The organism is Pseudomonas sp. EL_65y_Pfl2_R95 (assembly GCF_963971045.1).
Lineage (GTDB): Bacteria > Pseudomonadota > Gammaproteobacteria > Pseudomonadales > Pseudomonadaceae > Aquipseudomonas.
In genome coordinates this window covers 285,621-343,291 of the sequence record NZ_CAXAOV010000006.1, presented here as the reverse complement: position 1 = coordinate 343,291, position 57,671 = coordinate 285,621, and the positions used below count along the sequence as shown (strand labels likewise).

General features: G+C 53.6%; 39 protein-coding genes (2 of these 39 cut by a window edge). 30 read left to right on the top strand and 9 right to left on the bottom strand.

Annotated features, from left to right (window positions below; genetic code table 11):
- From AACY09_RS19640 to AACY09_RS19620, 5 genes are all read right to left on the bottom strand, one after another.
- On the bottom strand, positions 1-416 hold the start of the coding sequence (locus AACY09_RS19640; RefSeq protein ID WP_339490414.1) for a hypothetical protein. It extends 646 nt beyond the left edge of the window; 416 of the gene's 1,062 nt are visible here — the first part of the coding sequence; its start codon is at positions 414-416; its stop codon lies beyond the left edge, outside the window.
- A 21-nt stretch (positions 417-437) separates the two neighbouring features.
- Positions 438-4,250 (bottom strand): toxin VasX, encoded by a 3,813-nt coding sequence (locus AACY09_RS19635; protein WP_339490411.1) that lies wholly within the window; start codon positions 4,248-4,250, stop codon positions 438-440.
- Positions 4,247-5,050 (bottom strand): DUF4123 domain-containing protein, encoded by an 804-nt coding sequence (locus AACY09_RS19630; protein ID WP_339490408.1) that lies wholly within the window; start codon positions 5,048-5,050, stop codon positions 4,247-4,249. Before AACY09_RS19630 ends, AACY09_RS19635 begins: the two co-directional genes overlap by 4 nt.
- Entirely contained in the window at positions 5,050-7,128 is a 2,079-nt protein-coding gene (locus tag AACY09_RS19625) for a type VI secretion system Vgr family protein (protein WP_339490406.1), read from the bottom strand. The genes AACY09_RS19630 and AACY09_RS19625 overlap by 1 nt, the downstream gene beginning before the upstream one ends.
- A gap of 219 nt (positions 7,129-7,347) precedes the next feature.
- A complete protein-coding gene (locus tag AACY09_RS19620) occupies positions 7,348-7,863 on the bottom strand; it encodes an Hcp family type VI secretion system effector (protein ID WP_339490404.1) in 516 nt (171 codons plus the stop codon).
- 874 nt (positions 7,864-8,737) lie between these two features.
- On the opposite strand from AACY09_RS19620, the gene tssA reads away from it, so the two are divergent.
- From tssA to AACY09_RS19510, 22 genes are all read left to right on the top strand, one after another.
- Entirely contained in the window at positions 8,738-10,303 is a 1,566-nt protein-coding gene (gene tssA / locus AACY09_RS19615) for a type VI secretion system protein TssA (RefSeq protein WP_339490402.1), read from the top strand.
- A 33-nt stretch (positions 10,304-10,336) separates the two neighbouring features.
- Positions 10,337-10,843, top strand: a complete 507-nt coding sequence (gene tssB / locus AACY09_RS19610; protein ID WP_339490399.1) for a type VI secretion system contractile sheath small subunit — start codon at positions 10,337-10,339, stop codon at positions 10,841-10,843.
- A 25-nt stretch (positions 10,844-10,868) separates the two neighbouring features.
- On the top strand, positions 10,869-12,344 hold the full coding sequence (tssC, locus tag AACY09_RS19605) for a type VI secretion system contractile sheath large subunit (RefSeq protein ID WP_339490397.1): 1,476 nt from the start codon (positions 10,869-10,871) through the stop codon (positions 12,342-12,344).
- Positions 12,345-12,350: 6 nt separating this feature from the next.
- The gene (gene tssE, locus AACY09_RS19600) at positions 12,351-12,776 is read left to right on the top strand and encodes a type VI secretion system baseplate subunit TssE (protein ID WP_339490394.1); all 426 of its coding nucleotides are present in this window, start codon (positions 12,351-12,353) and stop codon (positions 12,774-12,776) included.
- Complete coding sequence (locus tag AACY09_RS19595; protein WP_339490392.1) at positions 12,766-14,211, top strand: PAAR domain-containing protein; 1,446 nt, start codon at positions 12,766-12,768, stop codon at positions 14,209-14,211. The genes tssE and AACY09_RS19595 overlap by 11 nt, the downstream gene beginning before the upstream one ends.
- On the top strand, positions 14,204-14,590 hold the full coding sequence (locus AACY09_RS19590) for a hypothetical protein (RefSeq protein WP_339490390.1): 387 nt from the start codon (positions 14,204-14,206) through the stop codon (positions 14,588-14,590). Before AACY09_RS19595 ends, AACY09_RS19590 begins: the two co-directional genes overlap by 8 nt.
- A gap of 212 nt (positions 14,591-14,802) precedes the next feature.
- Positions 14,803-16,596 carry a type VI secretion system baseplate subunit TssF gene (gene tssF, locus AACY09_RS19585; protein ID WP_339490388.1) on the top strand — a complete coding sequence of 598 codons (1,794 nt, stop codon included), beginning with the start codon at positions 14,803-14,805 and terminating at the stop codon, positions 16,594-16,596.
- Positions 16,560-17,567, top strand: coding sequence for a type VI secretion system baseplate subunit TssG (gene tssG / locus AACY09_RS19580; protein WP_339490387.1), 1,008 nt, complete (start codon positions 16,560-16,562; stop codon positions 17,565-17,567). Before tssF ends, tssG begins: the two co-directional genes overlap by 37 nt.
- An 11-nt stretch (positions 17,568-17,578) precedes the next feature.
- Positions 17,579-20,203, top strand: a complete 2,625-nt coding sequence (gene tssH / locus AACY09_RS19575; protein WP_339490384.1) for a type VI secretion system ATPase TssH — start codon at positions 17,579-17,581, stop codon at positions 20,201-20,203.
- Between the two features lie 10 nt (positions 20,204-20,213).
- Complete coding sequence (locus AACY09_RS19570) at positions 20,214-21,725, top strand: sigma-54 interaction domain-containing protein (RefSeq protein WP_339490512.1); 1,512 nt, start codon at positions 20,214-20,216, stop codon at positions 21,723-21,725.
- A 75-nt stretch (positions 21,726-21,800) separates the two neighbouring features.
- Positions 21,801-21,947, top strand: a complete 147-nt coding sequence (locus AACY09_RS19565) for a type VI secretion protein (RefSeq protein WP_339490383.1) — start codon at positions 21,801-21,803, stop codon at positions 21,945-21,947.
- A gap of 6 nt (positions 21,948-21,953) precedes the next feature.
- Positions 21,954-23,162: a type VI secretion system-associated FHA domain protein TagH gene (gene tagH / locus AACY09_RS19560; RefSeq protein WP_339490382.1), complete on the top strand. Its 1,209-nt coding sequence runs from the start codon at positions 21,954-21,956 to the stop codon at positions 23,160-23,162.
- A gap of 5 nt (positions 23,163-23,167) precedes the next feature.
- Complete coding sequence (tssJ, locus tag AACY09_RS19555; protein WP_339490381.1) at positions 23,168-23,650, top strand: type VI secretion system lipoprotein TssJ; 483 nt, start codon at positions 23,168-23,170, stop codon at positions 23,648-23,650.
- Positions 23,651-23,653: 3 nt separating this feature from the next.
- A complete protein-coding gene (gene tssK, locus AACY09_RS19550) occupies positions 23,654-24,985 on the top strand; it encodes a type VI secretion system baseplate subunit TssK (protein WP_339490379.1) in 1,332 nt (443 codons plus the stop codon).
- A 2-nt stretch (positions 24,986-24,987) separates the two neighbouring features.
- Positions 24,988-25,869, top strand: coding sequence for a type IVB secretion system protein IcmH/DotU (gene icmH / locus AACY09_RS19545; protein WP_339490377.1), 882 nt, complete (start codon positions 24,988-24,990; stop codon positions 25,867-25,869).
- Complete coding sequence (tssM, locus tag AACY09_RS19540) at positions 25,866-29,408, top strand: type VI secretion system membrane subunit TssM (RefSeq protein ID WP_339490375.1); 3,543 nt, start codon at positions 25,866-25,868, stop codon at positions 29,406-29,408. The genes icmH and tssM overlap by 4 nt, the downstream gene beginning before the upstream one ends.
- Entirely contained in the window at positions 29,408-30,139 is a 732-nt protein-coding gene (locus AACY09_RS19535) for a PP2C family protein-serine/threonine phosphatase (protein ID WP_339490374.1), read from the top strand. Before tssM ends, AACY09_RS19535 begins: the two co-directional genes overlap by 1 nt.
- 9 nt (positions 30,140-30,148) lie before the next feature.
- Positions 30,149-31,168, top strand: coding sequence for a serine/threonine-protein kinase (locus tag AACY09_RS19530; RefSeq protein ID WP_339490373.1), 1,020 nt, complete (start codon positions 30,149-30,151; stop codon positions 31,166-31,168).
- A 21-nt stretch (positions 31,169-31,189) separates the two neighbouring features.
- Positions 31,190-33,628, top strand: coding sequence for a type VI secretion system Vgr family protein (locus AACY09_RS19525; protein WP_339490371.1), 2,439 nt, complete (start codon positions 31,190-31,192; stop codon positions 33,626-33,628).
- 6 nt (positions 33,629-33,634) lie between these two features.
- Positions 33,635-36,922 (top strand): phospholipase D-like domain-containing protein, encoded by a 3,288-nt coding sequence (locus tag AACY09_RS19520; protein ID WP_339490369.1) that lies wholly within the window; start codon positions 33,635-33,637, stop codon positions 36,920-36,922.
- The gene (locus AACY09_RS19515; protein WP_339490367.1) at positions 36,919-38,067 is read left to right on the top strand and encodes a T6SS immunity protein Tli4 family protein; all 1,149 of its coding nucleotides are present in this window, start codon (positions 36,919-36,921) and stop codon (positions 38,065-38,067) included. The genes AACY09_RS19520 and AACY09_RS19515 overlap by 4 nt, the downstream gene beginning before the upstream one ends.
- 242 nt (positions 38,068-38,309) lie before the next feature.
- Complete coding sequence (locus AACY09_RS19510; RefSeq protein ID WP_339490365.1) at positions 38,310-39,257, top strand: DUF808 domain-containing protein; 948 nt, start codon at positions 38,310-38,312, stop codon at positions 39,255-39,257.
- Between the two features lie 101 nt (positions 39,258-39,358).
- On the opposite strand, the gene AACY09_RS19505 is transcribed toward AACY09_RS19510, so the two are convergent.
- The 4 genes from AACY09_RS19505 to AACY09_RS19490 form a co-directional block, all read right to left on the bottom strand.
- Positions 39,359-40,207 carry a mechanosensitive ion channel family protein gene (locus AACY09_RS19505; protein WP_339490364.1) on the bottom strand — a complete coding sequence of 283 codons (849 nt, stop codon included), beginning with the start codon at positions 40,205-40,207 and terminating at the stop codon, positions 39,359-39,361.
- Positions 40,208-40,287: 80 nt separating this feature from the next.
- Entirely contained in the window at positions 40,288-41,241 is a 954-nt protein-coding gene (locus AACY09_RS19500) for a transglutaminase family protein (RefSeq protein WP_339490363.1), read from the bottom strand.
- Positions 41,238-43,733 (bottom strand): circularly permuted type 2 ATP-grasp protein, encoded by a 2,496-nt coding sequence (locus AACY09_RS19495; protein WP_339490362.1) that lies wholly within the window; start codon positions 43,731-43,733, stop codon positions 41,238-41,240. Before AACY09_RS19495 ends, AACY09_RS19500 begins: the two co-directional genes overlap by 4 nt.
- Before the next feature lie 117 nt (positions 43,734-43,850).
- Positions 43,851-47,159 carry a transglutaminase family protein gene (locus AACY09_RS19490; protein ID WP_339490360.1) on the bottom strand — a complete coding sequence of 1,103 codons (3,309 nt, stop codon included), beginning with the start codon at positions 47,157-47,159 and terminating at the stop codon, positions 43,851-43,853.
- 377 nt (positions 47,160-47,536) lie between these two features.
- On the opposite strand from AACY09_RS19490, the gene AACY09_RS19485 reads away from it, so the two are divergent.
- The 8 genes from AACY09_RS19485 to pgi all read left to right on the top strand — a co-directional run.
- Positions 47,537-47,713, top strand: a complete 177-nt coding sequence (locus AACY09_RS19485; protein ID WP_003244646.1) for a hypothetical protein — start codon at positions 47,537-47,539, stop codon at positions 47,711-47,713.
- Entirely contained in the window at positions 47,697-50,651 is a 2,955-nt protein-coding gene (locus tag AACY09_RS19480) for a sensor histidine kinase (protein WP_339490359.1), read from the top strand. The genes AACY09_RS19485 and AACY09_RS19480 overlap by 17 nt, the downstream gene beginning before the upstream one ends.
- 34 nt (positions 50,652-50,685) lie before the next feature.
- Positions 50,686-52,110 carry a sigma-54-dependent transcriptional regulator gene (locus AACY09_RS19475; RefSeq protein WP_339490357.1) on the top strand — a complete coding sequence of 475 codons (1,425 nt, stop codon included), beginning with the start codon at positions 50,686-50,688 and terminating at the stop codon, positions 52,108-52,110.
- Between the two features lie 695 nt (positions 52,111-52,805).
- Positions 52,806-54,212: a polynucleotide adenylyltransferase PcnB gene (locus AACY09_RS19470; RefSeq protein ID WP_339490356.1), complete on the top strand. Its 1,407-nt coding sequence runs from the start codon at positions 52,806-52,808 to the stop codon at positions 54,210-54,212.
- Complete coding sequence (folK, locus tag AACY09_RS19465; protein WP_339490355.1) at positions 54,212-54,703, top strand: 2-amino-4-hydroxy-6-hydroxymethyldihydropteridine diphosphokinase; 492 nt, start codon at positions 54,212-54,214, stop codon at positions 54,701-54,703. Before AACY09_RS19470 ends, folK begins: the two co-directional genes overlap by 1 nt.
- A gap of 278 nt (positions 54,704-54,981) precedes the next feature.
- Entirely contained in the window at positions 54,982-55,782 is an 801-nt protein-coding gene (gene panB, locus AACY09_RS19460) for a 3-methyl-2-oxobutanoate hydroxymethyltransferase (RefSeq protein WP_339490354.1), read from the top strand.
- Complete coding sequence (gene panC, locus AACY09_RS19455; protein ID WP_339490353.1) at positions 55,779-56,642, top strand: pantoate--beta-alanine ligase; 864 nt, start codon at positions 55,779-55,781, stop codon at positions 56,640-56,642. The genes panB and panC overlap by 4 nt, the downstream gene beginning before the upstream one ends.
- Positions 56,643-56,911: 269 nt before the next feature.
- Positions 56,912-57,671 carry the start of a glucose-6-phosphate isomerase gene (gene pgi / locus AACY09_RS19450; protein WP_339490352.1) on the top strand. 905 nt of this gene lie beyond the right edge of the window, so only the first 760 of its 1,665 coding nucleotides appear in the window; it begins with the start codon at positions 56,912-56,914; its stop codon lies off the right edge, out of view.

The following is a 57,671-nucleotide window of genomic DNA, read 5'->3' as shown; positions in this document are numbered from 1 at the left end:
GGTGTTTGGCTAGCCGCGATCAAATATGTAAAAAAAGAAATGACTAATAGAAAGTAAAAAAGAAATCGCCCCCCCCCCCAAAGATACAACCAAAAGTGCGAACGCTTCGATAAAAGTGCATAGCGATAGCGCTCATTATCAAGAACATTATGCAGATCTACACCTTCAAACGGCTTTGGCTTATATGTACCCAGTTTTTTTTCTTCTTCACGCTCTCTGAATACCTCTTCCCAATAACGCATGTTCTCTGGCGAGTCATCTTTCAGAAACCGCTCTGGAGCAACATCTTGGGTTTGCCCCCAAGGTAAACGAGTCGCACCGAGCTTGCGCATCCAAGAGCGCTCAGTAGAAACAGGCTGGTCTGGAATAGTACTAGAACGATAGGCCGTGCTGGCGTAGTAGGTCTGATTTGTCATTCGGTAAAAAATATCCAAAGCTTATTCGCTGGCCCAGAAGGGCTGCTCATCATTGCTGAAATCTGGTTGTCTATTGGCTTCACTGGTCAACACCACAGTTTTAGGTGTGGGTGCCGGAAAGTACCAAGTTTTGCCATTGGGGTCAGTTAACCCGAACTGAGCTTTAACTGCCAGGCTGTGGGAGACTCGGTTAAAATAACCTGCTCCTGTACTGTGCTGGGCAGCAGGGGTATTGAAATAGAGTTCCAATGCATTAGGCCATGAGCGCTGCGCTAACGGCTCGACCCGTGGGCCAATCAAAGCGCTTGCTACAGTACCGCCATGGCTTGAGTTTGAGGTAGTGGTGCGCATGCGGCATTCCGCTTTAAGGTTGAGGCTACCTAATTTGCCAATCAAACCCGGTAAATTGCTGTCGATACGAGCCAGAGTATTGGCGGATCTAATTTGGTAGGGCAACTCGGCATTGACGTCCAGTTTGGCTGTAGCGTCGTAATCTGGATTTTGCGTGACTTGGATGCGGATACCGGCAAACAACCCCAATAACCGATAGAACGCTTGTTGAGGGACACGCAAATAAGCAGTAGCTGCACTCTCGCTGTCGCTAAAAGGGCCATTGGTCATCCAATCCTCAATAGGAGTACTGCTTAGCCAATATACCGCACCGGCACCCGCAACCAGCAAGACCAGAGCGGCCCAACCCAGCGGTGTCAGCCCCAGAACCGGTGAAGCGGAAAGCAAACCCGCTACAACACCTGTTGATGCCCCTCCGGCCATGAGCAAATATCCCCACATCGCATCATCGCCCCACTGAAAAGCATACCAAGCATCGTAGAGATTTATGCCAAGAAAAATAAGGCCGGCGAAAGTTTGACCTATTAAGCGGGAAGTGAATGATTTAACAAGCTGCTCACCCAATTTCGGTCCCAGCACCTTGACGGCACTACCACTTGATATTTGAAATAGTTCTTTGCGCGCCGAAGCCAAAATAGACTTATTACTCACAAATTTAACGGTCAGTGTTTCCATGGCGATTGCCAAATCTATTAGTGCTCCTGCAACCCCAACAACTGCACGAACGCCACTCTTTTCTGCGCGGGTTGCTTGAAAAGCATTTAATTCCGCCCGCACATTCCAAAGCTCCAACATCAAAACCCCAGTCGCGAAGGGCGTTGAGTTGAGTACCCGATATGACCTAGAGCCACCGCGTGCATCAACCTCATCCACCGCTTGTTGCAATGCCCCCGTAGCGCGGGTTGCACGCACTTGGGTCGTTTGAGCTTGCACTGCAGCTTGATTGGCCTGATTGATCTGCTGGTTCAGGGTGCTAATCATCCTGGCGGTTGCATCGGTTCGGGCAATCGCCACCAGCATGTGATCGCTGGTCTGAGTGAGTCCGGAACGCACAGCCTGTCGGCCATTAGTTGTGGCCAAAAGGTTACCCTCTGCATCCTGAAACTGGCCGTACATGCGTACAGCCCGAGCAGATGAAATCTCCGGCAGATCCTCCAACCCGAAAACATAATAGTCTCGGGTATTTACATTGCCGCGCCGTATAAACATCGCGCCGCCAAAGGTTTGTGGCAGGGTACTGCGCATTAGCTCGAGCCCCTGCGCATGCAAGCGCACACTTGCTTGTCGACCTCTACTGGCGAGCGCAGCGCGCTGTTGGGCATAGGCTTCATTGGCTTGGGCATGATTGCGTGCAGCGGCCTGAGCCCCCTGCTGCGCAGAGCGTGCCTCAACATGGGCGCTATCCACCGCGCCTTGAGCAGTATTAATCGCACCTTGAAGCCCCTCATAAATGCTCACCAAGGCACTCGCCCCAGCTTTGAGTTGCGCAGTCAGCGTGCTGTTCAGACTACCAGACGCCATCAAGCCAATTAGGGCATTTGTATCTAAGGTGTCTTCTGGTTTGGATGCAGGTACCCCTTGCCTTTCGAACTGGGCCAATTCTGTTGCCCGGTAATGCCCGTCACCTTGGTTTTCTTGCCTCTGCGCAGGGGCTTGATACGGCGCATACAGCGTATCCATATCGAGGTTAGGCCAAAGCATGGCGTGCAGCGGATGCTGAGAATTTTTTGCCAGCTCACTGAGGAACGCCTGAGCTTTGCTGGCTGTGGGGCTGTATGAGCTGATGCCCGTGAGCGCATCAGTCAGATCAGTATTTACCGCGAGTGGATCAATTTGCGCGGGGCTCGCAGCGAGCGCCGTAAGCATTTGGCTGGATGCAAAAAAAGCAGCCAGGTAGTCAAACTCATCGAGGCTCAAGTGATCGGCAAGGGCCTGTTGAAACTCGCTCTGACCCAGATAATCACTTAAGTTGTCTTGTATATACGACAGCTCACGCCAGAGCATCATTCGCTCTGGCGTCGCGGTATAACAGTTGATATCACGCTTGCCTTGCTCATTAATTTTTTCCAGCGCTTCATGCAGAGGATTGCGTTGCCCTTGCAAAGTCCTAGGTACAACCAGTTGCTGGAGTAATACGGCACTACCATGGTTAGCATGTTGCGCAGCGCGCTGAGCACATAGCGGGAGTGTTTGTTGAAGGTCCGTGATACGCGCTGCCAGATGACGCATGCGGTGCATAGGGTCATCCAGCAATACACCGCAGAGTTGACGGTTGCGTGCAGCACTCAAGACATCGGCTACCGCTGGTTGAGCCTCCCAAAGCGAAGGGCCTGGCTCGTCTTCAGTTGCGTCACTGCGCGCGGGTTGCGAACGCTTAACCAAATCTGTCAAGCAGGTACGCCACGCCTCAAGCTCAAGCAGGCGTGTTTCTTGTTGTGGCGCTTTCTGTTCGCAGCTATCGAGGTAGCTCTGAGCCGTCTGCTTGCTCTGTACCGGGAACTGGCCAGTAAGGTCGCAAATATAGCGCCCCGGATGGTTCAAGAGCCATTCATAACCGGGTTCGCGAATGCGCTGTGGAGCAGGCAAACTTATCGGAAACGCATGATCACCAAGGTTAAGCCTTACGATTCGCGCTTTACCAACTGCACTCTGATTGGCGTAGTCACGCACATCAAAAGCAGCAAAGGCATCGAGTATATCTTGCCCATTTGGCTGACCTTCGTACATCCGCTTGAAGTCGCGTTGAGACACCCGCAGGTCCGGGCTTTTGCAGCGCGCTTGGCGTGTGTCTTTATCCTGTTCCAGGCGTTTGAGGCGAGCCGCACTGAGCTGTACTTCCGAGAAGCCCAACTGAAGATCAGTGCATCGGCTGTTATTCCACTGCGAAGGAAGCCAGATATCAGCTAATGCTTGGCCGGTGGCTTTACGCGCACCTTTTCTGAACGCGCTCCCCTGCCGGTACCGCTCAACATTTACATCGTGATAAGTGGTTTTATCACCCTCTATCCGAACCTCAAGTTCACGCCAAAGGGCGTTGCGATAGAACACATAAATAAAGCCGCTACGTAGCGAAACCGGCGTACCCAGGTCATAAAAGCTTTTGCTGCCGGGCAATGCCGTCATTGGCACCACAGGGACTATTTGGTTCCACTGATGTTGATGTTCATCCTGGCGCGGCGTTGGTCGCATATCGTCCAGTAAAGGCAAACGAATGGGGCCGCCTTCGCTTGCTGCGATTTCTAGCCACAAGTGGCGGTTGGGTTGCCCCTCCCAGTCCCAGACATGCAACACACTGCTGAATGTCGCGCTTTGTTGATACTCAGGTTTGTCCTGCTGGGTTAGCCACTCTTGCTGTTCCTGGCCAGATTCATCGTAAATGACAAGGCGTTGGCTTTGCGGGTGATCCTTTCCCACTACCTGAACAATTAGCTTGGCAGGTTCGCAGGCAGCACCTGCACTCAGTGAAGATACAGTTGCGCTCATGCGTGGCTTTCCTTGTCGGTCGCATTGCCTTTCAAACTTGTTTCTAGGTGGCTCAGGCGAGTTTCATCACTGCCGGGTGGCAACATGTCAGGTGTTGCTATACCTCGGTAAGTCGTGCGGATATCGAGATACGTATTCAGCGAATCCGCTGAAAGAAATCCACTGTTCATGCCTTCTTGCAGATAGGCAAACGCTTGGTCGAAAGAAAGTCGAGACTGTTTTTGCCACCAGTGGAACAGAAATTTCTCAGTTTGTTGAGATTGCAATGCTGCGGTTTGGCCCTTGCCTAAGGCCAAGGGTGCAGGCTTGGCTTCAGCTTGCCATTGCTCGGCGCGTAGGTTTTCTTGGCTGAACCAGCATGCCTGACTTTCCGCACTTTCTCGCCACGTTGCTCCGAACCAAGAAAGCGAACAAATCGGTCCAAGCCATGTAACAAGCTCAGAGGAATCAAGGGACGGATAGAAATAACTCGCCGTTCGCGGATTGGTGTAGCGCAGTACACCTTTGCGCTCACCTTCAAAACTAACGAAAAGAATATGGCGCAAGTGCTGCAATACCACTTGCAAAGGCTGACTACTTTCGAGTTTTAAACCCATCCAATCATTTGGTTGCGCGAGAAAGTCAGCTGCAACAGAAGGGTTTTCGTGCGTACTAATCAGTAAAGGACTTTGCTCGGCATAAAGCTCGAGTTCGGTTTCGTCAAATAGGCGATATGGATTTGGGTTTTCCCCAAGACGGTAAAGTCTCTCTGGAAGGTCATCGGTGTATTCGAGCAATAACCAGCTCTGCGAGTTGCTCATCAATTCGCCCCAGCACTCATCGCCGCCCTGCACGGACAATCAGCCAGTGGACACTGCAATGGCGTGCCACCTACTGGTTTCTGACACAACTCGACGATGGGAACATCCTCACGCAAGCGTTGTTTAAGCAAGGCGCCAGGTACATCCGCATCCGCTGCTTTAACCTTGCCCGGCAACAACGGCGCTGCGCCACTGCCTTTGCCTGGTCTTCCGCCGCTGTTGGATTTGATGCTTGGGCCGACGAGGGTGACGCCGCTGGCGTCGAATTTGATAAAGCTGCCGGAGGCTTTGAAGGTCAGTTCGCTGCCGGCTTCGAGCACGACTTTCAGGCCGCTGGACAGGTGGATTTCGTTGCCGGCCTTGATGAACTGGCTGGTGCCGATTTTGATGTGCTGGTTTTGGCCCACGGTGATGTGGTCGCTGGCTTTGACATCGGTCTTGCGATCGGCGCGGGTGGTGCGGTGTTCTTCGGCTTTAAATTCGCTGTAGCTGTTGGCTACAACGGTGTCACTGCGCTCGTTGCCGATACGGATTTTCTGGTCGTGTTCGACGTTTTCGTCCCAGTCTTTTTGCGCATGGACGAAGATTTGCTCAGCGCCTTTTTGGTCTTCAATGCGCAGCTCGTTAAAGCCACCGCCACCGGGTGAGCTGAGGCTCTTGAACACACTGCGGGTTTTGTTGGCAGGCAGTTCATAAGGCACCGAGTTTTCTTTGTGGTGTAAACACCCGGTGACTAACGGTTGATCCGGATCACCCTCCAGAAATGTAACCACGACCTCCATGCCGACGCGAGGAATAGCGATGGCGCCGTAGCCCTTGCCTGCCCAGCTTGAGGCCACGCGTAACCAGCAACTGCTTTTGTCAGAAGCAAGGTCGGCGCGGTCCCAAAAGAACTCAACCTTCACCCGGCCATATTCATCACAATAAATTTCTTCTCCTGCGGGGCCAGTAACTATTGCGTTCTGGCTACCTAGAATGCGCGGCTTTGGATGGTCCAAACTGGGCCGATAGGGCGCGGTCCAAGGCGTGGCTTTGAAGTGGTTGCGATAGCCTTGGACAAAGCCATCTGCAGCCTTGGTGTCACTGGTGACAGACTCTTCAAGCACCTGTGGCTGTTTGCCTTCATGTTCAACTTCAGTCAGCAGCCAAAGGTCGTTCCACGGCGCACGTGGGTGATCGCTCAATGCCAAGAAATGGCCACTGACCAACAGGTGCTGATCGCCCTCACCTTCTGCCAATTGATAGTCGTGACGGTGGCGCTCTAACGCTCGCTGGCTAAGATGTTTACCGCGCTCACGGTCTACAAACCGGCCTGGATAATCGTAATCTTCAAGGTCGGGCTTGAACTCACTTTTCACCGCGGCTTCGAGCGTCATGCTGGGCTTTTCAAAGTCGTAATCGCGGCGGGTCACCCGACTGGTTCGAGTTTCCACGCGCACACCAAAACGCTTGATCACCGGCTCATCGGCAACCAGGCCGCTGTCTTGTTGGTAAGCGGTAGGTAGCAGCTTTGGGAAAGGCGTTTGGTCGTCGCCAAACACCAGCATGTGGCCTTCAGTGCTGTGCTGAAAGTGATAGTGAATCCCTTCCTCCTCGCACAGACGCTGAATAAAATGCAGGTCAGACTCGTCGTACTGCACGCAATACTCGCGCTCGGGGTAAATCGAGCCGAGTTGGAATTGGTAAGCATTGGATTGAATGCCGTGCTCTTCGAGCACCTGACTGATGATCTGAGCCACGCTCAGGTTCTGAAAAACACGCTGATTAAGCCGTTGCGACAGGTAATAAAGCCGGGGTCGCAAGGTGATTTGATAACGGGTTAAACGCTTGCCAGATTCGCCTTGGCCAACCCGGTAGATTTGACCGTGAACTCCGTTTCCAGCCTGAGACAGCGCGAGAAACGCGGGTTGATGCAAGAAACTTTCAAGGTCTAGATCTGGACGCTCGCTGATCAGTTCCAGCTTAAATTCATAGGGCTGGCTGATCGCCTCACGGCCAGTGAATTCAAGCACCTGAAAGTCGTGGCTTAAGCCGTCGATATTGAGGCTGAAATGGGTCTGGTTAGCAGGGGCGAACATCCGTTGTTCCTCTTTTCATAAATAAGTTCGGCCAGTAAATCTGGCCGAACCTTTAACGTAATCGTTTAATCAAAGAACCTCTGAAAAATTTCACGAGCGACGGGAGTACAAGGCAAAAAGGTGCGAAAAAGCGCAGTTTACGAGCTGTAAATGAGCATTTTGAGCAGATTTTTAACGCAGTAATACCTAGCGCAGTAGTTTTAAAGAGGTTCTTAAAGATTAAGCGATTGGCGTACGCCAGTCGTCAGAACCGGAAGTGCCAGACACTTCGTGGGTCCAAACGATTTTGCGGTAGGTGAAGTACACGTCTTCAAGGTGAGTGAAGTGGGACATGTTTGGGTCTTGGCAGTTCGGCATCCGCGACTGCACGTCAACCACGACAGCGTCTTCCAGCTCAATGGTGAAGTAGTGTTCTTGAGTACCGGTAGACGAGGTGCGGTACCACTCAAGACGACACTTGTTCAGACGCTCACCCGAGGTCAGGGCATTGAAAATCAGAGGCGAAGCTTTGTCGAAGACCTTGGTGATCATCAGGGGCTTGTGAACGCGCTGACCGGTTGGCTGGCCCGACTGTGGGTCACGAGGAATGATGACCTGATGGTTAAAACCTTGAACCAGAATCTGGTCTTCATGGCCTTCTTGGAAGATATTGCCGACCGAGTCTTCGGTGAAAGTGCCAGCAGTAATTAGACCTTGTTTGGTGCCCTCGAGGGACAGATACGCAGGTGTTGGCATGAAAGCTCTCCTTGCCTTGGTTCATGGATCGAGAAGTGACCCGGTAGCAAAGACCAATCAACAAGCATGCCTGAAATTAAAAAAATCTTTAAATACAGCTACTTACGCTTTTAAAACAACGATAAAACAACAAATAGTGCGTAAACCCCGCGAAAAGTGCGCAACTTCTTGCACACTACTGCGCAAGAAGTTGCGCACTCTCCTACAGACCTAGTGTCGCAAGTCTCAGAGAGGGGACAATCCTCATCTACTGATTTTTTATGCGCAAGAAATTGCGCAATCCAAGTACTAACCAGCGCTAGATAAGTTGAACCAAAACACCTGAAAAAGTGCTTGAAAATACTTATCAGTAATACAGCTTCACTAATAATGGCCTTAGCTAGGCATAGCCACGCTTGGCAGCCACCAAGCGATTCAGCAGCCTACTACACAGAGATTAGTGAGCAGCCAGTTCATCTATGCTGCTGCCTACTCAGGAGCCGTTTGAACAGGGACAGCCACCAAAGTACTTAGTTGAATCGTAACGCAAGACCATCACTTGTGACGCACCCCAGCTTTACACTAGTACCACTTCACAGAATTAAATATCCATGCAGTGCCAAGCAGCTTAATGACACAGCCCTACAACCGAGTGATATCGGGGCGACACCATTGAAAACTGATAGATACCTGAACTTTAGTACCAATAAAACAGCGCAATAGTATATTGTCTATCGTGACCAAGGCCGATAGGATGCGGGCCTCAGAGACGTTTGCGCAACTTGTTGCACATAAAATGTGCGCAAAAAATTGCGCACATTCTGTCTCACCTTGTATTGAACCCTGTGAACTAATTCTGCATTTTTTTGTTCACCACCAAATACCGAGTCAGGGAATGACCATTTCAAGTACGTTGTCAGCACGCTATTACACGCTAGCTAACAAGCCCATCTCAGCTGACAACTTCGCCGGCAGCGATATTCGTTATTCCACAGAATACGAACATCTTGAAACCGAACTCCGTAAAGCGAACTCCCTGCACGCAGTGGGGACAATTGATTGGCAGAAAGTACTTGAATCCAGTGAAGTAATTCTCAACGATCACTCCAAAGATATCCGAGTATCTGGTTGGTTAGTTTGGGCACTGTATCAGCGCGAATCCTTCACAGGTTTGCATGCAGGCATTGTGCTTTTGCATGCACTTTGCACTCAGCATTGGAACGAACTGTATCCGCTTAAAGCACGTACTCGCGCTGCTGCAATCAGTTGGTTGACCCCCCGCTTGGAGCAAGTGCTCGCTGAAGATGTCCCTGTCGGTGAGCGACTCAAGCTATTCGGTGATTTAGCGACAAAATTACGTGAACTTGAGGGCTGCCTGTCGGAACAGCTTGGAGCTGATGCGCCCTTGCTCCTGCCATTGTGCAGACGTCTCGAAGAGCAAATTAAGCGAGCCAGTCAAACTAAGCAGGATTCAACCAAAGGTGTTGCAGGCACCCTTGCACAGGTTAAGCAAACCGCAAGTAGCTTGCTCACCTCCGCTACATCAGTGGATGGCGAAAAGGACGCACACAAGCAGTTACGACATCTACAAGATCAGTCACGACCGCTGTGTGCTTACTGGCTCAAACAGAAGGCCAGTGACGTTCGCGCGTTAAGACTGTCTCGGACCCTGCTGTGGCTGCCGATCGACAGCCTGCCGGAGCGTAATGCCGAAAAGGTAACTGCATTGCGCGGCCTGCCTGTGGATAAGCTAAAAAACTATCAGGAGCGCTATCAGCAAGGACAATATGCCGACCTCTTGGTTGAGTTGGAAACCAGTATTGCCAGAGCCCCTTTCTGGCTCGATGGCCAGCACCTTGCTTGGCAATGCCTGCAAGGGCTCAATGCTGAAACAGCAGCACTCGAAATCGAAATCCAGTTAGCGCTGTTTATGCAGCGTATGAATGGCCTTGAACTACTGCAGTTTCATGACGCGACGCCATTTGCCGATGAGCAGACTCGCGCTTGGCTCAGCTCCCACGTCATGCCTCATGTGACTGCCCAGCAGCCACCAAGTGCTCCAGTGATCAGCAGCGGCGAAGGTCAAACATCCTGGGATGAAGCCCTGCAAGATGCCTTGCCATTGTTGCGCAAAGAGGGACTGAAGCCCGCTGTTCAGCGCATCAAGAAAGCGATGGAGTCCGCCCGTGGTGGTCGCGAATCGTTTTTCTGGCAACTGACACTCGCGCGCCTGTGCTTCACCGCCAAAAAGTACGACCTAGCCAAGACCCAACTCGACACCCTTGATCAGCTGATTCAAAGCTCAGGCATTGCTGCCTGGGAACCCGATCTTGCCCTTGAAGTCGTGCACATGCTGCATAGCTGCTGCGAGCTGTTGCCGCAGAACCATGCAGTGCGCGAATACAGGGACGAGATCTACCGCAGGTTGTGCCACCTCGATCTAGAAGTGGTGCTGGACTAGGCCCCCGGGCCATAACCGAACAGGAGAACTCCCATGGCCAAAGAAGGCTCAGTTGCACCTAAGGAACGGATTAACGTCACTTTCAAACCAGCAACAGGCGGTGCTCAGGAGGAAGTTGAGCTGCCGCTGAAGCTGATGGTTCTGGGTGATTTCACTCAGCGTCATGACGAACGCAAGATCGAAGATCGCAAGCCAGTCAGTATCGACAAAAACACCTTCGACGAAGTGCTCGAGAAACAAGAATTGAGCCTGACCTTTGCTGTGCCTAATCGCCTCCAAGAAGACAGCGCTGACGAAGAACTCGCGGTAAAGCTCAATATCAACTCGATGAAGGACTTCAACCCAGCCAACGTGGTTGAGCAGGTTCCAGAGCTGAAAAAACTTATGGAGTTGCGTGATGCACTGGTTGCCCTTAAAGGCCCACTGGGTAACGCCCCAGCGTTCCGCAAAGCTATCGAAAGTGTATTAGCCGACGATGTCTCCCGTGACCGCGTGCTCGGTGAACTCGGACTCGCTGCCCAAGGCAAGCTTGAATCCTGATTGCAATTAACAAGGAAGCTATTAGATGAGCACTCGCGCAGCAAAACAAACTAGCAGCCAAGTCACCGAAGGCGGTCTTCTCGACCAAATCATCGCTGAAACTCGGCTAACTCCAGACGACGAAGCCTATGGCATTGCCAAACGTGGTGTTTCGGCGTTCATTGAAGAGTTACTCAAGCCGCAGAACCAAAATGAGCCAGTTAAAAAGGCCATGGTCGACCGCATGATCGCGGAAATCGACGCCAAGCTCAGCAGCCAGATGGATGAAATTCTGCATAACCAGAACTTCCAGGCACTGGAATCCTCGTGGCGCGGCCTGAAGTTATTGGTTGATCGCACCGATTTCCGCGAAAACACCAAGCTGGAACTGATCAATGCGTCCAAGCAAGACCTGCTTGAAGACTTTGAAGACAGCCCAGAAATCGTCCAGTCTGGTTTGTACAAGCATGTTTACACCGCAGAATATGGTCAGTTTGGTGGCCAGCCAGTGGCGGCAATCATCGCCAACTACTTCTTTAATCCAAGCTCACCAGATATCAAGACCATGCAGTACGTGGCTAGCGTCGCCTCCATGTCGCACGCGCCCTTCATTGCCGCTGCAGGTCCTAAGTTTTTCGGCCTAGAAGCTTTCACTGGGTTGCCAGACCTGAAAGACCTCAAGGACCACTTTGAAGGCCCACAATTTGCCAAATGGCAAAGTTTCCGTGAGCAAGAAGACGCCCGTTACGTCGGCCTGACGGTACCGCGCTTCCTGCTGCGCAACCCCTATGACCCAGAAGAAAACCCGGTCAAGAGCTTCGTTTACAAAGAAAACGTTGCCAACAGTCACGAGCATTATCTCTGGGGTAACACCGCTTACACCTTTGCCAGCAAGCTCACCGACAGCTTCGCCAAATTCCGCTGGTGCCCGAACATTATCGGCCCACAAAGTGGCGGCGCAGTTGAAGACCTGCCGCTGCACCACTTCGAAAGCATGGGCGAAATCGAGACCAAGATTCCAACCGAAGTATTGGTTTCTGACCGTCGCGAGTACGAACTGGCTGAGGAGGGCTTTATTGCCCTTACCATGCGTAAAGGCAGCGACAACGCCGCTTTCTTCTCGGCTAACTCTGCACAGAAGCCCAAATTTTTCGGCAACAGTGCAGAAGGCAAAAATGCGGAACTCAACTACAAGCTGGGCACGCAGCTGCCCTACCTGTTTATCGTCAACCGTCTGGCGCATTACTTGAAAGTCTTGCAGCGCGAGCAAATCGGCTCGTGGAAAGAGCGGACTGATCTTGAACTGGAACTGAACAAGTGGATTCGTCAGTTTGTAGCCGACCAAGAAAACCCGAACGCAGAAATCCGTGGCCGGCGTCCGCTACGTGCCGCTCAGGTTGTGGTCAGCGATGTTGAAGGCGAGCCTGGCTGGTACCGCGTCAGCCTGAACGTGCGCCCGCACTTCAAGTACATGGGTGCAGATTTCACCCTATCGCTGGTTGGCAAGCTGGATAAGGAATAAGCACCCATGTCATACGGCAGCTTACTCGAACGCATAGGTGGCGAACTTGATAGACGCGTCAGTTGGACGCGTGAAGCAAGCGCCATGGCGTCGGTGGCTGCCCATCTGGCAAAAATGCTCAGCACCCGGGCCGGCAGCGTGCAAACGCTCGCCGACTACGGGTTGCCCGATCTCAATGATATGCGCTTGTCACTGCACGATTCATTGCAGCAAGCGCGTAGTGCTATCGAACGCTTTATAGAGGCGTACGAACCACGGTTGCGTGAGGTCAAGGTTGTGTCTATGCCTCGCGACCATGACCCGCTAAACCTAGCCTTCGCAATCGAAGGCCTGCTGGAAGTAGCCGGCATTAAACGTCGGGTCAGTTTCGCTGCCAGTTTGGACGGCAGCGGCCAAGTTACCGTTAACGCAGGAGAGCCCCGTGTCTGGTAAACCCGCAGCGAGAATCAGCGATATGACCGCCTGTTCAGGTCATAACAAGAACCCGATCATTGAGGGCTCTTCCGACGTTATTTTTGACGGGCTAGGTGCTGCCCGGCTAGGTGATAAAACGGCCTGCGGCAGTGCGATTAGCAGTGCAACTGTTTCGTCAGTACTGATCAACGGCAAACCTGCTGCCGTGCTTGGCTCAACAGCCAGCCATAACAACAACCCGATTGTTACAGGCTCTGGGACGGTGGTGATTGGTAACTCACCCACACCGGCAGAGTTCAGTCCCGTTGCCGTTTTAACCCTTGGAGCAGCGTCAGCATTAACCAATGTCCTAGTGCCCAAAGCTCAAGCCGGTGATGATGTTCTGGCATATCAACTAAAGCTGAACTCTGCCGGTAACATCGTGCTCACCCCGCTTGAAACACCTGATTTCAGCGAGCTCGCCAGCGGAACAACTGCAAATAGCGAAGTGATCGACTTCCTCATTACCAACCGCCAGGAGCCCGCAGATCGGTTAACGCTAGAGGTCCTTGATGGCAGCACACTGCTCTTCAGTGAAACAAACACTCAAGCGCTTCTGCCCAAGGGTGAACATGTTTGGCAGTGGGACGGTTACAGCACCGACGGTGTACTCGACACCCGCATCCTTAAAAGCCCAAATTTAAAGATTCGCCTCACCGCAACTAAAGGCGCGCAGCAGCAAATCGAAGAGCTTCCCTTTGCCAACTCTGCCAATGAGTCGGCGTGGGTTGATACTCGCATCGACCGCATGGCTAAAACGGTAGAGATAACCGTACGCCCCAGCTTCAGCGACGGCGGCGTCTTAGGTAAAGATTCAACCCTGACGGCCAAGAGCTTTTCACAGTTACAGAATCTCGCTAAAGCGGGTATAGAACTGTATTGGTCGCGCAATGACAGCAGGGCACAGGGAATAGGCGCCGCAATTCAGACTAATCAGGGCCCGTTCAAAGTCACAGTGACGGCGACAGTTAACGCTGAACCAAGCGCTAAAAATTTTCCGCTAATTAGTAGCGTAGATACTGATTTTGGCCGGTCCACCAGCTTTGCCATGTTCAAAAAAATCTATCACAACCAAGGTTTTTGGAGGGCTGCAAACTATCCGTCCAAATTCGCGGATCAGGACTTTGAACATACCGCCGCCCATGAGTTTGGTCATTTGATTCTTAACAATTATGGCGACGGTGGATTAATACCGGACTATTCATGGAGCCACAAACACACATCAACTGTTCTGACCCAATCGCCTGTTGAAAATAATCCAACGCCGACGGCGGGTGAAGTTGATGTCATGCATTATCACTCCAACTATCCTCAGGGTCCGTCCGGTTATGAGGATTTTTGGCAGCGCTCTGTAGCATCCGAGCAGGATGTAAAGGGGCTGATATGGCTTTCACGAGTACATTTCAATGATTAGATTAATTGCTCTATTTAGTGCCGCCCTTCTGTTCGGATGCACCGCGCAATCGAAGACAGTGTTTATTGCAAACTTCCGCAATGCATGTGCCTACCCGGTGGATATCACTGCACATGACTACTCCAATGGAAAAGCCGCGTTCGCGCAGCCAATACACTTAAAGCCGGGTGATCACAGCGAAGTGCTTTCATACATCTCACCTGACGATGACATAGAAACAAGCTTCCCTAGCACCTACCGTCTGGATATCGCTGCGCGAGGGAACATTCGCTCACTTAATAAACCCGAGCTTATTCAACAACTAAAGCAATCCGACTACCTCCCGAAAGGCAACGCTATTCATACATGGACGATCAGCGACAGCATGCTGTGCCCCTGAGCAAGGCCTAAAGGATAAAAAACATGCCATTCACATTCAACAAAGCTCCGTATTGGTCTCCTAGTTCCCAGAGGATTCATGAGGCGCGTGGTTTTGTACTGGTCTGAGCATTGTATGAACGATTTTGGCTGTACCCATTGCAACCTACTGGGGAGCGCACAGCGTTCGCTACTGAATTTGTTTTACCCACCGAGCTAGTCAAGGATTGATCTGTGTCTTTTAACCACTACTACCAGAGCGAACTCACCGCCCTGCGCCAACTGGGCAAGCGTTTTGCCGAGCGCAATCCGGCGTTGGCGCCGTTTCTTGGGCAGAGCGGCCGGGACCCGGATGTCGAGCGATTGCTGGAAGGCTTTGCCTTTTTGACAGGACGCTTGCGGCAAAAACTTGATGATGAGTTGCCAGAACTCACCCACTCGCTGATGCATTTGTTGTGGCCCAATTACATGCGCCCGCTGCCGGGCTTTAGCATGCTTCAATTTGAACCTTTGAAGCGTCCTGGTGCTGCTCAATTTGTGCCGCGTGATACGCCGGTGGAGGCCAAACCTATTGAGGGCGTGACCTGTAAATTCCGCACGGCCTATGACACTGAAGTTTTACCGCTGGCGATGAAAGCCTTGCAGTACTCTGTCAAAGGCATGGGCGCCGTGCTCAGCCTGAAAATGCAGATGAGCGCCGATGGCAATATTGCCGATCTGAAGCTAAATAAGTTGCGACTGCACCTTGCTGGCGAACGGTATATCAGCCAAATGCTGTATCTGGGATTACTTCATCACTTAGCAAATCTGCAAGTGGTGCTGCTTGACGAGAACGGGAATGCGATTTTACGCGATAGCAGCGAAGTAGCAGTCCCCAGCCTGACCCTCAGCGCCAATAATATTCAGCCAGTTGGGTTTGCCGAAGATCAAGCACTGATCCCCTATCCACTCAATACCTTTCGCGGCTATCGCTACTTACAAGAATATTTCGCCTTTCAAGAAAAGTTCATGTTTGTCGATGTGCTAGGCCTTGATGGATTGAATAACGTTCCGCCTGAAGTAATTGAACAAGCCCGGGGCATCGAGTTACGTTTCAATATCGAAAAAGCTGGCGAACAGCGCATTCGCCCAACGCTGGATAACGTGCGCCTGTATTGCACACCCGTGGTTAACCTGTTCGAACATGACGCCACACCAATTCGCCTCGATGGCAAGCAAGACCGTTATCTTTTATTGCCCGCAGAGTTGAGCGCTAAACATTGCGGCGTGTTCTCGGTGAACCGTGTGACGGGCTGGAAGCCTGGCGGTCAAGGGTATGAGGAATACGTTCCATTTGAGTCATTCGAGCACGACTCCAGTTTCGATGTCGGCACCGCACGTCCTCACTATAGCGTGCGTCAGGAAACATCCTTGCTCCGGGAGGGCACGGACACCTGGCTCAGTTTTGGTCTGCGCGACCTGGCCGAACACGAAACCTTGTCGATTGATCTGACCTGCACCAATCAAAGCCTGCCGAGCAAATTGGCATTGGGGGATATTTGTGTACCCAGTGAGAAAACGCCGGGGTTCTTGCACTTTCGCAACATCAGCGCCGTCACCCCAAGTTATGCGCCTCCCTTGAATCGCGACTTCCTCTGGAAGCTGATCTCCAATATGTCGCTCAATTATCTGTCACTGGCCAATGTTGAAGCGCTGAAAGTGATTCTCGAGACCTATGACTTACCCCGTTATTACGACCAACACGCTGAAAAGGTCAGCAAACGCTTACTTGATGGTTTGAAAAGCATTCGCCACTCCCATGTCGACCGCCTGGAGCGCGGACTACCGATACGCGGAGTACGGACCGAAATGAGCATCGATCCAGATGGCTACATCGGTGAGGGCGATCTGTTTTTGTTTGCCTCAGTACTAAATGAATTTTTCGCCCTCTACGCCAGCTTGAACTCTTATCACGAACTCCGCGTAACCAGCACACAGGGAGAGGTCTACACATGGACGCCACGCATGGGGCAACAGCCCCTGCTATAAGCCGGCTTAGCCGGGGCATCCGCGAGTACAGCCTGTTTCAGGGTGTGCAGTTGGTGCTCAAACGTTTGCAACAAGCGCATCCTGAGTTGGATGAGGAGTCTCTGCATCTGCACCTTGAGTTGCAGGCGAATCCGAGCCTTGGCTTTCCCGGGAGCGACATTGAGCGCGTCGAATTCATCGAGGAAAACGGAGAGTTGCGCGCACGCATGCGCATCAACCTGGTCAGTCTGATTGGCTCCGGCTCACCCTTACCTGCTTTTTATGGTGAACAAGCACTAGGCGACAGCGAGGAAGGCAATCCAACCCGCGACTTTCTTGACCTGTTCAATAACCGATTACAGCGTTTGTTGCTCCCGGTTTGGCAGAAATACCGTTATCACTCGCGCTTTAAAACCGGTGCGCTAGACCCGTTTTCGCAACAGCTGTTCTCATTGATCGGGTTACGCGGTGAGGAAATCCGTGCGACCTCTGAGCTCAACTGGAAGCGCTTGCTGCCGTATCTCGGGTTACTCAGTTTACGTGCGCATTCGGCGGCGCTGATTGAGTCGGTATTGCGCTACTACTTCAAGCATCCCGATGTGTACATCGAGCAGTTCATTGAACGCCGTGTCGAGATTCTCGCCGAACAGCGCAACCAGTTAGGCGCCGCCAACAGCATGCTCGGTGAAGACTTGGTTCTCGGGGGGTGGGTGCGCGATCGCGGGGGGAAATTCAGGGTGCACATCCGCGAGTTGCACTGGGACATGTTTCAACAATTCCTACCCGTCGGCAGCGGCTATAACCCGCTTTGCGCACTGGTTCGCTTCACCCTGCGGGACCCCATGGATTACGACATTCGCCTGCAACTGCGCAAAGACCAAATGCAAGAACTTCGCATAGGTAATGACAACCTCTGCCGGCTTGGCTGGACCAGTTGGCTTGGCTGCGACAACGCCGATGGCATCGTCACGCTTGGCAAAAGAGCTCATTAAGGACAGATGAAATGATTAACGTCGATTTACAACAATTGGTACAAGCACTTGATGCTGAGACTAAACGCGACCTCGAAACCGCAGCTGAGCGCTGCGTGGTACGTGGCGGCAATAAAGTTCTGGTTGAAGACATGCTGCTGGGCCTTTTAGAGCGCCCGGAAGGCCTGTTGCAGCGAGCACTGAGCGATGCCGAAATTGACGCTGGCGAGCTCGCCAAAGCCCTGCATCCAAGCAGCGAAAACAGTGCGACGCGCAACCCAGTATTTTCGACTGAGTTGGTCCAGTGGCTGCAAGATGCATTGCTGGTTGCGAACCTCGAATTAGCCAGCAGTCAGATTGATCAAGCAGCCTTAATACTCGCATTGCTGCGCAACCCAATGCGCTATGCAGGCAGCCACTACCAAAGCATGCTTGGCAAGCTCAATGCAGAACGTTTGCGTGACTTTGCGGTGTCGCAGCAACCCCAGGCGGCTGCCAGTAACGCATCAAGCAACGTAGAAACAAACCTGCAACGCTTTACCCACAATTTCACTCAACAAGCCCGTGACGGCAAGCTTGATCCGGTGCTGTGCCGCGATGAAGCAATTCGCCAGATGATCGACATCCTTGCCCGGCGCCGCAAGAACAACCCTATTGTGGTCGGTGAAGCCGGTGTGGGTAAGACCGCAATTGTTGAAGGTTTGGCCTTGCGCATCGCCACCGATGAAGTTCCTGAAGTGCTCAAAGGTGTTGAACTATTGTGCCTTGACCTCGGCCTGCTCCAAGCTGGCGCCAGCGTCAAAGGTGAGTTCGAGCGTCGCTTACAAGGCGTTATTGATGAGGTCAAAGCTTCGCCGAAACCAATCATCTTGTTTATTGATGAAGCTCACACCCTGATTGGGGCGGGTGGCCAAGCGGGTAGTGGTGACGCCGCCAACTTACTCAAGCCTGCACTGGCCCGAGGTGAGCTGCGCACCATCGCGGCAACTACGTGGAGCGAGTACAAAAAGTACTTCGAGAAAGACCCTGCCCTAGCCCGACGCTTTCAGCCTGTGCAGTTGCATGAACCTACTGTATCTGAGGCCGTGACAATTCTGCGCGGCCTTGCCCCCGTATATGAAAAAAGCCACGGCATCTATCTGCGCGACGATGCGGTAGTAGCGGCAGCCGAGTTATCAGCCCGTTATCTCGCGGGTCGGCAGCTGCCGGATAAAGCCGTCGATGTATTGGATACCGCATGCGCCCGAGTGCGCATCAGTCTCGCCGCAGCCCCCGAAGTGCTTGAACAGTTGCGCAACGAAATCGCAGAGGGTGAACGTCAGGATCTAGCCCAGCGCCGTGACCGCGACTCGGGCCTAAGCATCGACAATACAGCCGCAGACCTTCTTGAGCAGCGCCTGCGAGATGCACGTGCGGAGCTTGAACAATTAGAAACGCGCTGGGCGATCCAGCGTGATCTGGCACAGCGAATGATTAGTCTGCGTATTCGCTGTGCTGAGGCTCGCCAAGCATTAAGTACCCCGGCAGCCATAACACCCGAAGCGAATATCGAGCCGTTTGAACAAGCTGATCTTGAACAGATCGAGGCTGAGTTGCATTCGACACAGGCTGAGTTGTGCATTGCGCAAAACCAGCAGCGCCTGGTGAGCTATGAAGTATGCCCTCGTTTGGTCGCTGAAGTTATCAGCCATTGGACAGGCGTGCCGTTGAGCCAACTGGCCCGTGAGCACAACAGCAAGGTTATTAGCTTTTCCGCAGACCTGCGCGTAAGGCTGCGCGGTCAGGAGCAAGCAATTAGCGCACTCGACCGCGCCATGCGCGCAACAGCTGCTGGCCTCAATCGGCCGGACGCACCCGTCGGTGTATTCCTGCTCGTCGGTCCCAGTGGCGTAGGTAAAACCGAAACCGCCCTAGCATTGGCTGACTTGTTGTATGGCGGCGAACGTTTTCTGACCACCATCAATATGTCCGAATTCCAAGAGAAGCACAGCATCTCACGCCTGATCGGTGCGCCACCGGGCTACGTGGGTTATGGCGAAGGCGGCATGCTCACCGAAGCGGTCAGGCAAAAACCCTACTCCGTGGTGTTGCTTGATGAAGTCGAAAAGGCCGACCCAGATATCCTCAATCTGTTCTATCAAATTTTCGACAAAGGCGTGGCGAACGACGGTGAAGGTCGCGAGATTAACTTCCGCAATACACTAATTTTGATGACCTCGAACCTCGCCAGCGAGCGCATCGACGCCCTTTGCCAGAACGGCAAACGACCAAATGCCGAAGACCTCGAATTGGCAATTCGTCCTGTACTTAGCCAGCACTTCAAACCCGCGCTTCTCGCACGTATGCGGGTCGTGCCTTATTACCCAGTGAGCGGTGAAGTACTGCATGAGCTGACCACGCTTAAACTCGAACGCTTCGCCGAGCGCCTGCAACGGCGTCAGTTGCAGTTCAGCCACTGCCAAGCATTGGTCGAGAACCTTGCCGCGCGCTGCACCCATAGCGAAAGCGGCGCACGTCTGATTGACCACTTGATCGACCAGCACCTGCAGCCATTAGTGGTTGATCACTTGCTCGCTGCAATGGCCAGCGGTGAAACATTGACCCAGGTTCATGCAACCCTCGATGAACACGGAGCAGTGGTTTGTGAGTTCACTTAACGTGCCGTCAATTCTCGCCCAAGTACCGCAACCATTGCATTATGCAGAGGGGTTATTGCAGAGCTTGGTGGGTTTGGCGCAAGCCAAGAACGCCGAAAACTTACTCAGTGAGCTGGTCGAGGCGACGGCTGACTTAACCGGCACTGCGTTAAGCCAGCTTTACCTGCTGGACAGCACCCATACGCGTCTCACACTGACCGCGGAATGGCTTGATGGTTTGCTGCAACCACAGGCCATCGACAGTTTGCCAAGTGACTATGACGGCGAACAACTGCTGCAATATTGCCTGTGTCAAAACCGCGTATTAAGCCTGAACGAGCTAGACAGCAGCCTGCATCAAACCGAGTTCCTACCCGTCACGCAGCAGCCGTGGCGCAGCTTGCTGTGCATGCCTATTGTCGACAAACAGCAACATGTCAGCGGTCTGCTGTTATGCGCCAGCCATCAAGTACAAGACCTGAATGCATTTGCTGACTCAATAAGCCTGCTGGGCAACTTCGGCGTCAATCAATTACAGCTGATGCAGCGTCAGCATTCGCCTGCGAACGACACAGTGCAGTATGAGCAGCTTCAACCACCCTGTGCCAGCGGATACGGCTTGATCGGCACCAGTCAGGCGATGTGCGATGTATATCAGCTAATTGGGAAAGTACTGCACAGCCCCGTGAGCGTATTAATCACAGGGGAAACGGGCACAGGCAAAGAGTTGGTTGCTCACGCAATTCATAATTGTGGCTCACGTCGAAGCATGAACTTTGTCGTGCAAAACTGTGCCTCACTGCCCGAACATTTGCTTGAAAGTGAGCTGTTTGGTTATCGCAAAGGGGCTTTCACAGGCGCTGACCGTGACCACAAAGGCCTGCTTGATAGCGCAGACGGCGGCACATTGTTTCTGGATGAAATAGGAGATATGCCGCTCAGCCTGCAAGCCAAGTTGCTGCGCGTACTGCAAGAAGGTGAAGTTCGTCCACTGGGCTGCAATGACACCCATAAAGTCGATGTTCGCATCATTGCGGCAACTCACTACAACCTCCACAGTCAAGTCGAAAAGGGTCTGTTTCGCGAAGACCTGCTTTATCGCTTGTCGCACTTCCCTATTGAGTTACCTGCACTGCGTGAGCGCAATGAAGACATCCTGATTTTGGCTCGATACTTTCTTGAAAAAACCTGCACGTTCCTGCAACGCGACCCGTGCTCTTGGTCAGAAGACACGCTGGCAGCATTGGTCCAATACAGCTTTCCGGGAAATGTACGCCAACTCAAAGGGTTGGTCGAGCGCGCGGTATTGCTTTGCGAAGGGGACGTGCTACTCCCGGAGCACTTCAACCTGAATCGCGAATCAAGTGCTGAAACAGCTACCAATTTGCGTCAGCACATGGAGCACGTCGAACGCAATTTCTTACTCGACAGCCTGCGTAAAAATCGCGGCAATCAAAGCAAAGCTGCACGAGCGTTAGGGTTGCCACGAAGAACCTTGCTGTACCGAATGGAGCGCTTGAGCATCAATCCTGACGATGTTTGAGCCGCATAAAAAGATTATTAACACAGCATTAAATCCCGCTGAGCACTGCCAGCGATGACGCAAGAGGGAGTCAAGATGAAACCACACTTTTGGGCCATAACACTGATCGCTGTACTGATGACCGTTGCAGGCTGCACCAGCAACTTCAAGTTTAACGACGATGAATTTCGCCCCCTTGGCGATCCACAAGCTGACGAGCGCAGCAACTCATCTCAGGAGTAAAACACCATGGAACTGGTATTCGACGTGGTCAGCGCCCAGCAATTTTTGCCCGGCCTTGCGACCAGCAAAACCTTCAAGCAAGCCGGTGGCATTATTGGCCGAGCGGACACCTGTGACTGGGTGCTACCCGACCGCAAGCGGGTACTCTCAAGTCGCCATGCCGAAGTCAGTTTCCGAAATGGTGGCTTTTATCTAACAGATGTCAGCAGCAATGGCATTCAACTTAAAGACACGGGTGCCAACTTGCGCAAACAAGAGCCTCACCGCGTTGAGCATGGCAGTATCTATTGCCTTGGCGAATTCGAGGTGCGTGCACGGCTGATTCAAGACCCAAGCAAGTTTGAAGCTGATCACGGTCGCCCGTTAGAGACTGGCAGCAGCATTATTCCTGATGATGCCTTTCTCGATCTTGACCCGCTGACCGCTATGGATCAACAAGAGCAAGCCCATGGCTACGCACAAACAGATGAGCTGGCTGCGCTCGACGTGCCAGAGCTGACCGATGCACAGCAACATGACTATGCCCAGGTTGAAACTGAAAACCTGTTGGTGCCTGAGCTGGTAAAACCTAGCGCAGCACCTGCCAGCCAACCCGCGGCCCGCGCACCAGAACCCATGTCAGAGGTTTTTTGGCAACGGTTCTCGGAAGCCCTTGGCGTTCCGCTAAATGATCTCGATGAGGTAGCGCGTCAAGCCCTGGCACTTAATGCGGCCAAGCTGCTTAAACAAAGTGTGAGCAGTTTGCAGCAGAGTCTGCGCACACGCAGCGAATTGAAGAACGAATTGCGCCTAGCCCTGACTACAGTTCAGAGCGCCGGCAACAATCCGCTAAAAATGAGCAGCGACACCGCTGAGGTGATGAACAGTTTACTGCGCGGACAAAAGCCGGGGCAATTACCGGCAGGGCAAGCCATCAGCCGCGGTTTTCGGGACCTGCAAGCCCATCAAGTCGCGCTCTTGGCTGCAAGCCGAGCAGCCGTCAAAGGTGTATTTGAGCAGCTATCACCAGAGCAATTAGTTCTGCGTTTTGAGCGCGACGGTCGCAAACCTCTGCTGCCCACAGCAGGCAGCCGCTGGCGTGCTTATAGGCGCTTGCACAGTAGCCTCGAACAAAACAACGAGTGGAATGAACGCCTGTTTGCCCGCGACTTTGCCACTACCTACGAAGAACAGGTTCGCCTGATCGCCACTCTCAACAACGACGTTCAAGGATGATTTCCATGCAACGCTTGATTTCACCATTGGTCTTCACCGCGCTTCTGGTACTCACAGGTTGCTCTACGCTATCGCCGTATTCGAGCTACACCAAGCTAGAGCTGAATTTGTCGGGTAGTAACGAGCTTAACCCTGATATTCGAAATCGCCCTTCTCCGATTGTCGTTCGGCTGATGGAGCTAAAGCACCCGGTTGCATTCGAAAATGCAGATTTCTTTTCGCTGTATGAGCGTCCAAAAGAAGCCCTCTCCCCTGACTTAGTTGCTCTGGAAGAACTGGAGTTGCGCCCGGGTGAAACCCGTCAATTGAAGCTCACGGTAAATCAAGGCAGCCGGTATGTCGGTGTTCTCGCGGCTTACCGAGATCTGCCGGAGACCAAGTGGCAGTTCATCATTCCTTTGCAAGATAAAGCCCTTAACCAGATCAACTTACGTCTCGATGAACAAGGTATTCATGCGCTGACAGACACTGTTGCGGACAGGGACTAAACCATGAGTCAGCACAAAGTTGTCTGGCAAGAAGGGATGCTGCTGCGTCCGCAGCATTTCCAACAAAACGATCGCTACTACGACCACCAGTTAAAGACTCGCACGCAGAAACTTGAGAGCTATGCCTGGGGCTTTTTCGAATTGGAGATCGATCGCCAGTTTCTCAATATGGGTAAATTAGTGGTGAGCAAGGCTAGCGGAGTGCTGCCTGATGGCAGCCTGTTCGACCTTGGCAGTGAACGTGAGCCGCTGGTAGTAGATGTTCCACCAAGCACAGGCAACATGCCGGTTTACTTGGCATTGCCCCTGGTGACTGGTAATCACATCGAAAGCCGTCGCCCTGAACAGCAGGATGTACTGTCGCGCTACACCGCCGTGGTTGAGAATGTTGCCGACTCCAATGCTGATGACGCGGCCAGTAGTCAGGTAAGTTGCGCACGCCCAGACTTCCGCTTGCTGCTGGGTGATCAGCAGAGTGATCAGGCATTCGTCAAGCTGCAGCTGTGCGTAATTTTTGATACCACCCCGGCCGGGGTTATCAGTCTCGATACCGAGTTCATGCCCAGCTATGTCAACTTCAAGGCATCAGGTTACTTGCTATCGTGCCTGAAAGAAGTGATCAGCATGCTCGGTCACCGCGGCGATATTCTCGCGGAGCGGATTCGGGCGTCAGGTAAAGTTGCAGGCGCTGAAGTCGGCGATTTTTTAATGCTTCAATTGATAAACCGTTCAGAACCGGTGCTACGTCACTACCTGAACATTGAACATGTCCATCCAGAGCTCATTTACCGTGAACTTCTGGCACTGCTCGGCGAGCTGGCAACTTATTCTGGCGAAAGCAAGCGCCCCAAACTGGACAGTTATTACCTGCACAGTGATCAAGCGCAGAGCTTCAGCAAGCTGATGGATGCGCTGCGCCAACTGCTTTCAATGGTGCTCGAGCAACATGCAATCGAACTCCTGCTGCAACAGCGTCAGTACGGCATTCAGGTCTCCCCTTTGCACGACCACAAGCTGCTTAACAGCTCATCGTTTGTGCTTGCAGCCAGTGCCCAGTGTGACGCCGAAGAACTACGTCGCCGCCTGCCAGCACATCTTAAAGTCGCGCCAGTTGAACGCATACGTCAACTGGTTAACCTGCATCTGCCCGGTATCAAGGTTAAGCCGCTATCAGTGGCCCCACGGCAGATTCCTTTCCACTCCGGCAAAACTTATTTCGCATTGGAATTGACCACCGAAGAGCGTGCACAACTGGAGCGCTCTGGCGGCTTCGCATTCCACGTATCCGGCGAGCTGACTGAGCTTGAGTTGAAATTCTGGGCGATCAGGAACTGATTATGAACAACAAGGATGATAACTACGGCCAAGGTGATAAAACCGTCATTCTGAGCCGCGAGAGTGGCGCTCCCGCACAAAGTCCGTTAACTGATTTTGCTGCTGCGCCAAGAATCGAACAGCTTGAGGAGCGGATGATCTACGCCGCTCGTCTGCGCCCCTCAGAAAGTTTCAACATCAGTCTGAATCCACTGGTTGCCGCAGCATCACCACTGCTGTCTGAAGTGGTGAGACTCAAGCATAGCTACGAGCATGAAGACCTTTCCAGCCTGCATCAGCGCTTGAGCAGTGCGATTCGCTTATTCGAACATAGCGCGCTCAATGAAGGCGCCGACAACAGCCAAGTCATGGCCGCACGTTATGTGTTGTGCACGGTAATAGACGAGGCCGTGGTAACCACGGCCTGGGGCAATGAAAGTCAATGGTCGAAAATGAGCCTACTGAGCAGCTTTCATAATGAGACCTTCGGCGGTGAGAAATTCTTCCTGCTACTTGAGCGCCTTGCCCGCAATCCGGTGAAACACTTGCCAATGCTGGAGCTGATGTATTTGTGCCTGTCTCTTGGTTTTGAAGGCAAGTACCGCGTACTCGCCCGCGGCATGCTTGAGTTGGAAGCGGTACGCGACAGCCTGTACCGACAAATCCGCCAGTTACGCGGCGATATTCCACGGGATATATCACCACACTGGGAAGGCCTGAAAGACGCTCGCAATCGCCTAGTCCGCATTGTTCCATGGTGGATGGTTGCACTTTTCACGCTTATCTCGCTGGGTGTTATGTATAGCGGTTTCGCTTGGGTATTGAGCGAACAGCGCGACACCACGCTTGAGCCATTCCAGCAAAATCTACCGACCCAAACTGCGGTCATGGATGATCCAAAATGAAGAGCTTTTTCGGCAAAGCAGCCGTATTTTTGCGTAAAACGTGGGTTTGGAGCCTGTTACTGGTCCTGTTGGTTGCCTTAATTATCTGGTTTGCGGGCCCATACTTCGCGGTAAACGACTACAAGTTCTGGGCATCTGCAACCAGTCGCCTGTTAACCATTAGCTTTCTGTTCTTGGTTTGGGGGCTAACCATGGTGTTCGTCAGTTGGCGAGCAACAGCACAAAAGAAAGCCGATGAGAATGACGAACAAGCGCAAGAGCGCCTACGTCGTGAAGGCCAGATCAACGATGAACAACACGAGTTGCGTCGTCGTTTTAAAGATGCCTTGCGCACCCTCAAGCGCTCAAGCATGTACAAAGGCCGCAGTGAGCGCTGGCGCAGTGATCTGCCGTGGTACTTGGTTATAGGCCCACAAAGCAGCGGTAAAACCAGTTTACTGGACTTCTCCGGACTGGACTTCCCTCTTAACCGTGGCGACGCCTCACGCATGACCAAAAATGTATCCGGTACGCGCTACGCTGACTGGTACTTTGCTGAGCATGCAGTACTTATTGATACCGCTGGACGGTACCTGACTCAGCCCGAGCCACACATCGACGGCAGCGCGTGGACCACCCTGCTCGACTTACTGCGAAAGCGTCGCGCGCGTCCACTCAATGGCGTACTAATCAATATCGCCTTGGACGATCTGCAAGGCAAAACAGAGCAGGCTCTGGAAACACTGGCACGGCAGACCCGTCAACGCTTGCAGGAAATTCATCAGCGCCTAGGAGCTGATGTCCCGGTTTACTTGGCGGTCAGCAAAGCTGACAAAATCCTTGGCTTCGATGAGTTCTTTGATCAGCTGTCACGTGAAGAAAGCGACCAGGTTCTGGGGGCGAGCTTCCGCAAAGACCAAAACAGCAGCGACACCCCAGTAGTGCGCCGTGAGTTTGAAGCCTTACTGACCCGACTCAACAGTCAAGTGATTCTGCGCATGCATCAAGAGCGCGATACCTTGCGCCGCGGCCGTATTCTGGATTTCCCACACCAACTTGGTCAGGTCGGCGAGCGACTGTGCCTATTTATTGAACTGGCCTTTAGCGGCAACCGTTATCAACGTGCCAGTCGTCTGCGTGGGTTTTATTTTACCAGTGCGCCCGAGCTGGAAAGCCAACTGGACAACAGCACAGCCAGCATTGGTGACAACCTAGGCTTGATCAACAGTGCGTTGCCTACTTTCCGCAAAGGCCGCACGCGCTTTATTAATCAACTGCTAAGCCGCGTGATTTTTCCCGAGTCAGACTTAGCAGGACTGGATAAACGCGAAGTACGCCGTATCGACTGGGGCCACCGGATCATGTACGGCTGCGCTATTGCCTGCTTAGGGGTATTCGGCTTTCTGTGGGCCAATGGCTTCTCGTTTAACTACGGACGCCTTGAGCAAGTGCGCAGCGTTGCCCAAGACCTTACGCAAAAACACGCCGAAATCACCCCTCAAGATGACGCCCTGCGAATTCTCGGTGCTCTGGATAAAAGTTACGCAGCAACCCAGGTATTTCCCCCGATAGATGATGTCTCTTACTTCCATCGCACCGGCTTGTACCAAGGTGAGAACGTTGACCCAGTGGTACAAAGTGCATATCGGGTAGAGCTTGAAGACCTACTGCTACCACGCGTGGCCCACCAGCTTGAAGCCCAGATCCGTGCCAACATGAACGACCGCGAGCGCTTATTGAACAGCTTGCGCGGTTACCTGATGCTGAACTTAGAATCACGCCGTGATCCTGAGTATCTCCAAGACTGGATGGCAGCCGATTGGTCGGTTAGTTACTCGGGTAACAGTGCTGCGCAAAAAAGCCTCAATGATCACTTTGCACGCTTGCTCAGTGGCCCGTTCAGGCCTTACATATTGAACAGCCAGTTAGTTGCTCAAGCCCGACAGGTATTGCGCAGCGAATCTTTGGCAAATGTGGTGTACCGCATGCTTCGTGAGCAGGCAAGTAGCCTGCAAGAATATCGATTAAGCCAGCACCTTGGCCCACAAGCGCCACTGTTTGTAGGCAGCGATTACACCATTCCCGGTTTCTATACGCAGATGGGTTATCAGAAGATGTTTGTCGCTCAAGGCGGCGATCTTGTGCGAAACATTTTGCAGGATAACTGGGTACTGGGTGACGACAAATCCGACACGCTAAGCAGTAAAGATTTTAGTCGTTTGTTGGTCGACATGGAGCAGTTGTACTTCCGCGATTACGCCAATTATTGGAGCGAAGCGCTGGCGAAGATATCCATACAACCGATCATTGCAACGACCCAAGGCGCACAAGAACTGGCTGCACTCACTGCGGCCAATTCGCCGCTGGTGAAACTGCTGGTTGAGGTTCGAGATAACACCCGCTTTGCAGGGCTGGCCGAAGTCGCCGACGGTGTGGCGGCTGCGGGCAAAGTCAAAGGCCTAAACGGCAAACTGGGTAAAGCCGCCAAGCTGGCCACTGCCGCAGCCGAACAAGCCAAAACCTCGTTGGCCGATAGCTTGCCTGCCACTGCACGCAAAACCCTTGAGCGCCAATTTGAACCCTTGCATCGCCTGCTTGATAAAGAGGGCGGCCCCGGGCCTGAGCTAGCGGCAACTCAACAAGCCTTGAGCGAACTACAGATACAGCTCAATAGCCTGGCAAATGCCAGCGCACCTGAACAATCTGCTTTTGAGCAGGCTAAGGGCCGTATGGGTGGACGCTCAAATGCGATCGACCAAGTCACAGCTGCGGCTGCACGCTTGCCAATGCCAGTTCAGGGTTGGATTCAGCCTCTGGCTTTGGGCAGCTGGACCCTGACGCTGAACGAGGCCTACGGTTATCTGAACAAACGCTATAAGAGCGAGCTGTATGGTGCTTATCGCTCCTCCTTGCGCAACCGCTACCCGTTCAGCGCCGACAGTGATAGTGATGTTGCAATCGCTGACTTCCGCGAGTTTTTCAAGGCGGATGGCATTGCTCAAGACTTCTTCGACAGCTATCTGAAACCTTTCGTGCGTGGCAGCTCGGGCAAGTATCAACTGCGCCGGGTTGATGGCCAAGGCATGCCGATTTCCGGCTCCTTTCTGAGGCAGATGGGCAACGCTCAAGTTATTCGCCGCAGTTTTTTTGCCGAGAATCCAAATGAGCCACAGGTATTGTTCACATTGGAGCCTTATGCATTGGACTCAAGCTTGGCCCGCGCCGACTTCCGCTTTGGAGATGAAAACCTTGAGTACCGTCACGGGCCAATCGTGCAAACCTCATTCAGTTGGCCGGCACAGGCAAACGAAGGCCGCACCAGCTTAATTCTTGAGGAGCTTGATGGTCGCCGTGTCGGAATCGAAAAAAACAATGGTCCATGGTCGCTGTTCCGCCTGCTTGATTTGATGAGCGTCGACTACCACAGCGGTCGCGATGTGCTGTTGCTCAAGGCCGACTTGGGCGGTCTGCACGCTAACTATTTGCTCCATAGCCAGCGTGCGCCCAACCCATTCGATATCAGTATGTTGCGCAGTTTCAGACTGCCGGCTGCGCTCTAATGCAAAGCGTAGTTAGCCAATGGCGAAGTGTCGCCCGGACCGAAACCGGCAAAGTGCGTGCACGCAATGAAGACGCGTTTCTGGCTATGCCAGAACGCGGCTTGTGGGTGGTTGCCGACGGCATGGGTGGGCATCAGAACGGCGCACTTGCCAGCCGCTTGATTGTCGAGCAACTTGCTGAGCTGCCCCATGAATGCGAACTGGAGGAACGCCTTAAGCATGTGCGCAAATGCCTGCATGACTTAAACCGACGCCTCGGGCAAGAGCTGACCGTCACCGTAGCGCGCCCTGATACCGTTATCGGCAGCACAGTGGTCGCGCTGATAATTGACGGGGAACGTGCGGCCTGTGTGTGGGCGGGCGACAGTCGCTGTTATTTATGGCGGGGCAGTCGGCTCTACCAGCTCACACGTGACCACTCACTCGCGCAGCAGTTGATAGACGAGAAAAAGCTTACCGCTGAACAGGCCAAGTTTCATCCGGGCTCGCACGCGTTGACTCGCGCCATTGGTGCGTACGAAGACCTGCAACTCGAGACGATTGAGCTGGATGTATTTCCCAATGATGCATTTCTCCTCTGCAGTGACGGTTTATACCAAAGCCTCAGCGCCGATACGATCAGCGCTCAGCTCAACCTGTCATCGCCGCAGTTGGCTATCTCACGCATGTTTGATCAAGTGCTTGATGGACCCGCACGTGACAACCTCAGCGCCGTCTTGGTGCGCCAGTGAGGAATAACAATGACTAGTCCAAGCGCAGCCGGCAAGTCAGCGTTGGTCGATGATGAATCCAACGACCTGACTTATTTAGCCTTTGCCGAAAGTGCCACTCAATCTGCACCCGAGCGAGCCACTGAAGGCTTGAGTGGAATGGCGGAGATATATGCCAGCCGCTATAAGCTAGAACGCTTGCTGGGCGTCGGCGGCATGGGCGCGGTTTACCGCGCGCGCGACTTGCTGCGCGAGCAATTTGCTGACCCCTATCCTTATGTCGCACTGAAAACACTGACCGATGACTTCGCCGAATACCCCGATGCCAATGCATTGTTATTCAGTGAGTTTGCGCTCACATCTCGTCTGCAGCACAGGCATGTGGTACGCACGTTTAGTTTTGATGTGGATATGGCAAGCAAGCGGGCGTTTATCACCCTTGAGCTACTAAATGGTTTGACACTTGATCAACTGCTTTGCGACAACCCTCATGGTTTGTCATGGAATGAGTTGCGCGACATTGCAATCCCCCTGATTCAAGCACTGCAATACTCCCATGCTCAGGGGGTGGTTCATGGCGATATAAAGCCAAGTAATGTATTGCTCGCCGATGATGGTTTACGCCTATTTGACTACGGCCTCGGCCAACCTGTTGAAGGCGTACTAACGGGGCTCCCGCGCTTATCTCGCCAGCGCTTTAATGCTTGGACTCCGCGCTACGCCGCACTGGAATTGATCAATGGCGAGCCCCTAACCCCTTTAGCGGATATCTACGCACTGGCCTGCGTGCTGTTAGAGCTGAGCAGTGGTCAGCATCCCTTTCAACGCCTCAGTGCTCGCCAAGCGATGAATATTAAGCTTGATCAGCAACTGCAACGCCCTGAAAAAATCCCTGCTCGCTGCTGGGACGCGTTACTCCAAGCCATTGCCTTTGAACCGCAACAGCGCAGCCAAAACTGCGATGAATTACTTCAAGCCTTCCAAACGCCCGAGCCAAGTCGACGATCAGGCTGGTTTAACCACCGCGCGTCAAAAGGTACCCAAGGATGACTACTGCACAAGGAAACCGCTATGTTCAATCCGGCCAATGAAACCCATTTCAGCCTGAACATCAAAGACCAGCCGCACGACTTGCAGGTACTCAGCTTCTCGGGCGTTGAGCGCATTAGTCAGCCCTATGTATTTCAAGTCGAGCTGGTCAGCGAAAAGCCTGATCTCGACCTCGAAAGTTTACTCGGCAAGCCGGCATTCTTAGCCTTCACCCCACAAGGGGCAGGCATTCACGGCATGATCGACAGCTTCGCCCAAGGTGAATCAGGTAAACGCCTGACCCGTTATAAGCTGACAATCGTGCCGCAGTTAAGCTACCTGGCCTTGCGCACCAACCAGCGGATTTATCAGGCACTGAACGTGCCACAGATCATCAGCTTGGTGCTTGAAGAGCACGGCATCCTCAGCAACAGCTATCAGTTCCAGCTCGGACCAACGGTCTACCCACCCCGCGAATACTGCGTGCAGTACGATGAAACCGATCTGCACTTTATTCAGCGACTGTGCGAGGAAGAAGGTATTCATTACCACTTTCAGCACAGCCCGGATGCTCATGTGCTGGTATTTGGCGATGACCAAACCGTCTTCCCAAAACTCGGCCAGCCCACCGTTTATCTGCCGGGCAGCGGCATGGTCGCCAATGAACCCGCGATCCGCCGCTTTGCCCTGCGTCAGCAGACCCGCAGTAGCCGCGTCACCCAACGCGACTACAACTTTGAGACCCCACGCCTGCAACTTGAGTCAGCGTACAAACAGCCTCAAGAAGACGATGCCAAGGCCCTGCCCGATCTGGAAGACTACCGCTACCCCGGCCACTTCAGCGAGCGCGAGCGCGGTAAACACCTTAGCCAGCGCGTGCTTGAACGTCACCGCAGTGACTACCGTCTGGCCGAAGGTAACAGCGACCAACCGGCATTGAACAGCGGGCATTTTTTAGAGATTTCAGATCACCCGCGCAGCGAATGGAATGACCTTTGGCTGATTGTGCAGATTCGCCATGAAGGCAAACAACCGCAAGTACTCGAAGAGTCGATGACCCATGACGTGGGAGACACCAATGATTTCCAGCAGGGTTATCGCAATACTTTTATTACGACCCCTTGGGATACGCCTTATCGCCCAGCGCTAGAGCATCCCAAGCCACAGGTGCTTGGCAGCCAAACGGCGGTGGTGACCGGCCCTGCCGGAGAGGAAATCCACTGCGACATCTACGGGCGCATTAAGGTCCAGTTCCATTGGGACCGTGAAGGCCGTGGCAATGACAAATCCAGTTGCTGGCTGCGCGTCGCCTCAAACTGGGCGGGCGACCTGTATGGCGGTATCGCTATTCCACGTGTCGGCATGGAAGTCTTGGTGAGTTTTCTTGAAGCGGACCCTGATCAACCCGTCGTCACCGGGTGCCTGTATCACAAAGAAAACACCGTGCCCTACGCCCTTCCCGCTAACAAAACCCGTAGCACCTTTAAAACCCTGAGTTCACCAGGCGGTGCAGGCTACAACGAACTGCGCATGGAGGACAAAAAGGGCGAAGAACAAATTTTTGTCCATGCTCAGCGCAACCTGGATGAGAACATCGAGCACGACCAGAAAATTCATATCGGCAGTGAACGCCATGACACAGTCGAAGCCAACAGCTTCACTGAATTCAAAGCCGAAGAACACATCACCATCCACGGCGAGCGCAAAGTCGAAACCAAAGCCAATGACCACCTCAACATCGGCGTTAGCCAACACACCCAGTTAGGCACCGCTCAGCTAACCAAGGCTGGCCGCGAAATTCACCTCAAGGCCGGGCAAAAAATAGTCATTGAGGCTGGCGTAGAACTCACCCTGCAAGCGGGCGGCAGCTTTATCAAACTCCACTCCGACGGCATCAGCATGGTCGGCCCAATCATTCGCTACAACGCTGGCGGCTCTCCGGGTAAGGGAACAGGAATAGCGGCATTGCTGCCTGCGATCCCTTTACCGGCGGATATGGATAAAGCTGGAAAACTGTTGAAAAGCATCAACCCGGGTGAGGCCCAGCCGCGCAACCTGGTTGAACCTCGCGATTATGTATTCAACATTGAACTGCGCGATGTGCCCGGCGAAGACGGTTTCCCATTAGCGTTTACACCTTGGCGCATTGTGCAAACGGGGCAAGAGCAGGCTTTGCTCCAAGGCGAAACCAATGATAAGGGGCAAATAGTGCTGGATGCTGATCAGCAAACCACACTATCTAAAGCCTATGTAACGGCTCCGCAGAACCTCTTTCTTGCCTATCCCGGCCAGCAAGTAAGCCTGCGTTTGTTTCTGGAACAGCCTCAATGGGACAGCGAGCACCACGCCCTGAGCGCGTTGGATTTCAACGACTGCGTGTCGCCAAATCGAGGGGCGGCATCATTACTGGACCAAGAGCGCAGTAAGCAGGACACAGCCTGTACGACTGACTTCTATTCCCACCTGCAATCCAAAGGCTGATTAATCATGGCGAACAACCCTGCTTACAATGGCGTTCGAGCAAAAGAGCTCAGCCAGATTAATACTCAAGATGGCCAAGCGCGTGTCGCTTACTCGGCGCCTGACTGTTTCCTCAAAGGACAAGGGCTCTTTGCGCCTAAGCGCACGGGTAATGAAGTTAAGTTTTTCACCACTGGCGAGGACTATTTCATCAACCTCGCCAGTGCAATTGACCACGCCAGCCAATCGATTTTTATCACCGGTTGGCAGGTCAACTACGACATACAACTTGATGGCAAACGCAGCCTTTGGCAGTGCCTATATCAAGCGCTCAAGCGGGCACCGACGCTTAAAGTCTATGTAATGCCTTGGCTTAGCCCTAGTGCCGCTATGGGCACCTATGATTTTGAAACCATGCTGGCGATTTTTCAGTTGAATGCCGGTTTAACGGGCGGACCGCGAGCTTTTTGTACGCCTGCTATTCAACAAAGCGATATGAAAGGGTTAGGCGTTGCCTTCTCGCATCACCAAAAGTCAGTCGTCATCGACAATAAGATAGGCTATGTCGGTGGTATTGACCTTGCGTACGGCCGCAGAGACGACAACAACTTCAGCCTTGATGCCAGCGACCGCAAAGGCAATGACGCCTACAACCCCGGCCTGCCAAAACTGGGCTGGATGAAACTCCAAGACCATGTCAGTGCTAATGGCCTGATGTTTGCCACGTTATTTGACCTTTCTAAGCCCGTCGCAACTGTGGAATTGATACCTGACGCAGTCCGTCTAGTTGATAGCAACCTGAGCCTCAAAATACCGATCCCCGTCAGCCGAGCGAGTATGCTCAATGGTGCTAATTATTTCTCAAATTTCATGGAAAGCCCTGCGCTGAGCTGGGTGCAAGACATTGGCCGAGCGTTAGAAAGTGCCCGCCAAGGCATAGATCAAGTCTCCACTTCAATTCAGCAAACCAAACGTGAGCTTTTGGAGAAAACCTGTAAAGCGGTTGCACAGCTCATTCGTGACAATCTTCATACTCAGGAATTGGAGCAGTCATTCCAGCGAAGGCTCACAAGTTGGCTTAATGAATTAGAGCTCGCAGGGAGCAACATCACCGAATCATTGCGGATTAAAAGCAGTGTGCTTATTAACGAATGGATGAGCACCACAGAACTCGGTCAGGTTCTAAAAATTATAAGCAAGGGTACCTATGAAGATCTGCCTGCGAACTCCTTGAGCGGCGCTAATGAGTTGGCCAGTTCCGTACTATGGTTCTTGTATGGGATGCTGCAGAATCAAACATGGGAAAATCAGCAACCCTACCCATACCTTAATACCGACGCTCAACCATTGGCATCTCCAACCAACACCACCCTCGACACCGACCAGCCGAGGATGCCCTGGCAAGATGTCCACAGCCGAATAGAAGGGCCATCGGTGTATGACCTTTCCCGCAACTTTATTGACCGCTGGAATGGACAGCAAGCCTACATCGCAGACACCCCATCCGTTCAGGACACGAAGTTTGTCAGCCAAGCGCTCGAAACAATCATGGTCTGGCTAAACCGTTTGATCAAAAGCGCAAGCCTCGAACATCACCTCAACGCCGAAAACTTATTAGATTTTAAATTTAGCAAGCCGGAGCCTGTTTGGATCAATGCCCCCGCACAACTGCCACAACCGCCAGCCACTAAGCCTGCCGGTGTTAGTGTGCAAGTGCTGCGCAGTGCATCCGCACGTATGACCCAGCAAGAGCAACTGGGCCGAAGCAAATCCGGAGTTAGCCTGCCATTACCGCCCGGCATTGATACCGGCGGCATGCAAGCCAACTGCAAAAGCGCCATGCAACAAGCCATCTCCAGCGCTCAACAATTTATCTACATTGAGAATCAGTTTTTTCAAAGCGCGTTTGGCCAACAGCAAGAAATCAATCCATTGATGCCCCTATCTGGTCCAATGGCCAGCCTGCGCGACCCAAAAACTTTGCCGCAGGACTTAGTCGCCCGCGTCCGCCTGCGCGAGGCCCTTGAAGCCGAGGATATCTGGCAGCTTAATTGGCAAGAAATTAACTCAATCGCCCAAGACCCAAGTGCACGCGCACAGAGTTTTCTAGTCGATATGAAGGCGATATTCAGCAGCAATGCCATGGGCTGGGTCACCCAGCACTTGGGTAAGCAGCAAGAGGGGTTGCTCAATGATATTGGTGAGTCGCTGGTCAACCGCATCGGTCGAGCCATCGATGAAGCGCTGCCTTTTCATGTTTATATGGTCTTACCCGTACACCCCGAAGGCACCCTGAACACCTTGAATATCATGCATCAAGTCAGCCTAACCATGCAAAGCTTGGTGTTTGGTGAACACAGTTTGGTCAAGGGTATTCAAAGACGTATGGCGTTGCGCGAACAGATGAAACGAGGCCGTACAAAAGCTGAAGCTCTTGAGGGTATCGAGGTGAAAGACCGCAAAGGCCGCCCTGTATTCGAACAACAGGACTGGAGCCAATACCTCACACTGCTCAATCTGCGCAACTGGGATACATTGAACGGCCGAGTGGTCACCGAGCAAATTTATATTCACAGTAAACTGCTGATAGCCGATGACCGCGTTGCAATTCTTGGCAGCGCCAACATTAACGACCGCAGCCTGCAAGGTAACCGTGACTCAGAGCTGGCAGTAATCGTACGCGACAGCACCCCCGTTCAAGCCAAGCTCGATGGTAAAAATTCAGTACCCGTCAGCAGGGCGGTGCAACAACTGCGTATTGATCTGTGGAAAAAACACTTCGGGTTAAGCCTTACCAAGCGATCATCCATTCAGCAAGCCAGTGAATTGGCTGAGTACTTAGCACAACCAGCGGCTAAGGAAGCTTGGCAGGCGATACAGAAACAAGCAAATATAAACACTAGCTTTTACAATCGAACGTTCAATTTTATTCCACAAAATATCAGCCAGTTGCAACCAAAGGTCACTCCGAAAATGGAAGGCTTTGAAAACGGTTTCCCGACTCCAATATGGCCAACGTGGACCTATCGGAATCTAGAGGAATTTAGCAAAGGTGGTGAGTTGCAAGAAGCTATGCCTTATGAAGATGCTTTTTGGCGCTCTACTTCGCTGACACCAGTTAAAAGTTTCTCGCCTCCAATTGGTGTGCAGGGATTTATATGTGCCCTGCCCACCAACTGGACACGCGGTGAGAACAATGATTCAGGCATAAACCTGTCAATACTTGCACAAAATCAAAAACAGAAAATTTTTGAGCCTAATGACACGTTTGCAATGACTGCTAACGACCAAAAAGGAAAAGGCCAGCGTACATGAATAAATTACTCCTGAGCGTAAGCCTTTTGTTACTGCTTCCAACCCAGTTTGTGCATGCAGATGCGAACCGAAAAGAGTGCATCGGTCGATTGACCTTCGATGTAACGGAGGATATGAAATGGGCTACCTTCAATGCTGCTTATGTCGACAGAATAACTGACGGAGGGGGGCAAGGTTTCAGTAAGAAAGTCGGTGCACCGGGCGATCATGCTAACTATGGAGATAATGAAGGCCCAGTTATATATGTCAGCGATATCGTTGAGCGTTCAATGCTTAGTCATGCAGTCGATTACAGAAAAGGAACTTCCAGGCGCGGCCAAGCAAGCTCTGAAAAGCAAGTCGATACATATAGCGATATGATTGCCTCACTCAAAAAATCTGTGGCCGAAGGCCAAGATATTCCAGATGAATATATAAAGAGTATTGAACAAGACAGAGAAGTCTTAAGAAAAAAAATCCCCCTAACCCAGACCTACGAGCACGACATAGGCCTTAATATCCCTGATGCCTATTTTCTCGGAACAAAAACAAGCATATATTATGTTCTACTTTGGCGTAACAATCGGGTTTACTTCTTTGATTTCAGAGGTAACGATAAAAATAGAGTTCAGCGCATCAAAGACCTCATCGCCCGTTTCGAGCCACGCGATTTATATCAAGTTCCTGAAGGCCCTGGCTTTTGCTTCCCCTACGGTTTTATCCATGACGATGGAAAAACCAAGTACAGCATCAAGAACAGCCTTCGCTTTACCCGTGAGCCCAACGTGATTTTCACCATTCTCAATGCCTCCCCTGGCGATCCCTATATGAAGGCCACCTCCGGCACCTACAACACGGACTACCGCCCCGGCTACGATAGAGAGAACTGGGAGAAAACAGAGTTCGTTGAGCCACTGTATTTCGATAGACGCCTTGCGGGTATGGATGGCTGGCGGCTTGATCCCAAGCCAGGCTCTGCCGAAAAAGAACGCGCTTGGTTTGGCTTGGCAAAAACGGGTGGGCTAACTACACCACTCATTGCTGTGCAGGCCAAGACCTTTAAACAAGGCACTGACGACCTAACCGGCCTGACCCCGCCACCAGAAGTGCTGATGCCGAGCCTGAAAGCCCTAACCAAAAGCATGAAGCAGACATTGGGTGAGTAGTGACTAAATAGCTCGTTAAGCTCGCTAAGCAACGGACAGGGCATGGTGATAGCTAAACCACGCTCAAAGCCTGCACTGACTCCGTCGTGGCAGCAGTTAGTTGTATCCAGCCAGCAATTGCCCCATAACTGAATCAACAAGCGGATGTACCCCCACTGCCCTTGAAGGCTTATACCCTGCCCCTTGCTGAGCTAAGGTAATGTCCAGATACTTGGGCTACACAAACTAAAGGAATCCATTGCATGGCAGCTAGCAGCCTTTTGACCCTTCTCGATGACATTGCAACGGTGCTCGACGATGTGTCCTTGATGACCAAAGTCGCCGCCAAGAAAACCGCAGGGGTCTTGGGCGATGATCTGGCGCTCAACGCCCAGCAAGTTACTGGCGTACGTGCAGACCGCGAGCTTCCGGTGGTGTGGGCAGTTACCAAAGGATCCCTGCGCAATAAATTGATTCTAGTGCCAGCAGCGTTGGTTATCAGCGCAATAGCACCCTGGGCGGTGACCCCGATACTGATGCTCGGCGGGACCTATCTGTGCTTTGAGGGTTTCGAAAAAATTGCCCACAAATTTCTCCACCCCAAGGAAGACGACAAACAAGAGAAAGCTGAGCTGATTGAAGCCGCGAGTAAATCGCCAGAACAGATCAAGGCCTTCGAGAAGCAAAAGATTGGCGGGGCTATTCGCACCGACTTTATCCTTTCCGCTGAAATTATTGCGATCACCCTGGGCACGGTTGCGGGCGCGCCGCTGACGCAACAAATTATCGTCGTTTCAGGCATTGCCTTGGTAATGACGCTTGGCGTTTACGGCCTTGTCGCCGGTATCGTCAAGCTTGATGATGCCGGGCTCTATCTGACCAAGCTTGAAGGTGAAAGCTTGTTCACCCGCGCTATGCGCAGTTTTGGCCACGGAATCCTGGTTGCCGCGCCTTACCTGATGAAAAGCCTGTCGATTATCGGCACCATCGCAATGTTCCTGGTCGGTGGTGGCATCCTTACCCACGGCGTTCCAGTCATTCACCACTGGGTAGAGCAAACGTCAGAGCATCTGGCAGCCAGTTCCGGGATTGAGCTGATGGGCAGTGTGGTGCCTGTGCTGCTCAATGGCGTGGTGGGGATAATTCTAGGCGCAATCGCGCTCGCCGTTGTCACGCTGGTGAGTAAACTGTGGAAATCCATCAAAGGCTAATGAAAGGTGTTTATTTGGGTGGGCAACGCCAAGTGTGCCCACCCGATTTCAACCCAAAAATCACTTATCCGCGCGACAACACGCAGCTTGCCTAAACTCACTCAGCTGGCTTGCTGCATAATCACCGTCTGTGCAGGCATTGGCGCCGGGAATCCCGCCTCGCCCAAGGCATCCTTGATCATCTTGTTGGTGTCGAAGTAGACCTGCCAATAGTTATCGGTATGGGAATACGGCCGCACTGCCATTACCGGACCGACCAGATTGAACTCAAGAATCTCAACCTCGACACCCGGCTCGGCCAGCACATTGTCGATACCTGCGATGCGCTCCTTAAGCAAAGCAGCCGCCGCTTTGTAGTCTGCGGCGCCGGAGAGCTGGGCCTTGAGGTCGACGCGGCGAAAGGCGTTATGGGAAAAGTTCTGAATGTTGTCGCTGAAGATCTTGTTGTTACCCACCAGCGTTAGCACATTGTCAGGGGTGTTAATGGCCGTCACGAACAAACCAATCTCAGTGACCGTCCCTGTTACCCCGCCAGCACAGATAAAGTCGCCGACCTTAAAGGGCCGCAAAATAATGATGAAGCCGCCTGCAGCAAGGTTCGCCAGCAAGCCTGACCAGGCCATACCAATCGCCAAACCGATTGCCGCGATCAGCGCTGCAAAGGTGGTGGTCTGCACGCCGAAGTAGCCGAGAATGCCGATGACCAACAAAATATTCAGGGTTACGGTGATGAAGTTACCAACATAGCGCAGCACTGTCGGATCGACATGTTGGCGGCCCAAGCCTTTTTGCACCAAGCCCACTGCAAAGCCAATCAGCCAACGGCCAATCACCCAGAAGGCAACGGCTGAAAGAATCTTTATGGCGAACGCGGCGCCGTACTGGGTAACCAAGTTGTACAGCGCGTTCATTTTTTCCGTGCCCACATTTACGATGGTTGTATCGTCCATGGTCTTGCTCCGATAAGAGATAGGTACTGCTATCCCTAAAAAAGCTAGCACGTAGAAAAATATCTGCCGGAAATTAGCGATTAAGCCTGAGCAATGGCGCCGTCCTCGGTGAGCGGTAGCACTGTCACCTGTACATCCGGATCATGGCCGCCACCGCCAAGAATGACGCCATGCAGGGGTGACACATCGGCAAAATCGCGGCCCCAGGCCAGGGTGATGTGCTCAAGCGCCGGACGGATATTATTGGTTGGATCGAAGTCTACCCAGCCTTGCGTTGGGCAATACACCGAGACCCAGGCATGGGAAGCATCGGCCCCGATTAACCGTGGCTGCCCTGGTGGTGGCTGGGTCAGCAAATAACCACTTACGTAACGCGCTGCTACACCTTGCGAACGCAAACAGGCTAGCATCAAGTGGGCAAAATCCTGACAAACGCCGCGTCGTTCCTCTAGTACCTGCAGCAGCGGTGTTGCCACCTGCGTGGCTACTGCGTCAAAGGTGAACTCGGTAAAGATCTTGTTCATTAATGCCTGAGCAGCCAGCAGCAGCGGTCGGCCAGGCACAAAGCAATCTGCCGAATAAGTGGCAAAATTGTGTTTGAGCTGAACGTAGGGTGACTGGAAGCGGAACCGACAGGCATCAAGTAAATCGGCAGCCATCTGCTTGCCGCTATACAGCAGAGCGGCGCATGCTTCTTCCCACGCGGGCGAATCTTTCAGGACAATTCCAGGGCGCGCCAGCACATCCAAACGCATCTGGGCACTGACTTTTAGCGAATCGTGGGGTCGCTCGAAGACCAGGCGGGTCAATGGATTGCCAAACACATCCAGGCCGTCATGGCGCATACAGGGCTTGGGGCTGACCTCAAGCTGGCACTGATGCTTGACCTGCCAGGCACAATCGCGGGGCACCAGATGCGCCAACTGTTGCGCAAGGGAGACGGCAGACGAATAGCTGTAAAGTGTGTCATGAATGATCTGGTAGCGGGCAAGCGCGACCTCAGTCTTATTGCTGTGCACCTGCTCATCACTCATGACGACTGCGTCCGCTGGCTGGCATCTACGTGTACGAAGAAGCGCAGCGCCAGTTGATCAGAGGTTTCAGCGCTGGCTTGAGCGATGGTTTCCAGCAACTGCGCCAACCCATTTAACACTGCGCGCACACTGGTCGGACCAAACAAAGAATTCTCCAGTGTAGCCAGACTAAAACCGCTGAGCTGACGCTCCAAGCTGGCCAGTCGCGACGAGGCAGGCAGGTCGAAGCGTTCGACCAATCCTGCCTGCGAACTTACCAAGGTACGCAATTGAAACAACACCGCGTGCGGGTTTTGATCATCCAGCAATAGCAGGTCCAGCACCGGGATCAGCTGGGCGGTTGCCAGATACCGGGTACGGTAAGTGATACTGCTGTTACCCAACTCAAGTAACCACTCCAACGCAGATTGATCATCGGCCATTGGGCTGCGAATAAAGCTGGCGATACTTTCGCTCATAAATTGCAGGCGCTCGATGCAGCGCCCGATCATCAGAAAGCGCCAGCCATCATCACGGGTCATATCGTCCAGAGCAAAGCCTGAAAGCGCAGCCAGCGACATAACCAAGCCATTGAGAAAGTCCAGCGCCTCGCCAAAGTCAGCCTGCTGAACCTCAAGCTCTTGCGCCTCGATCTGTAACGCCAGCAAAGCCTGCCAGTTGGCCTGCGAAAGCTTGCCGCGCACGCTGCCAGCGGTCCAGATCAAACGCTGTAGGTTGGTCCGCAAGCTGGCTGGCCAGTCATCGCCAAGCAAGGCTTGTTCAAGCCGCTGCTCCAGGGTTTCTGCGTCCTCTGCATCAGGCAGTAAGCCCAAGCGTTCACCCAGGCTCAACGCAGCATCAAGTGCGTGCGGGTCGTCATCATCGTCCACATAGCGTGACAGCATGATGCGTAGCAATCGTGCATTGTTTTCGCTGCGCGAACTGTATCGGCCAAACCAAAACAGGTTTTCGACTACCCTCGATGGTAAATACGGGTCACTGCGCACCAGATCGGCAACACCTAAAGGCCGAGCGCCTTGCCACGACTCACCCTCGCTGCTGCGACTGCCCAGTACCCACGTGTCTTTGCTCGCACCGCCGCGCTGCATCGATACAACTTCGGCATCCGCCTGCCCGGCAACACGGGTCAGCCCGCCCGGCATCACGCGATAACCCTTTGGCCCGGCAACAGCGAATACCCGCATGCCAATGGCACGCGGCTGCAAGCTGTGCTGTTCACTCTGCCAAATCGGCGCCTGCGACAGCTGCGCAATTTCTTGGGCAACATAGGCGTAAGGCCTGCTTTTGAGACGCTGCGCCAACACTTCGCGTTGCGCCTCATCGAGGCTGCGGCCAAATACTGGGGCAAAATTTTGCGAAGGAAAGCTCGGCCGAATCAATAGCTCCGGGAGTTTTGCCAACGCCTCGTCCAATACTGGAGGCTCACCGCACCACCAACTGGCGATGCTCGGCAGCAGCAAAGGCTCACCCAGTAGTTTTTCACTGATAGCCGGCAGAAAACCGGAGAACCCGGGTGACTCAAGAACACCACTGCCTAATGCGTTGGTTACCAGCACTCGTCCCTGGCGCACCGCGTCGAGCAACCCCGGCACACCGAGCGCCGAGTCGATGCGCAACTCCAGCGGATCACAAAAATCATCATCCAGACGGCGTAAAATTGCATGAACCCGACGCAATCCCGCCAAGGTTTTCAGGTATACCGTGGCATCGCGTACGGTTAAGTCCGTGCCTTCAACCAAGGGATAACCCAGTTGCCGGGCTAGATAAAGGTGTTCGAAGTAGCTTTCATTCAGGCGCCCCGCGGTGAGCACTACAACCAAAGGCGTTTCCCCATCAGCAGGGGCTTGGCGGGCGATGGTTTCCTGCAAGGTGCGGAAAAAGCCTGCGAGGTATTGCACACGCATATCGCGGAACAGGTCCGGGAACGCGCGCGATACGATCTGCCGATTTTCCAACGCATAGCCAGCCCCCGACGGCGCTTGGGTTCTATCGGCGGTAACCCACCAACGACCATCCGGAGCGCGCGCCAGATCCACTGCGTAAATGTGCAAATAGGTGGCGTCAGGCACCTCGATGCCTTGGCAGGGCCAGAGAAAATTGTCATGACCAAACACCAACTCTGCCGGCAGCAGGCCATCGGCAAGCAAGGTTTGCGGGCCGTAAATATCGGCCAACACCTGATTAAGCAGATTGGCACGCTGGGCGACGCCCTTGGCGATTACCTGCCATTCATCGGCGGCAATGACATGCGGCAGCAGATCCAACTCCCAAGGTCGGTCAGCGCCTTCAGGATCCGCATAAACATTGTAGGTAATACCATTTTCTTGAATTTGCCGGGCCAGTAGGTCCTGGCGTTGCTGTAGCTGAAACGGCGTGCTGCGCTGCAATTGCTCAGCAATACGCCGCCAATGAGGCCGCACCTGCCCGTCAGCATCGAGTAGTTCATCGTAGGCCGCAGCGTTAGGCGGATAGTCGGCAAGCAAGTCAGCCATCAAAATCTCGGGCAGTCATTTACACAAACAAACTTTAGCATTTGCGCAGGCACAAATATTCAGGCCAGAGTAGCTGACCTGAATATTTGTACCTGTGATCAGCCCCCCAGCTAGAGACTAGTCTTTGCGGCTTACAGGACTAAGTCGCAAATCGAGGGTCATCGGCAATTCACTGTTGCCAATCATCGCCATGGGGGCACGCTTGCCAGGACTATGGCCAAGCCTGAAGAAACGCGCCAAACGTCGGCTTTCAGCCTCATAAGCATTAACCGGCAAGGTTTCATAACTGCGCCCGCCCGGATGTGCAACGTGATACTGACAGCCACCCAGTGAACGACTCATCCAGGTATCGAACACATCAAATACCAGCGGCGCATGCACACCGATGGTCGGCTGCAAACAATTGGCGGGTTGCCAAGCGCGATAACGAACACCGGCGACAAACTCACCGACCTTGCCGGTTGAGTGCAGTGGCACAGGGACGCCGTTACAGGTAATAACGTAGCGATCAGGAGTCATGCCGCGTACTTTGACTTGCAAGCGCTCCAGCGATGAATCGACATAACGCACAGTCCCGCCTGCGGTGCCCTCTTCGCCTAACACATGCCAAGGTTCCAAGGCTTGACGCAACTCCATGTCGATGCCCTTGACATTAAAGTCACCGGCTTTCGGAAAGCGGAACTCAAAGTGCGGCGCAAACCACTCGGCGCGAAACTTGTAACCCTCACCGCTCAGGTCTTGCAGCACATCATTGAAGTCTTGCTCAACAAAGTGCTGAAGCAAGAAGCGGTCATGCAACTCTGTACCCCAACGCACCAATCTCGTGGGCTGATAAGGCTGCTTCCAGAAGCGCGCGATCAAGGCGCGTAACAGGAGCTGCTGGGCCAAGCTCATTTGTGCATGGGGCGGCATTTCAAAGGCACGCAGCTCAAGTAATCCCAGTCGCCCTGAGGCTGAGTCCGGTGAATAAAGTTTGTCGATACAGAACTCAGACCGGTGGGTGTTACCGGTTACATCGACCAACAGGTTACGCAGTAGACGGTCGACCAACCACGGCGCGCAGTCCTTGCCCGGCTCCGGCATTTGCGCAAAGGCCACTTCGAGTTCGTAGAGCGCATCATTACGCGCCTCATCTACCCGCGGCGCCTGCGATGTCGGACCAATAAACAAACCGGAAAACAAATACGACAGCGACGGGTGATTGTGCCAGTAGCTGATCAGGCTTCTTAACAGGTCTGGGCGACGTAAAAAAGGAGAGTCCGGCGGCGTCGCGCCACCTAAAACGAAGTGATTACCGCCACCCGTGCCTGTATGGCGACCATCAATCATGAACTTTTCGCTACTTAAACGGCACTGGCGCGCCGTCTCATAGAGAAACTCGGTGCGCTCGACCAACTCATCCCAACTTGCAGCAGGATGAATATTGACCTCAATCACCCCCGGGTCCGGGGTAACCCGGAAGAACTGCAGGCGCGGATCAACTGGCGGCTCATATCCCTCAAGTATCACTGGGCAATCAAGTTCGGCTGCGGTTGCTTCAATAGCCGCGACCAGTTCCAGGTAATCCTCAAGCCGCACCAAGGGTGGCATAAACAGGTACAGGCGGCCGTCACGTGGCTCTGCACAGAGCGCGGTGCGCACAATATCGTCGGCCGATTTATTCAATTGCGGATGCTTTGCCGGTGCCTTTCGACTGCCTTGCCATACGCCACGCAATTGGCTCTGCACCTGAGCGGCAGCCGGAAGTGGTGCCAAGCGCTGTGAAGGATCAGGTGGATTCACATAGGGATAATCGGCCTTGCTAACCCATGGCTGCGACTCGAGCGGCAAGCGATACCCCAACGGCGAGTCACCGGGAATCAGCCAACAATGCTCTTCGCGCAAATACCAGCTGCCGGTTAGCCACTGGGTTTCAGCGGCGTTACGCGCCAACGGCAAGACATGGCCGATGACCTTGTCCAGCCCTTGCTGAAAGACTTTGCGCAGGCGCTCGCGATCCAGCGGGTCGGCTAGGCGCGGATCATCTGGCGTGACGTTGCTCGGTAACTTGCGTTCACGCCACAAGAAATAAAAGCCATCTTCATAGGCAGGAAAACGATGTTCAGCTGATATACCCAGGCGTCCTGCCAGGGTTTGCAGGAACGTCGCGGCAAGGGCCTCATCCGCACCGTAGTCACGGTGCTCATCGGCGTAAAGTTTGGCATCACGCCACACTGGTTGGCCGTCGCGCCGCCAAAAACAGTTCAATGACCACCGGGGCAATTGCTCCCCTGGATACCACTTACCCTGACCAAAGTGCACCAGCGCATGCGGCGCGTAGTGCTCTCGCAAGCGATGAAACAGATCCGCCGCCAGCAGCCGCTTGTTCGGTCCCAGCGCTGCCGTATTCCATTCAGCATCGTCCGGGTAATCCAGCGCTACAAAGGTCGGTTCACCCCCCATAGTCAGACGCACATCGGCACCTTTAAGCTCAGCGTCTACCTGTTTACCTAAGCTATTTATCGCCAGCCACTGCGCTTCGCTATAGGGTTTAGTGACCCGCGGCGCCTCCCAGATACGCTCAACGCGCATTTCATGGGAAAACTCACACTCACACTCATCGACCCCACCACTGATGGGCGCCGCGGATGATGGCTCAGGGCTACAGGCCAGAGGAATGTGCCCCTCCCCGGCAAATAAGCCGCTGGTCGGATCAAGTCCCACCCAGCCGGCGCCCGGCAGGTACACCTCGCACCACGCGTGCAGATCGGTGAAATCAACCTCAGTGCCCGACGGCCCATCCAATGACTTAACGTCTGGGGTTAACTGAATCAAATAGCCTGAGGCAAACCGTGCAGCCATTCCCAATTGGCGCAACAACTGCACCATCAGCCATGCCGTATCGCGGCATGAGCCCGAGGCATTCTTCAGGGTTTGCTCAGGCGTTTGCACGCCGGGTTCCATACGGATCAGGTACTTGATGTCACCCGCCAGACGCTGATTAATCGCCACCAAAAAGTCGATAGTCGCCAGCTGTTCACGGGAAATACCGGCCAAATACTTGGCAAACAACGGCGTACTCGGCAGCGTCACTAAATAGGGTGCCAGCTCACGCTGCTCACTTTCGGTGTAGGTAAAAGGCGCTTTTTCCGCGTAGGGCTCTAAAAAAAAGTCGAATGGGTTGAAGACCGCCATCTCCGCGACCAGATCAACCTCAACCTTTAACTCGCGGGTTTTCTCTGGAAATACCAAACGGGCCAGGTAGTTGCCTTGCGGGTCTTGCTGCCAATTGACGAAGTGCTCGCCGGGCTCAACATTCAGCGCGTAAGACAGCACCCGCGTGCGGCTGTGGGGTGCGGGGCGCAAACGCACAATCTGCGGGCCTAGGTTAACGGCCCGGTCATACCGGTAATGGCTAACGTGATGTAATGCGATATGGATCGACACAGTGGGCCTCCTGCTTGCCTGAGCGATAAACACGCTGCGCAAATCTTATGCCAGAGCCCTGCCCATCTGAGTTTCCAACTGGGGATCGAGCGTGAGCTTATTGATTTAGCACCAGAATCGCGCAGCAGCACATCGGTTAATGATCATACGCACAAATTAGGGTCCAACCCCGTGACCAGATGCTGCCTATATGTCATTACAGCTCAATGTAACGCAGTTGCAGTCCGTGCTGCGGCAGCTTGTAAACTTCACAGCCAAACCAAAGTTGTGCCGGCAACACCTGTACAGCTTGGCGATGTGAACAACTCGGCACCAGCAAACTACGCAGCTGTCTACGCATCCGGTAACATCGACATACTCACGAAAAGAGATGCGGCATGTATATCTATCGACTCGTGCTGATTCTGGTGGTGGGGATTTACCTGTTCTCCCCGGCCATCATGGATTGGTGGATTGACCCAAATGGTGCGTGGTACCGGCCTTACCTGCTCTGGCTGATTCTGATCGTGGTGACATTTATTCTGCAGAGTCAACGAGATGCCGATGAGCTTTAGTATTGGCCAGCTGATCCTTATCAGTGCGGCTTACCTGCTTATGCTGTTTGGCGTGGCGTGGGCCAGCGAACATGGGTTGATTCCCCGAAAAATCATACGCCATCCGCTGACCTACACCCTGTCTCTGGGAGTTTACGCCAGTGCATGGGCGTTCTACGGCACCGTCGGCTTGGCCTACCAATATGGTTATGGCTTTTTAGCCAGCTATTTAGGTGTCTCAGGGGCATTCCTGCTGGCGCCTGTGCTGCTCTACCCAATTTTACGCATCACCCGCACATACCAGCTGTCATCGTTGGCCGACTTATTTGCCTTTCGCTTTCGCAGCACCTGGGCGGGAGCGCTGACGACCCTCTTCATGTTTATTGGTGTGCTGCCCCTGCTTGCCCTGCAAATTCAGTCAGTGGCTGACACCATCAGCATTCTCACGCACGAGCCGATGCAGGCACGGGTGGCGATAAGTTTCTGCGTGCTGATCATCCTCTTCACCATCTTGTTTGGCGCACGCCACATCGCCACACGCGAAAAACACGAAGGCTTGGTTTTCGCGATTGCGTTCGAATCGGTAGTCAAGCTGGTGTCAATCAGCGCCATCGGCCTCTATGCACTTTATGGCGTGTTCAATGGCCCCCACGACCTTGAACAATGGCTGGTGCAAAATCAGGCAGCGCTCACCAGCCTGCACACGCCCTTGCAAGAAGGGCCGTGGCGCACATTGTTGCTGGTGTTCTTCGCGTCTGCGATTGTCATGCCGCACATGTACCACATGACCTTCACCGAAAATATCAATCCCCGGGCAATGGTCAGCGCCAGTTGGGGCCTGCCTCTGTTCCTTTTATTGATGAGCCTGGCGGTGCCGCTCATTCTGTGGGCAGGATTAAAACTCGGCGCAACCACTAACCCGGAATACTTCACCCTTGGCCTGGGCATGGCGGTTAATAGCCCGATTCTGGTGCTGATTGCCTATGTCGGCGGGTTATCCGCCTCCAGTGGATTGATTATTGTGACCACCCTGGCGCTTTCGGGGATGTTACTCAACCACGTCGTGTTACCGCTCTACCAGCCACCGGCTGAGGGCAATATCTACCGCTGGCTGAAATGGACCCGGCGCGCCCTGATCGTCTTGATCATCATGACCGGCTACGGCTTCTATGCCCTGCTACGTGCCGAGCAGGACCTTGCCAACCTCGGCATTGTTGCCTTTGTCGCCACGTTGCAATTTCTGCCGGGCGTGCTTTCAGTGCTGTACTGGCCAACCGCTAACCGACGTGGCTTTATTGCCGGCCTCCTGGCGGGGATATCGGTCTGGGCGGTAAGCATGCTGATGCCGCTGCTCGGCAACTTGCAGAACATCTATCTACCTGTCGTCGATATGGTTTATGTACTCAATGACAGCAGCTGGCATTTGGCGGCAACTGGTTCACTGGCGGCCAACGTATTGATATTCACACTGGTCTCATTGTTCAGCGAAGCCAGCGAAGAAGAAAAAAGTGCCGCGCAAGCCTGTGCGGTGGACAACGTGCGCCGCCCCCAGCGGCGAGAATTGCTGGCGGCATCGCCCCAGGAGTTCGCGACCCAGTTGGCCAAGCCCTTGGGAGCCAAGACCGCACAGCGGGAAATTGAACAAGCGCTACGCGACCTGCATTTGCCCTTCGATGAAAGCCGACCCTATGCGTTGCGCCGTTTGCGTGATCGCATTGAGGCCAACTTGTCTGGCTTGATGGGCCCGAGTGTGTCGCAAGATATCGTTGAAACCTTTCTGCCCTTTAAAAGTGGCAGCGAAGCTTACGTCACCGAAGACATACATTTTATTGAGAGCCGGCTAGAGGACTACCACTCACGTCTCACCGGTCTTGCCGCCGAACTCGATGCTTTGCGGCGTTATCACCGGCAAACCCTGCAAGAACTGCCCATGGGCGTGTGTTCACTGGCCAAGGATCAAGAGATTCTGATGTGGAACAAAGCCATGGAGGAACTCACTGATATCCCGGCGCAACGTGTAGTGGGTTCACGCCTCAACACCCTGACAGAACCTTGGTGCAGCCTCCTCACCAACTTTATCGAACTGCCCGACCAGCACCTGCATAAGCACCCGCTGACCGAAGACGGCATGATCCGTTGGTTGAGCCTGCACAAAGCCGCGATCATCGAGCCACTCGCGCCCGGCAATAGCGGCTTGGTGATTCTGCTCGAAGACATGACCGACACTCAGGTGCTCGAAGATAAACTGGTGCATTCCGAACGTTTGGCCAGTATTGGCAGACTGGCGGCAGGGGTTGCTCACGAGATTGGCAACCCTATCACCGGCATTGCCTGCCTCGCGCAAAACTTGCGTGAGGAACGCGAAGATGATGGCGAACTCACCGAAATCAGCCAGCAGATCCTCGAGCAGACCAAGCGCGTGTCCAGAATCGTCCAGTCATTGATGAGCTTTGCCCACTCGGGCTCCCATCAACATGCCGATGAACCGGTATGCCTAGCCGAAGTGGCGCAGGATGCCATTGGCCTCCTCTCGTTAAACCGGCAAAGTATTGAAGTACATTTTTATAATCTGTGTGATTCCGATCATTGGGTCGTAGGCGATCCACAACGATTGGCGCAGGTGCTAATCAACCTGCTGTCCAATGCCCGCGATGCCTCCTCCGCTGATACCGCTATCCGGGTCAAGACCGAGGCTTCCGAGCATACCGTGGATCTGATTGTCGAGGACGAGGGCAGCGGTATTCCCAAGGCCATAATGGACCGTTTATTCGAGCCATTCTTCACCACTAAAGACCCTGGTAGTGGAACCGGGCTCGGCCTTGCGCTGGTCTATTCCATCGTGGAAGAGCATTATGGACAAATAACAATCGACAGCCCGGCTGATACCGAACTGCAACGGGGCACCCGAATCAGGGTGACGTTGCCGCGGCATGTTGAAGCGACGTCAATAGCGACTTAAACCAGCGACCTGAGACCGTCGAGAGACCGAATTAATGCCTCATATTTTGATCGTCGAAGACGAAACTATTATCCGCTCTGCCTTGCGCCGCCTACTGGAGCGCAATCAATACGAAGTCAGCGAAGCCGGATCAGTACAAGAAGCGCAAGAGCGTTTTAGTATTCCCAGCTTTGACCTGATTGTCAGTGACCTGCGCCTGCCAGGTGCGCCTGGGACTGAGCTGATAAAGCTCGGCGAAGGCACCCCTGTGCTCATTATGACCAGCTACGCGAGCCTGCGCTCGGCAGTCGACTCGATGAAAATGGGCGCAGTCGACTACATTGCCAAGCCATTCGACCACGACGAAATGCTCCAGGCCGTTGCCCGCATTCTGCGCGACCATCAGGCGCTGAGAAGCACTCTGAGCACGGCACCAGAGCGCAGCAATGGCGCAGGCAGTGACAAGGGCGTCGACAACAGCAATGGCGAGATTGGCATCATTGGCTCCTCGCCCTCGATGCTTGAGCTCTACAGCAAAATCCGTAAAGTCGCGCCAACCGACTCCAATGTCCTGGTTCAGGGCGAATCGGGCACCGGCAAAGAACTGGTAGCCCGCGCCCTGCATAACCTGTCAAAGCGCGCTAAGGCGCCGCTTATCTCGGTTAACTGCGCAGCGATTCCTGAAACCCTGATTGAGTCCGAGCTGTTTGGTCACGAAAAAGGTGCCTTTACTGGCGCCAGCGCTGCGCGTGCAGGCTTGGTTGAAGCCGCTGACGGCGGCACCCTGTTTCTCGATGAAATCGGTGAGTTACCGCTTGAAGCGCAAGCGCGGCTGCTACGGGTATTGCAAGAAGGTGAAATTCGCCGTGTAGGCTCCGTGCAGTCGCAAAAGGTTGATGTGCGCCTGATTGCCGCCACCCACCGCGATTTAAAGACACTGGCCAAAACCGGCCAGTTTCGTGAAGACCTGTATTACCGCCTGCATGTAATTGCGCTTAAGCTTCCGGCGCTTCGCGAACGTGGCAAGGATGTATTGGAAATCGCCCAAGCATTTCTTCAGCGGCAATCCGCTCGCATCGGCCGGGATGATCTGCACTTCGCTGCAAATGCCGAGCACGCCATTCGACAATACCCGTGGCCCGGTAACGTGCGTGAACTGGAGAATGCCATCGAGCGCGCCGTGATCCTATGCGAAAGCCCACTGATCACAGCCGAGCTACTGGGCATTGATGTGGAGCTGGATGACATGGAAGACGATGACTTTGACAGGTCGAGCGGCGCCCAATCCAGCAGCAATAGCCATGAACCAACCGAAGACCTCTCGCTGGAAGACTACTTCCAGCACTTTGTCCTCGAACATCAAGACCACATGACCGAGACCGAACTGGCCCGCAAATTGGGTATCAGTCGCAAGTGCCTGTGGGAACGTCGTCAGCGCTTGGGGATTCCACGGCGTAAATCAGGTGCAGTCAGCGGGTAACAGATCTCGACCAAGGTGACAGGTGGGCCAGCACGAGGGTTCCCCAGATTGTTACCGTTTCAATACTTAGTAACAAAAGCCGGGAGTTACGGTAACGTCACCCGGCTTTTTTCTACCTACAAAATATTACCAACCGCGCTAAACCCTTGATTTTAAAGGATTCTGAAAACTTGGCACGCTGAATGCTTTATCTATTGCACAACAACAATAACAAGCAGCAAAAAAAGATAATAAAAATAAAACGTAACGACTCCAGTACAACAAAAACAACAGGACAGGAGGCGCAGAAAACTGATTCTTTTGGAGAGGATATGCTTTTGGGGCTTGCCCCGCGACCAGGTAGAGAACAATAAAACTGCTTACAAGCAGCACCTGAACTGGTTGGATCACGGAATGATCATTGCAATGTCAGCATCCAAAGAAATCCGTTTGCTACTAACTCCCAACTTGGGAGGTTTTCCTAAGGCCTTTGGCCGGAAGGAACGGGCAATTCAACAAAAACAACAAGCCCGAAATAATAATAAAAATAAAGCACGCAACAATTTAAGGGGGAGCTTCGGCTCCCTCAGTGCTTTCTACATTTCAACAATGATTCACCTCCCTCCTACACCATATCCCTGCATAATGCTAGAATCCGCGCCAATCATGCGGTCAACATCAATTCTGGCCGACCATTTCGTTATACAGTGCATCCCATGCTGAAAAAGCTGTTCAAGTCCTTACGTCCCCCTGTGCGCCATGCCAAGCAATCGCACAGCACCCCTGTTGTGCTCAATAGCAACCAACACCCTATCCAGCGCGGGCAAATCAGCCGCTATGCGATCAGTGTAGTCGAGCGCCTTCAAAACGCTGGCTATCAAGCATTCTTGGTGGGTGGTTGTGTGCGTGATTTGTTGCTTGATGTCGACCCCAAAGACTTCGATGTCTCCACCAGTGCCACACCCGAACAGGTGCGCGCCGAATTCCGCAATGCGCGGGTCATTGGCCGGCGCTTCAAACTGGTGCACGTGCATTTTGGCCGCGAGATCATCGAGGTTGCCACCTTCCGCGCCAATCACCCAGAAGGTGACGAGGAAGAAAACAGCAACCTGTCTTCACGCAACGAAAGCGGTCGGATTTTGCGCGACAACGTGTACGGCAACCTTGAGGACGATGCCCAGCGCCGCGACTTCACGATTAATGCGCTGTACTACGACCCGTCAAACGAGCGCATTCTGGATTACGCCAACGGCGCCCACGATATTCGCAACAACCTGGTTCGTCTGATCGGCGATCCGACGCAACGCTATCAAGAAGATCCAGTGCGCATGCTGCGGGCGATTCGCTTCGCCGCCAAACTCGACTTCGACATTGAGAAGCACAGCGCTGCACCGATCTACAAACTGGCGTCCCTGTTAAATGAAATCCCTTCAGCCCGTCTGTTTGATGAAGTGCTGAAGCTATTTCTCGCCGGTTACGCGGTTTACACCTATGAGTTACTGGTGGACTACGGCCTGTTTGGTCAACTGTTCCCCGCTGCCGCTGCCGCGCTAAAGGAAAATCCGGACTACACCGACAACCTGATCCACAATGCCTTGGTCAACACCGACCAACGCATCAAACAAGGCAAAACGGTTACCCCGGCATTTATCTTTGCAGCCCTACTCTGGCCTGCCCTCCCGGCCCGCGTACTGCGCTTGCAAGAGCGCGGCATGCCACCGATTCCGGCCATGCAAGAAGCCGCGCATGAGTTGATCGCCGAGCAGTGCCAACGCATCGCGATTCCCAAGCGTTTCACCATGCCTATCCGCGAAATATGGGATATGCAGGAGCGTTTGCCGCGCCGCAGCGGGAAACGTGCAGATGCCCTGCTGGAAAACCCGCGCTTTCGTGCAGGCTATGACTTTCTGCTACTGCGCGAAAGTGCAGGCGAAGACACCAATGGCCTCGGTGATTGGTGGACGACGTATCAAGATGCGAGTGACAGCGAGCGCCGCAACATGATTCGCGACCTCAGCAGCAAAGATGACAACACAGGCGCTCCGCGCAAACGCCGTCGCAGCAACAAGGGACGCAAACGCAACCCTGCGGGCGAAGCCAACTCGAGCCCTAGCAACGACTAATGGAGCGCGCTTATATTGGTCTGGGCAGCAATCTGGCAACGCCGCAGCAGCAGTTAACGGCTGCGTTGTCAGCGCTCAACGAAATCGAGCATACCCAGCTGGTCGCCCAATCAAGCTTCTATGCCAGCGACCCCCTCGGCCCTGCAGACCAGCCGCGCTACCTCAATGCTGTTGCCGCACTCGACACCCAATTAAGTCCTTTGCAACTTCTGGATGCGCTGCAAGCGATTGAACGGGAACAAGGTCGCGAGCGCAAAGCGCAGCGCTGGGGCCCACGCACACTCGATCTGGATATTTTACTGTTCGGCCAGCAGTTGCTTAATGAGCCGCGCTTGGTGGTTCCGCACTATCACCTGCACGCCCGCGCATTTGTGCTCTACCCACTTGCCGAAATAGCCCCTGAGTTGCAATTGCCAGACGGCCGCACCCTGCAGGCCTTGCTTGCCGCATGTCCATTCGAAGGTCTTGAACGGCTGCCCGACGCCCACTAGGGACAGTCTCTATTGTCACCCGGTAACATAACCCCTGATGACGGCTGAAACAGGGCGATTGAGGCAGTTTTCAAGGCATCAGAACCTAGCCGAAAACAGCCAAGCCAAGGCGTTTCAGCACAGGCTCGGTAACAAGACGGTAACACCCGCAATTGACTTAACGCTGCGTCATCAGGACTATAGGCGTCCCGTTGCCCAGCACCGGTGCAAACCGAGGCCAATGCAGGCCAAATTAGAGCAGCTTTCTGCTTGATAATGCCTGAGTGAGGACAATCTAAATGGCTGATATAACCCTGACTACTCTGCAAAGCCTCAAACAAAGCGGCGAAAAAATCGCCATGCTGACCAGCTATGACGCGACCTTTGCCCATGCCGCCTGCCAAGCAGGGGTTGATGTGCTGCTAGTTGGCGACTCGCTGGGGATGGTTCTACAAGGACACGACAGCACGCTGCCCGTGACCACTGCTGAAATGGCCTATCACGTCGCCAGCGTCAAGCGTGGCAACCAAGGCGCATTGATCGTCGCTGACTTGCCGTTTATGGCCTACGCCACCATCGAACAAACCCTGACCAACGCGGCAACCCTGATGCAAGCGGGGGCGCATATGGTCAAACTCGAAGGTGCGGTATGGCTGGCTGAACCTATCCGCCTGTTAGCCGAACGCGGCATTCCAGTGTGTGCCCACTTGGGGCTGACCCCACAAGCAGTGCACGTACTCGGCGGCTATAAAGTCCAGGGTCGTCAAGAAGCCCAGGCGCGACAAATGCGTGCGGACGCCATGGCGCTCGAGCAAGCAGGCGCAGCCATGCTGGTCCTTGAATGTGTACCGAGTGAACTGGCGAATGAAATCACCCAAGCCGTAAGCATTCCGGTAATCGGCATTGGCGCTGGCGCCGGTACCGACGGCCAGGTGCTGGTTATGCATGACATGCTGGGCCTGTCACTGACCGGTCGCGCACCAAAGTTCGTGAAAAACTTTATGGTTGGGCAAAACTCTGTTCAAGGTGCACTGACCGCCTACGTCAGAGCTGTAAAAGACCAAAGCTTCCCAGCTGCCGAACATGGATTCTCTGCATGAACACGGTTAAAACCGTTCGCGAATTACGCGCCGCTGTTGCAGCGGCCCGTGCTGAAGGCAAACACATCAGTCTGGTCCCAACCATGGGTAACCTGCACGCAGGTCACGCAGCCCTGGTCGAAAAAGCCGCTCAGCGCAGCGATTTTGTAGTGACCAGCATCTTTGTTAACCCGCTGCAATTTGGCGCCAACGAAGACCTGGACAAGTACCCCCGCACTCTGGCTGCTGACCAAGAAACCTTGGTCAAGGCTGGCTGCAACTTGTTGTTTACCCCCAGCGTAGATGAGATGTACCCACGCGGCATGAGCGGTCAAACCCGGATCAGTGTGCTCGGTGTGTCCGAAGGTCTGTGTGGCGCAAGCCGCCCGGGTCACTTCGACGGCGTTGCGACTGTCGTCAGCAAGCTGTTCAATATGGTGCAGCCTGATCTGGCGATCTTCGGCCAAAAGGACTTTCAGCAACTGGCGGTTATCCGCACGCTGGTCAGCGACCTGAATATGCCGATCCAGATTATTGGCGAGCCCACGGTCCGCTCGGCAGATGGCTTGGCCCTGTCGTCGCGAAACGGCTACCTGACCGATGAGCAACGCAGCGCCGCCCCGGTGCTCTACCAATCGCTGCAAGAAATTGCCAGTGCGCTGAAAGCCGGTAACCAAGACTCGGCAAAACTGATCGCCCACGCCCAAAGCCAGCACGCGGCAGCAGGCTTTCGCCCTGATTACTTAGAAATACGTGAGGCGAACAGCCTGCGCCCAGCCACTGAGAACGACCGCCATCTGGTTATCTTGGTCGCGGCCTTTATCGGTAACACCCGGCTAATCGACAACCTCTTGGTTGATCTGGATTCGCCTGCGGGCTGATCGCAGCCGCACTTAAGCAGCTCACGGATGAGCACGCTGAACAGCTGTGAATCAGCTTATTGCAGCCAAGCTGAGCGAAAAAGCCCTAAAGCCGGGTATGCTGTACAGGCTCCAGGTAACACGATCAGCCTTGGACCTGTCCCGGCGCCCAGCAGTTGGCCTGATTTTAGCCTTGGTTCTTGAGCCTGTTTATCAAGACCGCTCCAGTTATGGGCCGCCTGTCTTGAACCAACCTCGTTATCGCCACTAATAAAAGGAAGCTCGCGCAAATGCCGTATTACCAGCAACCTCTCGATGTTACTGCCCAGCCCATTTGGCAAGCACTTCAGGCACATCGAGCCAGCTTGCAGAACTTCAGCATGCGCGATGCATTTGCCTCTGACCCTCAGCGTTTTAATAGCTTTAGCCTGAGCGGTTGCGGGCTGTTTCTCGACTACTCGAAAAACCTGATGACCGCAGAGACTCGCGACCTGCTGGTTAAACTGGCCCGCGACGTTGACCTGCAAGCCGCTATTGACGCGATGTTTTCCGGTGAACACCTCAATGCCTCCGAAGGCCGCCCTGCCCTGCACACCGCGCTGCGCCGCCCGATCGGCGACAAGGTGCTGGTCGATGGCGTTGATGTCATGCCTCAGGTGCAGCAGGTGCTCAACAAAATGACGGCGCTGGTCGGCAGCGTGCATGACGGGCTTTGGCGCGGTTATACCGACAAGCCGATCACTGACGTGGTCAATATCGGCATCGGCGGCTCATTCCTCGGCCCGCAGTTGGTTTCCGAAGCGTTACTGCCATTTGCTCAGCGCGGTGTGCGCTGCCATTACCTGGCCAATATCGACGGCAGCTCGTTTCATGATCTGGCTGCCAAGCTGCGCGCCGAAACCACGCTGTTTATCGTTTCCTCAAAGTCTTTCAGCACCCTTGAAACCCTGAAAAACGCCCAGGCTTCGCGCGCCTGGTATCTGGCGCAAGGCGGCAGCGAGGCTGAGCTTTACCGTCACTTTATTGCAGTCTCAAGTAACACCACAGCTG

Coding starts and splice junctions, on each gene's coding strand:
- AACY09_RS19635 (WP_339490411.1), bottom strand. CDS start 4,250: ATGAGCGCAACTGTATCTTCACTGAGTGCAGGTGCTGCCTGCGAACCT.
- AACY09_RS19630 (WP_339490408.1), bottom strand. CDS start 5,050: ATGAGCAACTCGCAGAGCTGGTTATTGCTCGAATACACCGATGACCTT.
- AACY09_RS19625 (WP_339490406.1), bottom strand. CDS start 7,128: ATGTTCGCCCCTGCTAACCAGACCCATTTCAGCCTCAATATCGACGGC.
- AACY09_RS19620 (WP_339490404.1), bottom strand. CDS start 7,863: ATGCCAACACCTGCGTATCTGTCCCTCGAGGGCACCAAACAAGGTCTA.
- tssA (WP_339490402.1), top strand. CDS start 8,738: ATGACCATTTCAAGTACGTTGTCAGCACGCTATTACACGCTAGCTAAC.
- tssB (WP_339490399.1), top strand. CDS start 10,337: ATGGCCAAAGAAGGCTCAGTTGCACCTAAGGAACGGATTAACGTCACT.
- tssC (WP_339490397.1), top strand. CDS start 10,869: ATGAGCACTCGCGCAGCAAAACAAACTAGCAGCCAAGTCACCGAAGGC.
- tssE (WP_339490394.1), top strand. CDS start 12,351: ATGTCATACGGCAGCTTACTCGAACGCATAGGTGGCGAACTTGATAGA.
- AACY09_RS19590 (WP_339490390.1), top strand. CDS start 14,204: ATGATTAGATTAATTGCTCTATTTAGTGCCGCCCTTCTGTTCGGATGC.
- tssG (WP_339490387.1), top strand. CDS start 16,560: ATGGACGCCACGCATGGGGCAACAGCCCCTGCTATAAGCCGGCTTAGC.
- tssH (WP_339490384.1), top strand. CDS start 17,579: ATGATTAACGTCGATTTACAACAATTGGTACAAGCACTTGATGCTGAG.
- AACY09_RS19565 (WP_339490383.1), top strand. CDS start 21,801: ATGAAACCACACTTTTGGGCCATAACACTGATCGCTGTACTGATGACC.
- tagH (WP_339490382.1), top strand. CDS start 21,954: ATGGAACTGGTATTCGACGTGGTCAGCGCCCAGCAATTTTTGCCCGGC.
- tssJ (WP_339490381.1), top strand. CDS start 23,168: ATGCAACGCTTGATTTCACCATTGGTCTTCACCGCGCTTCTGGTACTC.
- tssK (WP_339490379.1), top strand. CDS start 23,654: ATGAGTCAGCACAAAGTTGTCTGGCAAGAAGGGATGCTGCTGCGTCCG.
- icmH (WP_339490377.1), top strand. CDS start 24,988: ATGAACAACAAGGATGATAACTACGGCCAAGGTGATAAAACCGTCATT.
- tssM (WP_339490375.1), top strand. CDS start 25,866: ATGAAGAGCTTTTTCGGCAAAGCAGCCGTATTTTTGCGTAAAACGTGG.
- AACY09_RS19535 (WP_339490374.1), top strand. CDS start 29,408: ATGCAAAGCGTAGTTAGCCAATGGCGAAGTGTCGCCCGGACCGAAACC.
- AACY09_RS19530 (WP_339490373.1), top strand. CDS start 30,149: ATGACTAGTCCAAGCGCAGCCGGCAAGTCAGCGTTGGTCGATGATGAA.
- AACY09_RS19525 (WP_339490371.1), top strand. CDS start 31,190: ATGTTCAATCCGGCCAATGAAACCCATTTCAGCCTGAACATCAAAGAC.
- AACY09_RS19520 (WP_339490369.1), top strand. CDS start 33,635: ATGGCGAACAACCCTGCTTACAATGGCGTTCGAGCAAAAGAGCTCAGC.
- AACY09_RS19515 (WP_339490367.1), top strand. CDS start 36,919: ATGAATAAATTACTCCTGAGCGTAAGCCTTTTGTTACTGCTTCCAACC.
- AACY09_RS19510 (WP_339490365.1), top strand. CDS start 38,310: ATGGCAGCTAGCAGCCTTTTGACCCTTCTCGATGACATTGCAACGGTG.
- AACY09_RS19505 (WP_339490364.1), bottom strand. CDS start 40,207: ATGGACGATACAACCATCGTAAATGTGGGCACGGAAAAAATGAACGCG.
- AACY09_RS19500 (WP_339490363.1), bottom strand. CDS start 41,241: ATGAGTGATGAGCAGGTGCACAGCAATAAGACTGAGGTCGCGCTTGCC.
- AACY09_RS19495 (WP_339490362.1), bottom strand. CDS start 43,733: ATGGCTGACTTGCTTGCCGACTATCCGCCTAACGCTGCGGCCTACGAT.
- AACY09_RS19485 (WP_003244646.1), top strand. CDS start 47,537: ATGTATATCTATCGACTCGTGCTGATTCTGGTGGTGGGGATTTACCTG.
- AACY09_RS19480 (WP_339490359.1), top strand. CDS start 47,697: ATGCCGATGAGCTTTAGTATTGGCCAGCTGATCCTTATCAGTGCGGCT.
- AACY09_RS19475 (WP_339490357.1), top strand. CDS start 50,686: ATGCCTCATATTTTGATCGTCGAAGACGAAACTATTATCCGCTCTGCC.
- AACY09_RS19470 (WP_339490356.1), top strand. CDS start 52,806: ATGCTGAAAAAGCTGTTCAAGTCCTTACGTCCCCCTGTGCGCCATGCC.
- folK (WP_339490355.1), top strand. CDS start 54,212: ATGGAGCGCGCTTATATTGGTCTGGGCAGCAATCTGGCAACGCCGCAG.
- panB (WP_339490354.1), top strand. CDS start 54,982: ATGGCTGATATAACCCTGACTACTCTGCAAAGCCTCAAACAAAGCGGC.
- panC (WP_339490353.1), top strand. CDS start 55,779: ATGAACACGGTTAAAACCGTTCGCGAATTACGCGCCGCTGTTGCAGCG.